This window comes from Thalassotalea coralli (assembly GCF_055786205.1).
In genome coordinates this window covers 749376-807046 of sequence record NZ_JBVVBK010000001.1, presented here as the reverse complement: position 1 = coordinate 807046, position 57671 = coordinate 749376, and the positions used below count along the sequence as shown (strand labels likewise).

The following is a 57671-nucleotide window of genomic DNA, read 5'->3' as shown; positions in this document are numbered from 1 at the left end:
TAACTTTTCTTCTAAGCTAGTTTTTCTTCTAACCAAGGTGTTACGCTGTCTAGTGCAGCAGCAACATTTTCTGGTTGGCTACCGCCAGCTTGTGCCATATCAGGACGACCACCGCCCTTTCCGCCAACTTGCTGTGCAACAAAGTTAACTAATTCGCCAGCTTTTACTGAAGACGTTAAGTCTTTCGTTACACCAACGATCAAACCAACCTTGCCATCATTTGCTGTAGCAAGCACGATAATACCTGACTGCATTTTTACTTTAAGCTCGTCAACCATGCCACGAAGCTCTTTACTTGCCACACCATCTAGTTCAGCAATCAACACTTTATTGCCGCCAATTTCAACGGCTTGGCTCACTAAATCTGAGCCTGCTTGTGCCGCTAGTTGCTGCTTAAGCGCAACAATCTCTTTTTCTAATTGCTTAGTACGACCGATAAGTTGCTCTACTTTATCTACGCTACTAGCAACATCTGATTTAACCAATTGTGCGATAGAAGATAACTGCTCTGCTTGTCCGTCAACAAACTTAAGCGCAGCTTCACCTGAAACAGCTTCAATACGGCGCACACCTGCTGCGATACCTGACTCAGAAACAATCTTTACTAAGCCAATGTCGCCAGTGCGTTCAACATGAACACCACCACATAGCTCGATAGAAAAATCACCTAAAGTGACGACACGAACTTCATCATCATATTTCTCACCAAATAACGCCATTGCACCACGCTCTTTCGCTTCATCGATTGGCATCAATTCCGTGTCGCGTGCATGGTTACGTCTAATTTCTTGGTTAACAAGTGATTCAATTTGATTAAGTTCAGCCGCGGTTACGCCCTCAAAATGAGAGAAATCGAAACGCAATTTATCGGCTTCAACAAGCGAGCCTTTCTGGGTAACGTGATCACCAAGAACTTTACGAAGTGCGGCATGTAAAATATGTGTTGCAGTATGGTTCTTAACAATTGCAGCACGGCGCTCAGCATCAATCTCAGCGCGAACACGAGCATTTAATTGAATATCTGTTTGCGCAATACCTTTATGGGCAAAAGCATTACCCACTTTAACGGTATCTGATACTTCAAAGTTACCCGCTTCTGTAGCAATAATGCCCGAATCACCCACTTGCCCACCAGATTCAGCATAAAATGGTGTATTGTCTAACACTACAACACCCTGCTCTCCGGCTTTAAGCACATTCACATTACCTTCTGAGTTAAATAGCTCGACAACAGTAGATGAATATGAATTGTTGGTGTAGCCTTTAAAAGACGTGACTTTATCAGACTTAAGTTGCTCATTGTAATCAGTGCCAAACTGGCTAGCTTGTTGAGCACGCTCACGTTGCAAGCCCATGGCTACATCAAAACCATTTTGGTCAATTCTTAATTGACGCTCACGGGCAATGTCTGCGGTTAAATCAGCAGGGAAACCATAAGTATCGTATAGTTTGAAAACGTCATCGCCAGCAATAGTATCGCCTTCTAAATTAGAAAGGATATCTTCTAATAACAACATACCACGATCTAGCGTGCGGCCAAATTGCTCTTCTTCGATGCGAATAATCTTTTCAATAATTGCTTGTTGCTCGACGAGCTCAGGGTATGCCTGACCCATTTGCTCAGCTAGAGAAGCGACTAGTTTGTGGAAAAATTGCCCTTTAGCATCCAATTTATGACCATGACGCACAGCACGTCGAATAATACGTCGAAGCACATAGCCCCTACCTTCATTTGAAGGCATTACACCATCGGCAATTAAGAAGCTACAAGAACGAATATGATCAGCAATAACGCGTAAAGATTTATTTTCTAAATCATTACATTGCAAAATCGCTGCGGCATCTTTAATAAGGCCTTGGAAAATATCAATTTCATAGTTGCTGTGAACGCCTTGCATAATAGCGGCAATACGCTCTAAGCCCATACCTGTATCTACTGAAGGTTTAGGTAGTGGCTCCATGGTGCCATCTTCATGACGATTGAACTGCATGAAAACTAGGTTCCAAATTTCAATAAATCGGTCGCCATCTTCTTCAGGCGAGCCCGGAGGACCACCCCAAATATGTTCACCATGATCAAAGAAAATTTCAGTACAAGGACCACAAGGACCAGTATCACCCATTGACCAAAAGTTATCAGACTCAAACTTTTTGCCGCCTTTTTTGTCGCCAATTCGGATTATACGTTCAGCTGGAACACCAATTTTTTCAGACCAAATAGCAAAGGCTTCGTCATCGGTTTCATACACAGTAACTAAAAGCTTTTCCTGAGGTAAGCCAAGCGTTTTAGTTAAGAATTCCCATCCATAACTAATAGCGTCTTCTTTAAAGTAGTCACCAAAACTGAAGTTCCCTAACATCTCAAAGAAAGTGTGATGGCGTGCCGTATAACCTACGTTTTCCAAGTCATTGTGCTTTCCACCTGCACGAACACAGCGCTGAGAAGAAGTTGCACGAGTATAGCTACGCTTTTCTGCGCCAAGGAATACATCCTTAAATTGAACCATACCGGCGTTGGTAAAAAGTAACGTTGCGTCATTGCCCGGTACTAAAGAACTGCTCGCAACAATTTGATGCTGCTTGGATGCAAAAAAGTCTAAAAATGCCTTTCTGATCTCGGCACTAGTTTTGATCATAGCCATACCTAAATTTTCTATTAATTAAATTTTCTCAATTACCAAGCTTAGTCACTCAGTAATGTATAAACTTGTTCAGACGTAAAACCGCGATTTAGCATAAAGCGTATACGCTTTGCTTTTTCTTTTTCGTCCTTTATCGCCTTATAGCCATATTTCTTGCTGTACGCTTGCGCTGCAATATCAAACCAGTCAATATCAAGCTCACGTTCAACTTGGCTTACGGTTTCACTATTTACACCTTTTTGGCGAAGCTCTTGCGTTATGTAATACAAGCCATAGCCTTTGGTCGTTCTATGCCTGAAAATCATATCGGCAAACTTAACATCGCTAATATAATTTTCATCAATTAGGAACTGCATTACTTCATCTATTTCATCTTGTTCAAACTCTTTAGCGCACAACTTTTTATTGAGCTCATATACAGAGTGTTCTCGCCTAGATAACAAGTCGATGCCAAGATGAAGAATTTTCTTATTCAAAGGTGTTTAAATCTCACGCCAAAAAGGTCTTCAGCGCAATGTAATGTAATTCTTGTCCATATTCTACAATCAACTGACGAAAAAATCCTAATAGATGATTAAATTGTGATAAGTTTTTACTTTATCGCTAGAATCACGCAAAATATCGCGTATAAAAATAAAACTGATACCCGATCTGCATATTGGGTTTACTCATTAGGGAACTGTATGAAGGAATATCTAAATATCTTCTCTCGCTCTGTTGTTTTTTGCTTTGTTTTATTAATGTTGCAAGCCTGTGGCGGTGACTCTAAAAGTAACGAACAGCAAAAAAGCTTCCAGATAAGTGCTGACACCACAGCGATTTCCTTTAGTAATGAATTTCTGCAAGTCTCGGAAGATACCTTCCAAGTTAAGGTCAATTTTGTAGGTGAAGGGCTACTCGTCGGCTTTGCGCCAGACAGTGACACGGCAAGCTGGCTTAATTACTCAACGTCTGACCTTACAGATACTAGCGCAACAATAGAAATCAAAGTGATTAGTGCAGACCAACTTCCTCCAAATAACTATACAACTAAGTTGAGGTTATCCTCTGGTGACGTCAATACTCGAAACTTAGTTCATCACGATATTGACGTTTCACTACTAGTTTGGCATTTAGGTACCGACAAAGATCTTATCAGTTATGACTCTACACTTGGTGACCAAACCGTTGCTGCCCAGCCTTTAACAATTTCTTCGTTAGGCGAAAATAGTTGGAAAATTAGCAGCGATGTTGAATGGTTAAGTTTTGATGTTAGTGAAGGTACAGGAGAAGCAACGGTTAATGTTTCTGCAGATATTTCCACATTTAACTCACCAGAAAAATACGTGGGTAATGTCATTCTGACCGAAACGACAACAGGTGATAGCCGAATGGTGCCAGTTGAGGTAGGAATTGATAATGTCTATTTTTACGCCGAATCCTCTGGCGTGCTATTAACGCAAACACCAAATATTCAAGTGCCGCAAAAGCAGCTAACCATCCAAACCAATAGCTCTGGCGATGGAAGTTGGCTTGCAACAACGGAAACACCTTGGCTAGCCGTCAGTCAGGAAAACGATAAACTTACGCTTAGTTTAAAAGACACCGAAGCTTTATCTAACGGCACACATCAGGGTGTTGTGACTGTAACTAAAGCTAACGACAGCCAACAAATTTTGCCATTAACCCTTGAAGTTAATTTATACAAAAGTGACCAAGCAACTGAAAACAAATTAATAAACGAAGTACTCATTACTAGCGTTGATTATACAACCTCGCCTAAGTTGCCTAGGGTCTATCTAACTAAAGAACACAACTTACAAACGTATCATAGTTACACAGGTGAATTATTAGCTGAGTTACCGGTGGCTCCTGAGGGTAGTAGACTGGAGCGACTCATCATGCACCCTCAAGGTGATATTTTATTAGCAAAAGCCGTTGAAACCATTGTTAATGATGATGAAACAACCACAACTGAAGTGCACTTTTATAAAATAGACTTACTAACAAATGCTATTGAAGAGCTAGCACCTGATATCGAGTTTGATCCTGTGAAATTTGTGACTATCACAGGCAGACACTTCGTTGTATCACAAATACTCGAGTTAGCTGATGCTAATTTACAGCGTAAGTTTGGACCGATAGAAGGCGCATTCTTTTCAACCGTTATTGAACAAGCTTCAATAACACAAAGTTTATTCGCGCTAGACTTTTCAGATTCGTCAATCAATCGATTTGAATTAAGTGCAAATGATTTTACTACTGACACGATATCTCTGGTTGAAACTCACAGTTACATTCCTGAGTTATTATTAGCCGCGGAAGAACAGCAAGTTGTAACAAACATGGTGGTATCACCTCTTGAAACAGACATTTACTTAATCAGCCCAACAAGCGAATGGTTGAGTTTTGATGGCAGTACTTTTGTTGATAATGGTTTATTAGAGCAATCTGAAGACGCGTTAACCATTGATGTAGTTATTGCGCAAAACGGTCTCGCTCACTACACCAGATATGATGATACTTCTGGTTTTTATATCGACATTTACCAAAAGAATAACAAAACTAATACAGTGTTAACTCAAGGGCAACAGCCAAATACAGTTCAGCTGTCAGCCGACGACAAACGTTTAGTTATTCACTCTTCTACATTTCAAAGAATCGAACTTATTTCTATCGAGCAATTTGAATTATCAACTCAACAGTTGACGTTTGGTTCACATGCAAATAACGCTATCACTGAAACAGCAGAAGTAACCATTAACGGAATCAGCGAGCAATTCCAAATTAATTCAAGTGAAGAGTGGCTTAGTGTCTCTACAGCCTATTCAGAAGAAGGTGTTTTAACGCTAACGACTGCCATTGACGCGAGCAAGATATCAGGCTGGGGAAGATTCACAGCAACGATTAACGTTTACGACCCTGCGACAGATTCTACATCATCAATTTTAGTGACAGTCAATATAGATGAAACAAGACTCTTTTCAGATGGCTTACAAGCAGTCGCATTTAAAGACTTAGATGGATTAAGTCATTTAGCTCAAACACTTACTATAGCTAGTAATAATAGTGAGATGCCTCAGTGGCAAGCGACAGCAAACGTTAACTGGCTATCGTTAACCCCTAATCAAGCAGATAACACACTATCAATAGTAGCTGATGCATCAGGGCTGTCAGATGATATTCATTATGGAGAAATCACTTTAAGCTCAACTGAAAACGGCCAAGCGCTTACTCGTGTCATTCCAGTGAGCTTGTACAAGGAAAACATCGTCGCAGAAGAAGTAAATGTCGAAGATATAAGCGTAAACACTAACGGTTTAGTGTTAGATCCACTTCGCCCATATATGTACATTGCACAGGGCGATCAAATTAAAGTGATTCATATGTTTACGGGCGAGCTTGTTCACTCTATCGCATCTCCGCTTGCCGATATCGATTTAACTGATTTGGTTATACACCCTGACGGTTCAGTACTGTTAGCTTCTAATATTGAAGAATACCAAGACGATAATGATCAAACTCAAACGAGGATCAACCACTACCAAGTTGATTTAGCGACACAGACCATCATGCAACTTGATGCCGAAACAATCAGCATAGACACTCGCTACCGACCAGCAACAATAGCGCTGATCGACGGAAAAGCAGTCATTGTTACCCAAGTAAGAGAATATGCTGACTTTTCGCTACAAAGTTTATATTGGGATCTAGACAATGTGTTCTTTGTTAGCCAGTTTAACCACGTAGTCAGCAACAGTCAGTTATTAGCTTACGACCAAGCAAACAACACCATTGTTAACACTCAACTTGCTTATAACGAGTTTTCTGATAACAAAATTTCGCAAGTTTCTGAGGTTTCATACCAGAATGAGCTGTTTTCAGGAAATGGTGCAATTAGTAACATGGCCACATCAAAAGATGGCGCTAACTTATACACCGCAAGTTTGGGAGCAGAATGGGCTACTTTTGATGGTCAAGAGTATACCGATCAAGGTTTATTACATAATGCTGTGGTATTAGCGACAGTTGCGACGCAAACCAATGCAAACGACGAGCTATTCTTCTATCGCTTTGTCTTTGGAGTAGGTTTCGTGTTATCAAAGTATGACGCAAACCAACAAGTATTATGGGATGTCATTCACACCACTGGTTCAACTAACATTTTTATGTCAACGCAGTTCAATCGTTTGATGAGCCTAAATGAAGGTGTATTAAACTTAGATAGCATTCCTGAGTAAGTAAACAGGTTAAATGTGAAAAGGCCCTACTAGGGCCTTTTTAATTTAGTAGATAACCATTGAAACTTTTAAGCACTGAATTTTCAAAAGTTCGTATAATAAACGTCAATTTCCACAAAACATTATTAAGCTAAAATGGACAAAGAATTTAGCGCATTATCAAATTATTTAAACCAGGTTACTCGCTTTCCTGATGAAGAACTCGATAAGCTAAATGCTATCTCTAGCTTAAGGCACATCAAAAAGGGTGACTTTTTTCTCAAAGAAGGAGATAACCCCAATAGTTTTGCGTTTGTCTATGAGGGTTTATTTAGAGTTACTTACCTCCATGAAAAAGGCAAAGAGTTTACAAAAGGCTTCTTTCCCGAGAATAGCTTCATTAGCTCTTATAGCGCATTAATACAAAATAGAGAGTCTTACTTTTCAATAGAAGCATTAGAAAATTCAACGATAGTTGTTATAGATTACAATAAATTCAAGCAACTGATAGCCAGTAAAGACTATTGGAAAACTTTACTAATTACTTTGCTGGAAAAAGCATTCTGCATCAAAGAAGCACGAGAAAGAGAGTTTTTACTTTTTAATGCGAGCCAAAGATATCAATCCTTCTTAAAAAACTATCCGCAACTAGAAAAAAGGCTTAAGCAACATATGTTAGCTTCATATTTGGGGATTACTCCAGTCGCTTTAAGTAATTTAAGGAATCAGAATCGTTAATCTACTTTAATGAATCGTCACTTAGTACTTGATAGATTTTTGCAAAAACCAACAAGGACCTTTTATGCAAAAACTATTGCCACCAATCCTATTCGTAATGTTAAGTGTTTTAATCAGTATTCTAGACATTTTATTTATATCTGTAACGCTTCTTGCTTCGCCTTATAATCTGGCACTAGGAATACCATTAGTCGTTCTGGGGCTAGGAATTTCTATTTACTACAATCGGTATTTCCATCAGCACAATATTAATATAATGACCTTTGACGAACCTTCAAAACTGCTCACTGATGGAATGTTTAAGTATTCAAGAAACCCTATGTACCTAGGGTTATTACTAGCTATATTGGGCTTTGCTTTAATAAAAAACGGATCGATAATATCACTAACAGCCGTACTAACTTTCTTTGTTATCACTGATCGGTGGTATATAGCATTTGAGGAAAAAATGATGCAAGAAAAGTTTGGTGACGAATACACGAATTACTGCAAGAAAGTTAGGAGATGGATATGAACACCTCCTCTTCAAATAAGCCTACACTAGCAAGTTCGAATAGGTAGATTTAAAAAACGAGAGTTACCTTTTCCGAATAAGGTGTCGAAGATTTTAATCAAAGTAACTGTATATTTGGTAACTCTCGTGTTTAATTCTAGCGATCTACTCTTTGTTTAAGTCATCATAAAGTGTGGTTAACCAACGCTCTTCACTAATAAACCGCCAAGAATAGGATTTGTATTTCTCCCCTACCCCTTGTTTAATAATTTGTTCTTTGTTTAAACCGCTGGCTATCGCTTCTTCAACTAAAGCAATAGAGTTTTCAATCATTTCAGCAAAAATGATTAACTCCTGTTTATTAGTTAACTGCCCATGACCCGGTATAATAATCACATTATCACTAAATTTATCTATCATAAATTTAACGTTAGCTAGGTACCCTTTAACACTTCCGCCAGCTTTCAAATCAACGTAAGGAAAACGCCCTTGAAAAAATAAATCTCCAGTATGAAGAACATTAGCACGCTCAAAAAAGACAATAGTATCTCCATCAGTGTGGCCTGATGGGAGATGAGTTAATCTTACTGTTTCTTCTGCCAAGTGAATAGTGACACCATTGTCATACGTAACAACGGGTAAACTTGCGGTGTCATCCCCTACTCTTTGCTTTATTCTCTTGCGTACATTTTCATGAGCAAATATTGGAGCCTTGTGAGAGAAATAACTATTTCCTCCGGAATGATCGCCGTGGTAATGGGTATTAATCACATATTTAAGAGGTTGATCACTCAATCCTTTCATTGCGTTTTCAATCTTTTCTGCTAGTGGCGCGAATTGATCATCGACTAATATCAACCCTTTAGTTGACGCAAACAAGCCAATGTTACCGCCAGCGCCCGTTAACATGTAAACGTCGCCCTGCGCCTTAATTGCATTGATTTTCACATCGGCATAATCTTGAGCCCATCCATTGAAACTTAATATACCCATGAAGCAAAAGGCTATAGATCGTAGTAGTTTTCTCATAATTTTCTCGCTAAGTATTGTTAGTTTTATAGCGCTAACGTTAGTTGTTTGTTTTCTACTCTATTAACCTTACTTGAAGCAAAGCCGATGGACAAACCAACAAGGCGAATTTTACGGTTTTGAGCTCTTTCTATAGCGACTTCAAATAACGATTGAAACACACTAGATTGAATAGAAATCGCCTGACACTCAGCGGTTGTTTGGCAAAAATCTGAAAACTTCAATTTTACGCCAAGTTTAGCTATCGCCTTTTCTTTACTTTTACCGGTTGCATAGCGAGCTTTTAACTTCTCAGTTAAGGTTTCCATGATAGCTAGCACCTGTTCAATTGATTCTATATCTTTAGACAATGTTGTTTCTATCGCCAAAGATTTTCTTTCACGGTGAGTTTTAACCTCACTTTCATCTCGCCCATGACAGCGATTAAACAGCGAGTTAGCTTGTTTACCCATAAGTGACTGTAGTTTAGAAAATGCGTATTGCCTTACATCTTGTGTAGTTTCTAAACCATACTGACTTAAACGGGCGGCAGTTTTCGGGCCTACACCTGGAATTTTCGTTAATGGCAACTCCTTAACAAACTCCCCAACAGTTTCCGGCGTTACAACACATAATCCATTGGGCTTGTTCTCGTCACTAGCAATCTTTGCGAGAAACTTATTTGGAGCGACTCCAGCAGACGCCGTTAACTGAGTTTCTTGAAAGATGTCTTTTCTAATTTGTTCTGCAATTAGGGTGGCGCTACCACCAAAAGCTTTTGAATCAGTTACATCAAGGTATGCCTCGTCCAAGGACAAGGGCTCAATTTTATCGGTATATCGAGAAAAAATGTTCTGAACAACAAGTGAGACTTGTTTGTAAACCTCCATACGGCCATTAACGATAATGAGGTTTGGACAAAGTTTTAATGCCATATGGTTAGGCATTGCAGACCTTACACCAAATTGACGAGCAAGATAATTACAGGTAGACAGAACGCCTCGGTTACTCTTGCCACCCACAGCTATAGGGTGGTTTCTCAGTTCAGGGTTATCACGCATTTCTACCGCAGCATAAAAACAGTCCATGTCAACGTGAATGATCTTTCTCATTTTAAGCGCCAAAACAACTGTACATAAAAACAGTATATTTAACTAACCGTATTTCAGCAACAAATATTTTAATACTCAAGTTAATTACAAAGACAAATCATACAATGAGCCTGAATCTAAAATATAAGATTAATAAATAGTATGAAATTAATACATCAAATTTTTCAATACAAAACCCAATAAAACTAAGCATATAAAATACAATAACTTACATTTAAAAAGTTACTTTTCGATAACCAAATATAACTTTTTCAGATTATTTTTCTCGCACATTTTGTATATATTGTATACAGTATTGTTACTAAATTGTTTACATAACGTTAATCACCCCTGTCATATACGTAACATTTTAGTAAATCGACGAATTTGTGTAGACCCCACAAATCCGTCTTTCAATCACGAAAAGGTAACATTCAAATGAAAATAAAAAATAAGAATCGAACCTTACTATTGGCAACAGTTGTATCCTCATTTGCCGCTGTAAGTAATGTCTCGATGGCAGAAACATACAAAGCTCAAGCAGCCGTAAACTATTGTAACAGCAATGGTGGCGGAAACTATGAGTACATAGCTAATGTAAAAGTTGGCTCTATAGATAATTCATCAAGTGGAGCGTCTGCGTATACCGACTATACCAGTGTCTCCACTAACTTAACTCAAGGTACAAACAACACACAAATAACCCTTACCCCTGGGTTTGTAAGTGCTGCCTACACAGAGCACTGGGCCGTGTTTATTGACTTTAATCAAGATGGTGACTTTAGCGACAGTGGTGAAAATGTTTTCACTGGGAGTGGCAATTCAGCTGTATCTGGTTATATCAATGTACCTGCTAGCGCTACTCCCGGAAATACTAGAATGCGAATAGCAATGAAGTATCAAGTACCGGTATCGAACTCTTGTGAAAATTTTCAGTCAGGAGAAGTAGAAGATTATACCGTCAGTATTCAAGGTACCGGCGGTGGTAATCAAGCGCCTGTGGCTCGCACCGATGGTCCTTATTCAGGCACCACAGGGACCGGGATTGCCATGAGTAGTAACGCGTCGTCAGATGCTGACGGTTCAATCTCATCATGGAATTGGAACTTTGGAGATGGCACATCGAGTACTTCAGCTAATCCAAATAAGGTCTATAATGCAGCAGGCACTTACACCATTACATTAACTGTGACTGACAATGACGGCGCTACTAACTCGATAACCACTACCGCGTCTATTTCTGGAGGAGGAACCGATCCAACGGGTTATTGTGCAAATACCGGTGGAGGTAACTACGAATGGATAGCGGGTGTCCAAGTTGCCAACTTGAACAACACTTCAACGCAATCCAACTATGGAGACTACACCAATCAAACGGCTAACTTGGGTACTGGTTCAAATACCATAACCTTAACACCTGGTTTTAGCGGCAGTGCTTATACCCAACATTGGGCAGTTTGGATTGACTTTAATAAAGACGGTGACTTCTCTGACTCTGGCGAACAGGTAGTTTCTGGTTTAAGTGGTAATGCTGCGGTAACGGGAACGATTAACGTGCCTTCTGGAGCATCGGGTCCAACCCGAATGCGTGTCGCCATGAAGTATAATCAAGCACCCGCGGGCCCTTGTACCAATGTCGGTTCGGGAGAAGTAGAAGATTACACCGTGAATTTTAGTGGTGTAATAGATCCGCCACCACCAGGCGATTTACCAGATATCTGTGCGACCCAATCACCAACAACATCAACGGCCTTGGAAGACGGCGTTCCTGTTTGTGTACCTTCGGCAAGTAGCAGATTTTCATTTAGTATGCTTGGCAGCGGCAGCCCTACAAGTATTGCGATTTCCACAGCTCACGGTGTTGGAAACCTATCGTTATCAGCAAGTGCAACCGGTTGGCCTAAAGCTGGCGATAGTAGTGTAAGGTCTATGCATGTTGGCAATACGGAATGTGTGATTTTAGTCAACCCAACCTCTAACTGGAATTACATTAGTTTAGACGGCGCATTTAAAGGGGCTTCCATTGTGGCTGACTTTAATAAAACCTCTTGCCGAGTAACACCAGGGGCGCCAGATCAAGGAAATACGGGCTACAAGTACAATAAAGTACACGTAATTGTATTCCCATTTGATTTCCCTGATGCACCACTTGAATTTACTACAGCTCAGATCAACGAAGAGATGACGAAAACTCGTCAATACTACCGAGAACAGTCTTACGGTAATTTCGATGTAACATGGGAAATAAGACCTAAAATAACCATGGAAGATCCGAAATCAAAATATGACAACGACAAGAGTGCATGGGGTCCAGCCCATGATGCGAAAATAGAAGCCGCTGGCGTCGATCCCATTTTCCCTGGTGAAGGTGTTATTACTATGATTACCGCGCCAAAAATTGGACCAACACCAGCCACCTCGATTAATTCACAAGCCGCGCCTCCTTCAATGGAAATATATACTTATGCAGCAGGTACAATTGCCCATGAGATTGGCCACGCTCTAGGGTTAAGACATTCAATGTCAGTCGAGGGTGGTAACTCTATGCTTAACTCTGGAAACGATACTATTTCGAATTACGGAAACGTTTTTTCTATGATGGGTATGGGGGCTCATACACTGGAAGAATACAACTTAATGTACAAGAGTTACTTTAAAGATTGGATCAAAGACAGTGATGTGCCTGTAATTAACAGCTCTGGTACTTACCGAATCTATGCGTACGATCACGGTACACCTTCAGGTCATGGCGCTCCAGGTAATATTGGTATTCGCTTAAAATCTGGAAATGGCGAATATACCTATTGGGTTGAATATCACACCACAGCACGTGGAGAAATTGGTCAAAATGACCCTTTCCGTACACCATTATTACGAAACGGTGTGGTCATTAATATGCAAGGTTACTTGGAGAATGAAAGCCAAGCATCATTTTGGAACCATCGTTCAGCGATGATAGATACTACACCTAATTCTCAAAGCACTGCTAATTGGGGATTAGAAGATGAAACTGATGCGCCACTGCAAATTGGTAAGAGTTTCACTGACCCTTGGGGAGGCTTCCGTATCACGCCTATGGCAAAAGGTGGTACAGAAAACACAGCAAACGCTTGGATCGATATTAAAGTTGAAAAATTCTAATATCGCGAATGAAGTCGCTATTTAGCGCGGCGTCATTTTTATCAATAAATATCGACAGGGGTTAAATACACCAAGCAAAATAATAAAAACAACATTTTACCAAAACAAAACGCGGCCAATTGGCCGCGTTTTCATTAAAAATCTTTGTTTTACAGGTTTTTAATATCTATTTGTTGTTGCTCTTTCAGCTTTTCTTCTCGCTCTCGTTCTTGGCGACTTTCGCATGGGTTATCACAGTTACATTCTTTATCAATACCAATAGTACCTAAACCACCACAGCTACCTGCGAGTGACTTTTGTTGAAAAATATAACCGACAGCCATCGCGATAACGATCAATAAAAATACCGCGAAGGTAACAATAAACATAGCCATTAATGTTGCCCTTAAAATACCCGAATGCCCTTTTTAACACGGCTATTTTAACTCAGCCGCTTAGATATTGCCAAAGCAAGTTAATATTTTAACTGAATTAAATGCTGACAAGAAAAAGTCGAGCTTAATTGCTCGACTTTTTCTTAGTATGATTGACTGGTGAAATTAGTATTTTACCACTTCAACGTCTATCCAAGCGTTTGCAGTATTCTCTGTGCCACCTTTTGCGACAGGTGTAATTTTGAATGAGTTAGAAGGATCTGTCCAACTGCTGCCTATTTGCAGCGGTGCATCATTATAATCTTCTAGCGCCCAGCTAGAGCTGCGAGAGTTAGGTGTGAAATCAAGTAACTTAGAAATATGATTCCACCACAACCCTGGGTTTTCCTCCTCTTTAAACCCTTGAACATTAACTAACACCCCATTGCGTAATAGCGGTGTTCGAAGCTTAAGGTTATCAGCGGTATCATCTTCACCATGTGCTGATGTGCGATATTCAACCCAGTAAGTTAAATTTCCATCGGAAGACTTTAGTTTAATACCAATGATACCTGGAGTATTCGTTCCTGACGCAGAACCATGATCAAACGCATAGATTCGGTAAGTACCAGAGGAGGTCACCAGCGGAACCTGGGTATCGTTTATCCATCCTTGGAAGAAACTCTTATAGACTAGATTAAATTCTTCATAGTCATAGCCCCCCATACCCATTAAATCAAATACATTGCCGTAGTCATCTACCGTAGCATTGTCAGTGATGACTTGGTTTCCTGCATTAATTGCGCGAGCATGATGTAAACCAAAGCCATGGCCCATTTCATGTGCAATAGTACTTCCATTGTAATGGACAATTTCAAACGTTGAAGGACCACCAACAGAGTTCGCTAAATTTCCAGCAGGTCCATAGCGAGGAGCAGTAACCATGATCAAAGTTGCTTCATCTGGAAAGTCAGGATCATCGCCCATAGCTTCTATAGCCGCCCGATAATCAGGCTTAAACAAGGTTTTATCGTTATATTTTGACATTGGATAAGGAAGCGTTGTTCTTGGTTTGAGGTCCCAAGTCACCGTAAAGTTACCGTATGATTGCTCCGTAAAATACTCTTTAACTTTCTGCATCTCAGTATTAATCTGAGCGTTAGTAAACTCTAATTGAGTATCCGAAAAATTAAACGGGTAAATAACAACATTTACATTGTTGTAATTCCAGCCATTATTTAAAGAGCCGGGATCCGGCGCGCCTACTTGCTCGCGGCAAGATGTAGCGTTGAAGTCGGCTACGACACTGGTACCTTTAAACAAACCACTTAACTCAACATAGTTCCAACCGGTGTTGTTAGTATCAAGATTAGTTAACACCAAGCACTCGGTATTGCCAACGTGTTTTGATTCAATGCTGTTATCACCAGCCGTTGGCTGACCACCAGCTTTAGCGCGCATCGTCAAATTGCCTTTACCGTGTTTAGAGGTAAAGGCGATGCTAGAAACATCCGTTCTTAACCAAAGTGAAATTCCGAAGCTCTTTTTACCATTGGTAGTTGGCACACATACTGGTACCCCATCTGATAACGTTGTTGCAGTCGTAGGATCTTGTGTTGCGCACACATCTGGCAGGCTACCTGTTGGTGGTGGAGGATCTATGACTCCGCTAAATTTGACCGTATAATCTTCAACTTCCCCAGAGCCGACATTAGTGCAAGGACCAGCCGGTGCTTGATTGTACTTCATAGCCACTCGCATTCGTGTTGAACCAGTAGCTCCAGAAGGCACGTTTATAGTTCCCGTCACCGCAGCATTACCACTTAAGCCGGAGACTACCTGCTCTCCTGCGTCAGTAAAGTCGCCATCTTTATTAAAATCAATCCAAACCGCCCAATGTTGAGTATAAGCACTGCCGCTAAAGCCAGGTGTTAACGTAATAGCATTAGCGCCTGCAGATAAATTGGCCGTTTGGCTCGTATAATCACCATAATTAGATTGAGTTGAAGTGTTATTCACGTTAGCGACTTGAACACCTGCGATCCATTCATAGTTACCACCGCCAGTATTAGAACAATAGTTGGTAGGGTTAGTCCCTCCCCCCGTTATTGTCGCAGTAGTTGTCGTGGAATGTGTTGCACCATCATTATCTGTTACGGTTAACGTTACATTATAAGTTCCAGCTGCACTATAGGTATGATTTGGGTTAGCAGAGGTGCTAGAAGAGCCATCGCCAAAATTCCAGTTCCAAGAGGTAATAGAACCGTCTGAATCAGAAGAAGCATTACTATTCATGGCAATACCTGTTCCGACTGTGCCAGAGTATGGACCATCCGTGCGAGCTACAGGCGCTTGATTACCTCCTCCTGTACCAGGAATGTTAACTGTGTAGTCTTCGACTTCACCTGACTGAAAATTTTCACAGGCATTAGAAATAGCGACCTGATATTTCATTGATACTCGCATTCGAGTGTTTCCAGATACCGCATTAGACGGCACATTTATCGAGCCGGTTAGTGCTGAATTTCCACTACCTGAATACACCTTCTCTCCACTATCAGAAAAGTCACCATCTTGGTTAAAATCTATGTAAACGGCCCAATGTTCCGTATAGGAATTACCAGTAAAGCCCGGCGTAAGGGTAATGGTATTATTACCCGTAGCCAAGTTCGCGGTTAATCCAGTAAAATCGGTATAAGGTGTAGTCCCTGAAGATGTGTTGGCTACATTAGCCAGTTGCACTCCCGATATATACTCATACGAGCCTCCACCAGAACTCGCACAATAATTGACGGCAGATGCGGTAATACTTGGCATAGACTTCAGTTTTTTGGGGGCGGGTGGTCCATCTGGAACATCTGCATACGAAGACACGCTAGTTAAACACAACGCAGTAAGGCATGAAGCCAATACTAACCCTTTGTGTTTCTTTTGGTGTTTATCATTCATTTTTTTATCCTTTAAATGAAAGCCTTCTTAGTAAGCTTATTGCAAGCTTTTTGTTATTAGGCTCTGTTAATTGTTTTCAACTTCTTATGTATTGTCAGTGGAAAGGTACTAACTCACATCACGCGTTTACCAACAATTAACACCAATATTACACCCTGACTACAATAAATTGTATATTTTATGTACTATTTATTGCAGTAACTCGTGGGATAATCTTTGAAAGGCCTATTAATACATTGAATCTTATTAACTTTATTTCACGCCCCTCCGTTTATAACTATTAAGAATATAAAGTTCACATAGGGAATATTGATATAAAAGCATAAAAAAGCCGAGCGGTTTTCGCTCGGCTTTTAGTCAGTTAATTAACTAGGTTGTTTATTTAAGGATTTCTACGTTTACGTCAATCCAAGCACTAGCAGTATTTTCAGTACCACCTTTAGCTGTTGGCGTAATTCGGAACTTACCTGAAGGATCTGTCCAACTATTACCTATTTGCAATGGTGCATCGTTATAATCTTCAAGCGCCCAGCTCGAACTGCGAGAGTTAGGGGTAAAGTCTAAAAGTTTAGAAATGTGATTCCACCATAGACCTGGGTTCTCTTCTTCTTTAAAGCCTTGTACATTCACTAATATGCCGTTTCTTAGTAATGGTGTACGCAACTGATGCTCTGGTGCAGAATCATCTTCACCGTGTGCTGAAGTACGATATTCAATCCAATACGTTAAGCTTTCGTCATCAGATTTCAAACGAATACCAATTTGGCCAGCAGTATTGGTACCTGCCGCTGAGCCATGGTCAAACGCATAAATACGTTGTGTACCTGACGTAGTAACAAAAGGAACATCTGTATCTTTCAACCACCCTTGGAAGAAACTCTTATACATTAAGTTGTATTCTTCATAGTCGTAGCCGCCCATTCCCATTAAATCAAATACGTTTCCGTAATCATCTACAGTCGCTGTATCAGAAAGAACCTGGCTACCGCCATCAACACCTCGCGCATGATGTAAACCAAAAGCATGCCCCATTTCGTGCGCAATGGTACTGCCGTTGTAATGAACAATAAGGAAGTTTGAAGGGCCACCAACAGAGTTAGCTAGATTACCCGCAGGTCCATAGCGTGGCACCGTCATCATAATCAATGTCGCTTCATCAGGAAAATCAAAGTCAGCGCCAGTTGCTTCAATTGTCGTACGCGCATCAGGATTGAACAATGTTTTGTCGTTATATTTTGACATTGGATGCGGAATGGTCAATCGAGGCTGTATCTGCCAAGTAACGTTAAAGTTACCGTAAGATTGCTCAGTGTAGTATTGCTTAACTTTTTCCATTTCCGCGTTAATTTCAGCGTCAGTCCACTCTAATTGGGTATCTGAAAAGTTCATCGGGTAAATAACAACATTTACATTGTTATAGTTCCATCCGTTATTAGTGGCACCTGGATCTGGCTCACCTACTGTTTCTCGACATGATGTTGCATTGAAATCAGCTACAATGCTAGCCTCTTTAAATAGGCCTGTGAGCTGAACGTAATTCCAACCACTGCCGTTAGTATCAAGGTTAGTAAGAACTAAACACTCGGTGTTACCAACATGCTTCGACTCAATGCTGTTATCACCTGCACTTGGCTGGTCACCAGCTCTTGCACGCATAGTTAAGTTACCTTTACCATGTTTAGTAGTGAAAGCGATGCTAGACACATCGTTTCTTAACCATAATGAAATACCGTAACCTAAAGTACCGCTTGTTGCAGGCATACAAACAGGCACACCGTCTTCTAGTGTTGTTGCAGTTGTAGGTTCTTGTGTCGCGCATACATCTGGAAGCGCGCTTGGATTTGGATCCGGATCAGGGTCAACAACCGTTCCATCAAACTTAACCGTGTAATCCTCAAACTCGCCCGAGCTTACGTTTGTACAAGGGTCTGTAACCGCTTGATTGTACTTCATTCCAACACGCATACGAGTAGTACCCGATGCATCTTGCGGCACGTTTATCGAACCAGTTACTGCACTAGTGCCGCTTAAACCGCTAACAACTTGCTCTCCAGCATCAGCAAAATCACCGTCTTTATTGAAGTCGATCCACACTCCCCAATGTTCGGTGTAAGAGTTTCCACTAAAGCCTGGAGTTAAGGTTATCGAATTAGCGCCTTTAGCAAGAGTCGCCACTTGATTTGTGTAATCAGCATAATTTGACTGAGAAGAGGTATTATTTAGATCAGCGACTTGTACACCTGCAATCCATTCGTATGTACCGCCACCAGTTACCGAACAATAATCACTAGGGTTGGTGTTTCCATCAGTAATGTTGGCAGTTGTTGATACTGAAGATGAAGCACCATCGTTATCGGTAACCGTTAAAGTAACCGTAAAGTTACCAGCACTTGCATAGCTATAACTTGGGTTTTGTGCGCTACTGGTATTACCGTCGCCAAAATCCCATAACCATGTAGAAATGCTACCATCGCTGTCAGTTGAGCCAGCGCTACTCATTGCAACTGCTGAGCCTACAGTACCTGAATAAGGCCCTGTTGTAGCAGCTGTTGGTGCTTGATTTCCGCTACCTTGGATATTTACTGTGTAATCTTCTACTTCACCCGAAGCGAAGTTTTCACAAGAATTAAATGGAGCATTGCCATACTTCATGGCAATGCGCATACGCGTATTACCGCTAACCGCATTAGCAGGTACATTTATCGTGCCTGTTACTGCAGAATTACCGCTACCTGAATACACGTTTTCACCTTCGTCGGTAAAATCGCCATCTTGGTTAAAGTCGACAAATACAGACCAATATTCAGTATAAGAATTATTGACGAAACCAGGGGTTAACGTTATTGCATTACTTCCTGTAACCAAATTAGCCGTTAAACCTGTAAAATCGGTATACGGCGTTGTACCACTTGATGCATTGGCTAAATTAGCGACTTGCACATTGGCAATATACTCGTAATTACCACCACCAGAACTTGCACAGTAATTCACCGCTGAGGCAATTGCACTTGGCACTGATGTTAGTCTTTTGGGGGCAGTTGGACCACCAGGAACGTCCGCATGCGAAGGCACACTGACCAAGGATAACGTTGTCAGGTATGAAGCCATTAACAAACCGCTACGCTTGAACTGTTTATTATTATTCATTTTTTTTCCTTCTATAAGAAAGCTTTATTATTGAGCCAATAAAGGCCTTTTATTGTTGAGCTTTATTAATTGCTTTCAACAAGTTACGTTTATTGTTAGTTAATTTTGTTATTAGTCCGTACAAACAAATTTACTCGCAATTAACATTAATGTTACACAATTATTACATTAATGTGTATATTTTATGCACTTATTGTGATTAGAAATAGACTAAACTGAGTGCTTAACGTACACATATATATGAAATTCATATCGTTTTTGTCAGCGATGAAAGCCAAAAATTTTTTTGATTTAATGTGAATTTAGAAGTAAAACGAAAACATCTTTAGGTCTACGAATGGGTGTAAAGAAGTTAGCAAGAGTTAATTAGCGTCTAAGTCTCCTAATAAAAAGATTTGTTCTACTAGCTTTTATAAAAAACCGAAGCCTTTCAACCAAGTAATCGCTTCCTTTTCATTATTGAAAAACTGAAGCTTAATAGGTGACAACTTAATTTCTCGAAGAAAGCGGTCTGATTGATATTTTTTAAGGCCATGATCATCAACGACAACGGCCTCGTATTTTTGGTTATTTTCTACACACCATTTCTGAAATTCATCCATTAACGTTTCTGTCTCTGGGGTACCGACAACCCAATTAGTCGTAATAACGAGTGAGGCCCACTCTTTCTCTTTGATTAGATCAATATGCTTTTTAAGATCGGCTTGAAAATCAAGAACTGTACCTGCATCCCAAACTCCGTGAGGTTCGACTCGAATACATTGGTTTTTAACTTTGACAAGATATTTCATCGTTAATCCGATGTAACTTTTAAGCATGCTAATGTTTCATACGTATCGACAACAAAATGCAGATGACTAATCAGATACAAAGACTTAACAAGCGTAGAATAATAAAATTATAGATTAGGCCTGCTGCATTTACATAACAGATATGAGTCAAGTTATAAATATTAAGACCTATCTAAAGACTCAAAGATATTTGAAGCGTGTGATTACTGAGGAAAACAGCGAATTGATAATCAAGAGAGCTTAACTAATGAAAGAAAAAGAGAAGATAGCAATGGCGCTAGTAGTGTCTAACGCCGAGTTTAAAAACATGTACTATTTTAAATAAGGCATAAACGCTTTCGTTGTATGCTCAATAAACCCTGTATCACTTTTGATAATCAAATAGGCCGCCAGGTTATTTTGCTCAGCAAACTCAACCGCCTTTTCAGGGCCCATGACCATCATAGCAGTAGAAAGGCCATCAGAGGTCATAGACGAAGGGTGAATAACCGTAACTGACACCAATTTATGGTTAATTGGCTTAGCAGTTTCAGGATCGATAATATGTGAGTATCGTTGGCCATTCTCTTCAAAATATTTGCGGTAATCGCCTGATGTCGCAACAGCGTTATCTTTTGGAATAACGATTTGTTGCATTGCTCTTTCATGAGAAACCGGCTTTTCAATGGCAATAGACCAAAGCTCGCCAGTATGCTTGAAGCCTTTAGCACGTAATTCGCCACCAATTTCAACCAAGTAGTTGTGTGCACCGATAGAATCTAAATATTCAGCCACTAAATCCACGGCATAACCCTTTGCCGTTGTTGAAAGGTCAACGTATAAATTAGGAATACTTTTAGACAGCATATTCCCTTCTAAGTGCAAGTGTTCAATGCCTGAGCGATTTTTTGCAATGGCGATCTCTTCGTCTGTAGGCACTTTTTCAGGGCGAGCTTCTGGACCAAAGCCCCAAAGGTTAATTAATGGGCCGATAGTAACGTCTAAACTGCCGTCACTGAGCTTGCCCAAACGGATAGATTCAGCAATTACGCGACCTAGCCCTTCAGATACTTCTACTGGCTCAAGGGAATGATGAGCGTTAAATTTAGATAGTTCAGAATCTGCAATCCAATTGGACATATCTTGATTAAGCTGCTTTAAAATAGCTTCTATGTTCTCATGAACAATAACGTCATTTGGAATTTGCTTATCACCTTCGAGCGGCTGCTCAATATATTTTACATTGTAGGCAACGGTACCCATGGTAATACCTTGTAAGTGGATTTGTTTCTTATTCAAATCATTACTTGGAAAACACCCGGCTAACACCACTAGTGCTAAAGCCACGAAACCATACATCAATTTATTCATCTAATTTACCCAATTGACCTTCTCTACCCTTAGGAAACAAAAAAAGGCGGCCTAAGCCACCTTTTTATTCAACTTCTATATTACTAATTTTGAATTAGCCGCCGAAGTCATCTAGAAGTATGTTCTCATCTTCTACACCTAAATCTTTCAGCATGCCAATTACAGCAGCGTTCATCATAGGTGGACCACACATGTAGTATTCACAATCTTCTGGCGCTTCATGGTCCTTAAGGTACTCCTCATAAAGTACATTATGAATAAACCCAGTCAAACCATCCCAGTTATCTTCTGGCTGAGGATCTGAAAGAGCCACGTGCCATTCGAAGTTATCATTTTCAGCCGCTAAGCCGTTATAGTCATCTTCATAGAACATTTCACGTAATGAACGTGCACCGTACCAGAAAGAGATCTTACGCTTAGATTTAAGACGCTTAAGTTGATCGAATATGTGTGAACGCATAGGCGCCATACCAGCACCACCACCGATAAATACCATTTCAGCATCAGTTTCTTTCGCGAAGAATTCACCAAATGGACCTGAAATAGTTACCTTATCACCTGCTTTTAGGTTAAAGATATATGATGACATCTTACCTGCTGGCAAAGAAAGGTTATTAGGCGGCGGCGTAGCAATACGCACGTTAAGCATAATAATGCCTTCTTCTTCTGGGTAGTTCGCCATTGAATACGCACGTAATGTGTCAGTATCAACTTTAGACTCAATATCAAAGAAGCCAAAACGCTCCCAGTCACCACGATACTCTTCATCAATATCGAAGTCTTTGTATTTAACGTGATGCGCAGGTGCTTCAATTTGAATATAACCACCAGCACGGAATGGTACAGACTCACCATTAGGAATTTTTAATTTCAATTCTTTAATGAAAGTTGCCTTGTTATCGTTAGAGATAACTTCACATTCCCACTGTTGAACACCAAAGATTTCGTCTTCTAGTTCAATATCCATGTCTTGCTTAACAGCAACCTGACACGCTAAACGACAGCCTTCTTTAGCTTCACGCTTAGTAATGTGGCTTTGCTCAGTAGGTAAAATATCACCACCGCCTGAATGTACTTCTACACGACATTGGCCACAAGTACCACCACCACCACAAGCTGATGGAATGAAAATACCTTGTTCAGCTAATGCGCCAAGTAACTTGCCACCAGCACCAGTAGTAACCGCTTTTTCAGGGTCACCGTTAATTGAAATAGTCACGTCACCGTCGGCAACCAACTTTGATTTAGCAAATAAGATCACTAGAACCAAAGCGATAACGATTGCAGTGAACATGCTAACGCCGAGAATTATTTCCATCGACTTTTCCTTTACACTTCTCTAGGAGAAGGCTGTTGCGAGAACGCTAAGCCTTCTACGTTAATCTTATTATAACGAAATACCACCAAAAGAAAGAAAGCCAAATGCCATCAATCCAGTGGTAATAAACGTAATACCTAAACCTTTCAAGCCAGCTGGAACGTCAGAGTACTTCATTTTCTCACGTAAACCCGCAAGTAAAACGATAGCCAATGCCCAACCAATACCTGAACCGATACCGTACACAACTGACTCAGTTAACGTGTAGTTACGAGCAACCATGAAAGATACAGCACCAAAGATCGCACAGTTAACCGTGATCAATGGTAGGAAGATACCTAGAGCGTTGTACAACGGTGGGAAGTACTTATCTAAAACCATCTCTAGAATTTGTACTAGTGCCGCAATTACACCGATAAAGGTAATAAATGATAAGAAGCTTAGGTCAATAGTTTGAGTTGGGTCAGTAATACCAAATACGCTATCTAATGCACCAGGAGCCAAAATAGCTTGATAAATCACTTGGTTTACAGGAACCGCAATACCTAGTACCACGATAACCGCAATACCAAGACCAATTGCTGTACTTACTTTCTTAGAAACCGCTAAGAAAGTACACATACCTAAGAAGAAAGATAACGCGATATTCTCGATGAAAATCGTTTTAACTAATAGTGATAAATAATGTTCCATCGTGATTAATCCTTCTCAACTTGCTCTGGTTTCCATTGGCGCACAGCCCAAATGATGAAACCGATTAGGAAGAATGAAGAGAATGGTAATACTAATAAACCATTCGCTTGGTACCAACCACCGTTTTGAACTAAAGGTAAAATCTCGATACCAAAAATAGTACCAAAACCTAATAATTCACGGAAGAAAGCAACTGTGATAAGAATGAAACCGTAACCTAAACCGTTACCGATACCATCCATAAAGCTCACACCAGGCTTCTCTTTCATTGCGAATGCTTCAGCACGGCCCATTACAATACAGTTAGTAATGATTAGACCGATGTAAACTGAAAGCTCTTGAGAAAGCGCGTATGAGAACGCTTTAAGCACTTGGTCTACAACGATTACTAATGAAGCGATAATCGCCATTTGCACGATAATACGTACACTAGATGGAATGTGGTTACGAATAATCGAGATGAATAAGTTCGAAAACGCCGTTACGAAAACAACCGCCATGGTCATTACTAACGCATTCGCCATTGAACTTGTAACCGCAAGTGCAGAACAAATACCTAGTACTTGTAAAGCAATTGGGTTGTTATCGAAAATCGGTTTCGTTAAAACTTTATTAGTTTCAGATGACATTAGTTCAACCCTCCACGATTCTTCTCGATGAATGGTAAGTAACCTTCTTCACCGAACCAGAACTGAAATGTTTTTGTTACGCCGTTAGCCGTAAGCGTTGCACCTGATAAACCGTCAACTTGGTAAGCTTCCATTGGGTTACCAGCTTTTACGCCACCTTTAACAAGCTCAACCTTAACTTGGTTGTTATCGTCAAAAATTTTCTTACCAGGCCATAAAGCAATCCAGTTAGGGTTAAGTACTTCAGCACCTAAGCCCGGAGTTTCTTTCATGTCAGCCGTGTAAATAACGTTACGGATAGTGTTTAAGTCAGCTTCTACACCAACAAACGCATACATAAGATCCCAAAGACCTGAACCAACCATTGGAAATACTACTGTTTCAACCTTACCAGCACCATCACGTACTAAGTAAATTACCGCATCGTGAGAGCGACGGTTGATACCTGCAATATCATTCTTAGGCTTATCAGACTTGGCATTATCACGAGAGTTACGACGCTCGTCGAATAACTCAGGGTTACCATCGATAAACTCACCAGAATCTAAGTCGATCATTTTCGCTTCAACAAATTGTTTGAACGTTTGCTGAATTGAAGCTTTTGTGCCGTCAGTCATTTTTAAAATGCCCGCAGCTGTCAAAATTTTAGTTTGTTGATCAAGTAGTTTATTTTCTACTTGTAGAGGCTTTAATTGAACCGCTGAAATTGATACTAAGGCAGCACATGCTAAACACACTGCCATAACAAAACCAACCGTTTTACCAAATGTTTCTTTTTTAGCCGACACGTGCAAGCCTCCGTTTAACATTTGATTGAACCACGAAGTAGTCAAACAGTGGAGCAAATAAGTTAGCAAATAAGATAGCTAACATCATTCCTTCAGGGAATGCTGGGTTAACTACGCGAACTAGAACCACCATGATGCCTACTAACGCACCGAATAAATACTTACCTTTATTGGTAAATGACGCTGATACAGGGTCAGTTGCCATAAACATCATACCGAAAGCAAAACCACCAACAACTAAGTGCCAATGCCATGGCATTGCAAATAGTGCGTTTGTATCACTTCCAATAGCGTTGAATAGCGTTGCGGTTAATACCATACCAACGAACACACCTAACACGATGCGCCATGACGCAATACCTTTATAAAGGATATAAGCACCACCTAATAAAATAGCAGCAGTAGATACTTCACCAACTGAACCTGGAATAAAGCCCCAGAACGCATCCCACCATGCTTGAGTACCCCAAGAGTAATCAATTGCACCAGCTTGTGCAGCGGCACCAGCGGCTAAGTGAGTAGCACCAGAGAAACCGTCAACTGCAACCCATACTGAGTCACCTGAAATTTCTGCAGGGTAAGCAAAGAATAAGAATGCACGACCCGCTAAAGCTGGGTTTAAGAAGTTCTTACCTGTACCACCAAAGATTTCTTTCGCTACAACAACACCGAAGGTGATACCGATAGCAACTTGCCATAATGGAATAGAAGCAGGAAGAATTAATGCAAATAGAATAGAGGTTACGAAGAATCCTTCGTTAACTTCATGCTTACGAACCGCAGCAAATAATACTTCCCAGAAACCACCAACAATAAAGGTAGTTGCATATATAGGCAGGAAGAAACATGCGCCGTAAAGCATCATAGTAAACCAACCAGCATCTGCCGTGAGTTCACCACCAAACATGTGGAATAAGCCAACTTGCCATGAGTCAGGCAAAGCGTAACCAGCAGCTAGTGCTTCAGTTGCTTGAAAACCAATGTTGTACATACCAAAGAACATGGCAGGGAATACCGCTAGCCATACTGTGATCATGATACGTTTAAGGTCAATACTGTCGCGAACGTGAGTTTTACCCTTAGTTACATAACCTGGAGTAAATAAACCCGTTGCAATGGCTTCATATAAAGCAAACCATTTTTCGTGTTTACCGCCCTTTTCAAAATGCGGCTCGATATCTTCAATAAACTTTTTCAAAGCCATGACTAACCTTCCTTCTCAATTGTGGTTAGACATTCACGAAGCATAACGCCATAGTCTGACTTGCCTGGACAAACAAACGTACATAACGCTAAATCTTCTTCGTCTAGCTCTAAAGCACCAAGTGCTTGAGCACCATCTGTGTCACCTGCACATAAATCGCGAAGCAAAATAGTTGGTAAAATGTCTAGCGGCATAACTCGCTCGTAGTTACCAATTGGTACCATGGCACGAGAACTACCATTTGTAGTTGTCGTCATGTTGAATAATTTGCTTGGGAATAAATGTGACATGTAAGCACGTGTTACAGAGAACTTGTTAGGACCTGGGTACATGTAACCGATAAATTCTTTTTCGCGACCTTCGCGAAGCATTGCAACTTGCACGTGGAAGCGACCAAGGTAAGCGTGAACGCCAGCAGCGTGAGCACCTTGTAAAATTGAACCAGAGATTACACGAAGTTCTACATCGTTTGCTTCACCAGCTGTCAAGTCGTTTGTGCTAGCGCCAACTAAAGTACGCACTAAACGTGGGTTCTTAGCTTCTGGACCACCTAACGCAACTACGCGAGTGCTATCAAGTTCACCAGTAGTAAATAGTTTACCAACAGCGATAACGTCTTGATATCCGATGTGCCATACAAACTTTTCAGCGCCTACTGGGTTTAAGAAGTGAATATGTGTGCCAACAAGACCTGCTGGGTGCTTACCCGCAAACTCGTTAACTTCTTCTTTACCTGTAGTAGGAATGTCAGCATTAGGTGCTTTAGAAACGAAAACCTTACCTTCCGTTAAACGACCTAAAACAGTTAAACCATTTTTAAACGCTTCACTTTGATCTTTAATAATAACTGCTGGATCTGCCGCTAACGGGTTAGTATCCATTGCAGAAATAAAGATTGCGCTTGGCGTAGAGTCAACTGCAGGAGCTTTACTGTACGGACGTGTACGCAAAGCGGTCCACAATCCAGACTCAACCAAGTTATTTACAACGTCTTCACGCGCAATACTTGATAAAGCATCTTCTGCATATTTGGCGAAAGTTTCTTGTTCGTCGCCATCTACTTTGATAACAACAGACTGTAAAACACGTTTTTCACCACGGTTAATCTCAGTCACTACACCTGCGGCTGGAGCTGTGTATTTAACGCCAGGGTTCTTTTTGTCTTCAAAAATAACCTGACCTTTTTTAACACGATCGTCCACACGTACATGCATGGTCGGTCGCATACCCACATACTCTTCACCGAGTGTCGCAACGGTTTTGATGGACGGACCATCATGGATTACTTGCTGGGGAGCACCTTGTACAGGAACATCCAGACCTTTTTTTATTGTAATCATAAACACTTGCACTACTTTGACGGGAGTAACAAAACCAATTATTTACTCACCTAACGACTTTAAACTAGCGCCTAAAGCTGCTAAGTGAACAAACAAATGATTTCAGTGTATTCAGCAGAAAATCTTTTTATTGCCATAAAGGTAATAAAAAGCATCCACCGGCTCTAAGTTAAAAATATTCTGGCACGAATTTTAGCATAAATTTTGCAAATTGCGCTATCGAACCTAGATACTTTTCTTTACAATTTAATGCACTTTGCTGCTTTTTTAGACTAAAAACTCGATATTCACAATTTGTATACAAATAAAAAAGGCCTACTTTTAAGAAGTAGGCCTTTTTTCATACAGAATTTTTTCTAAAAATTAGATTAGGTTATTAATTTCTGCTAGTGGTGAAACATCAGCATCGTAATCAACACCATTGACACCAAAACCAAACAATTTTAAGAATTCAGCGTGGTAACCAACGTAATCTGTTAATTCATCAATAGTATCAGTATCTACTGTGTCCCAAATTTCTTGAACACGGTTCTGAACAGAGTCTTCTAATTCTTTGTAGTTCTGACTTAAGCGCCCTGCTTCGTCTAAACGCGGCGAATCGTTATATAAATTCTCGTTAAACAAGGCTTGAATTTGCTCGATTGTACCTTCGTAAGTGCCATCTGCCTTCATCACTTTAAACATCGCAGAGATGTATAAAGGCATAATTGGAATTGCAGAACTTGCTTGTGTTACAACTGCATTTAGTGAAGTTACATAAGCTTGGCCAGATAAGTCGCTTGTAGACTGATTAATCGCACCAGCAGCACGATCTAAATCTTCTTTTGCACGACCGATTGTTGCATGACCATAGATTGGCCAAGTTAATTTTTTACCAATATAAGTGTAAGCAGTTGTTTTAAAGCCTGACGCTAAAACACCCGCTTCTTTTAATGCGCTGATCCACAATTCCCAGTCTGCACCACCCATTACATCAACAGTTCCTTGAATTTCCGCTTCAGTTGCTTCTTCAACCGAAACAGAATCGATAATGCGCTTTGATGTATTAAGGTTTTTAGTCGTTACCGACTCACCAATAGGCTTTAATGTTGAAGAGTAAACTTCACCTGTATCAGGATCTGTGCGACGTGGTGACGCTAAGCTATAGATAACTAAGTCTACTTGACCAAGTTCTTCTTTGATCACGTCAATTGCTTTTGCTTTTAGTTCATGAGAAAAAGCATCGCCATTGATGTTCTTTGACCATAAGCCTTCTTTTTCCGCGGCCTTTTGGAACGCTGCCGTGTTGTACCAACCAGCAGAAGCCGTTTTCTTTTCTGTAGGCTCTTTTTCGAAAAACACACCTAATGTTTTAGCACCGCTACCAAACGCTGCTGTAATTCTAGACGCTAAGCCGTAGCCAGTAGAAGCACCAATAACTAATACATTTTTTGGTTTGTTTTCAGGTTGAGTTTGACTTTTCACGTACGCTATTTGTTCATTAACATGTGCCTCACACCCTACTGGATGAGCATTTGTACAAATAAAGCCACGGATTTTAGGTTGAATGACCATATAATCGCCTTAGGTAATAAATTTCTCGAAAAATTGCCGCATAGTTTACCCTTGTTATTCCAACAAGAGGTACGAGCAGTGAAAAAAAGAAGCAAAAACGCGTTTGCTTCTTTTAACTGGTTGTAAATTCTAGCCTAATTATCGTGCTTCGTAATAGGCTTTTAATGTTAAATTGTTGTATTGACGCGCGTTATCTAAAAACTCACTGTATGACGCCCATACTTTGGCGAACGACTCATCAGCAGCAACCTGCTCTTTAATCACTTCGTCAGTATACCCTTTAAGGGCAGCCATCACTTCTGGTGGGAACTGCTTTACAGTTACACCATGTTTATTAATCAATGTTTGTAATGCGTTGTTATTTCTTGCGTTGTACTCATCTAACATGTTTTGGTTTACGGCACGTGCTGCTACTTCAACAATTTTCTGTAAGTCTTTTGGCAGCTCAGCTAACGCTTTTTCGTTAACTATAAACTCTAAATTTGTGCCGGTTTCGTGCCAAACAGATGAATAATAAAAGTCTGCTGCCTGATGGAAACCAAAGGCTAAATCATTGTATGGCCCTACCCACTCAGACGCGTCAATAGCACCACTTTGCAATGAAGAAAAAATTTCGCCACCCGTTAAGGTTACAGGAACAGCACCGGCGCGCTTAAGCACCTCGCCTCCTAACCCAGGAATACGCATTTTCAAACCTTTTAAATCGTCAATTGAGTTAATTTCTTTCTTAAACCAACCAGCAAATTGAGCACCAGAGTTACCGCCAGCCATAGGCACTACACCAAATGGCTTGTAAAGCTCTTGCCATAACTCAAGGCCACCGCCAAAGTGAAGCCATGCATTGAATTCATCCGCCGTCATACCAAACGGAATTGCGCTAAAAATAGGCGAGGCTGGCATTTTACCTTTCCAGTAATAAGCGCCGCTATGACCCATTTGAGCCGTCCCTCTAGATACCGCATCGAATACTTCAAAACCTGGCACTAATTCACCAGCGCCATAGACTTTCACGTTTAACCTGCCGTCACTCATTTCATTAACGTATTCAGCAAACTTTTCAGGACCCAAACCTAACCCAGGAAAGTTCTTAGGCCATGAAGTCACTAATTTCCATTGATACGTTTTAGCCGGTTCAGCTGCACCTGTTGGCGTTGCTGCGTCTTTGCCACAAGCAGTTAAGCCAAGAGCTACTGTCGCAGCCACAGCTAGACGATGTAAAAATGAAAGTCTCATAGATAATATTCCTTATAATACAGAATTAACCGTAAATCTTTTCCGGTAACCAAGTCACTAATTCAGGCCATATTGCCAATGCAACCAATAATACTAATTGCATGATAATAAATGGTACAACGCCGCGGTAAATCGACGCAGTTTTTATCGCTTTATTAGCAACACCGCGTAAATAAAATAACGCAAAACCAAACGGTGGTGTCAAAAACGACGTTTGTAGATTAATAGCGATCATAATGCCCAACCAAATAGGGTCTAACCCCATAGCTAACAAAATTGGGGCGACTATAGGAACGACAACAAACGTGATTTCGATAAAATCTAAAATAAAACCCAGTAAAAATATCACGGCCATGACTAAGATAGTAGCACCTAGCACACCACCAGGCATTTGCTCAAAAAAACCTTGAACAAGCTCTTCACCGCCATAGCCCCTAAAGACCAAAGAAAACAAGCTAGCACCAATTAAAATCATAAAGACCATAGAGGTGATTTTTACTGTACTGTCCATCACAGCTTTTAAGTTTTCTTTCGTTAGCTGTTTTTGAAGCAATGCTAAAACAAGCGCGCCCATAGCACCTACACCAGCTGCCTCAGTAGGCGTAGCAAAACCGAATAAGATAGAGCCTAATACCGCTATTATCAGTGCTAGTGGTGGCACTAAAGCCGATAGCATGAGTTTTGACACAGAGCGGCCTTGGGCGATTTTGTCGATATCTTCTTGGCTTAGTTTAGGAACACTCTCTGGCTTAATTGTTGCGTAGATGAGGCAATAGGCAAGGTACATAAAAACAAGAATCATCCCAGGTATAACGGCTCCTGCAAATAAATCACCTACAGAAACAGTTTCAGGACTGAAAATGCCCATGCTGAGCTGCGCCTTTTGATAAGCGCTTGATAAAACGTCACCTAACAACACTAAAGCAATAGAGGGAGGTATGATTTGCCCTAATGTACCTGTTGCGCAAATAATACCAGTAGAGAACTCTTGGTTATAGCCGCGCTTTAACATGGTTGGCAAAGATAAGAGACCCATAGTTACCACAGTAGCGCCAACAATACCTGTACTTGCAGCGAGCAACATTCCCACTAGGGTTACCGCTATACCTAAACCACCATTAAAACGACCAAACAAAATTGACATCGCATTGAGAAGATTTTCAGCGATTTTGGAACGCTCTAACATCGCCCCCATAAAGACAAACAGCGGTACCGCTAATAATGTTTGATTATTTACAATACCGAACAATCGATTCGGCAAAGCCGTTAAATACGTAAAATCGAATATGCCAAGCCCTGCGCCAATGCCAGCGAAAATGAGTGCAGTTCCAGCTAAAGAAAAGGCAACAGGAAAACCAAGTAGCAATACAAAGCACACTACTACAAACATGCCTAGTGCAATATATTCCATCAATTAGATTCCTCAGATTGTGAAGATTTGATTATTACAATGGCGCGCGCAGCCTCAGCCAAGCCTTGAATTATCAGCAAGACTGGAGCAATCAACAGCAAGGATTTACTGATATAAACGATTGGAAGTCCGCCAGCCTCAGGCGATTTTTCAAGGATATGCCATGAAGAAATAACATAATCAAAACACAGGAAGAATATAGCAAAACACGTGGGGAGCAATAACAGCAACACACCTAAAAGATTTACCCACGCTTGTTTACGTTGGCTAAATTTTTGATAGAAAATATCAACCCGTACATGACCATCGTGTTTATAAGTGTATGCGGCACCTAACATAAAAACCGCACCATGAAGGTACAAAACGGACTCTTGCATGGCCACAGAGCCAATACTAAAGCCATAACGTAACAAGACAATTGCAAAGCTGAGAATAACGGTAACCAAGGTGAGCCATTTAATTGCCTGCCCTGTTTTTTCCGTCAATAGATCTAAACCCTTGATCACGGGATCAAGCGAATGTAACGACATAGTCAAACCACTATTCTTATAATTATTTGAGATATAAACCGCTAAAGCTTAACAGGGATTCAATAACAATTGAAATAGAAAAGCCATAATCTCTGGCGATAACTTATGGCTTTATTGTACGACTAATTTAACAGGCTTAAGAATTAAGCTCGCTGCTCACGGCGAGCGCCACCCAAGCATTTAGGTGATAAAGGTGTGTTGTCTGCGTAATATTCTAGCCACTCTTTTTCCGTGTACGTGTGCAGTGCAAGCGCATGAATATGTTCAGAAAGTTCTTCTGCTAATGTCGCATTTATCGCTCGATGACGGCGAATTAAGCGCTCTCCCTCAAAATGCTTAGAAACGATAATAACTTTAAAATGTGATTCACTTCCAGGTGCCACATTATGCTGATGACTTTCGTTTATTACATCTAAATGGATAGGTGAAAATGCCGACAAGAGTTTCTCTTCAATGACAGCCTCAATACTCATAAAGTTTCCCTTGTTTTTTCGTGTTATTCACTTTTAATTTTAGCCTTAATCACTAATTTAGCCACTCATTTACTCCATTTACATAAGTAAATCCAACTAACTTATTGCTAGCTAAAACAAAATAATTTGCGATTTATTTTACTGCTTATTAGGCGTATTTACACTAGGATTTTACGAAATGTTAGATTGATACGCTCAGGCGATTCTATTCGCGATTTCAATACAGCGTGTTGCCAATGAGCTTGTGTTTTTCCTCTCATAATCAACAAGCTACCCGATGGCAGCAATATTTTGTCACTGACTTTTTTCTGCTTATGTTTCAAGTGAAAATAACGCTCGGCACCAAAAGACAATGATGCAATAACGGGGTCTGTTCCTAACTCTGGTTCATCATCGCTATGCCAGCCAACCGAATCGTTATGATCTCGGTAACAGTTTGCCAATACTGAGTTAAAAGGTTCATGGCAAACATGCGTTAACTTATCTTTTAATGCCGCAAGTGACTGTGTCCAAGGCCTTGGTTCCATTTTAAGCCCAGAATAAGTGTAAGCGGTATTTTCATCCCCATACCAAGCTTGTAATCGCGGAATTTGCACTAACTTACCGTACATTTGAATACAATCTTGCTGCCATTCAAGTTCAGCCTTTAATGCTTTTGCGATCTCTTTACTCTCCGCTACAGGAATAAAGTGAGGTAAAAACTCAATATCACAATCGGGTAGATGTAATTTGATAACTTCCTCGACATTTGATCTGTATGATTTTGACAAATTTTGGCACAATAGCCTTCTTTTTGTCACCCATTCTGTATGCCATGCTAAGCCCTTTTATTATTGATGACCAAGCACTCACGCTTTACCGCTTCCCTGAAAACCAAGTTACTCGTAGCCTTCAGGCTTGGGATGCTACTGATGAGTACATCATTAATTATCTAAACGACAATCACAGTGATACCGTTTTTAATCACGCACTAGTGTTCAATGACAGCTTTGGCGCACTTTCGTTAAGTGTTCGATGCAAAAAAGTAACCAGCGTTTCTGATTCAAAAGTCAGTCATTTAGGATTAAAAGCCAATGCTGAGCTTAACGACAGGCCACTTGAAAATATTCAACTTCTCGATAGCCTTAGTGAGTTACCAAGTGACACAGATCTAGTACTTTACAAGATCCCTAAAAGCAAAAGCTTGATGTTAGAACAGTTAAGACAAGTCAGGCGCTTTTGCAGTGAGTCAACCATGGTTGTTGGTGGTGACAAAGCAAAAAACATTACCAGCGCCATGTTAGCCGATATAGAAAAGCTATTAGGCACAACTAAAACTTCGCTCGCGGTAAAAAAATCTCGTTTATTTTTCAGTGAGTTAAACGCCGTCCGGCAAGAGCAACCGTTTAATCAGGTAAAGTCGTGGCAAGCTGAGCCGATTAATGCCACATTGTTCAATTATGCGAATGTTTTTGCACGTGAACGACTAGATATTGGTGCTCGTTTCTTTTTGCAACACCTTCCAAAATTGAGCCCGGAACAATCCGTTATCGACTTAGGGTGCGGTAACGGTGTATTGAGTATTGCCTTACTACAGCAACAAAACAACATAAGCCTTACCTGTGTTGACGAGTCTTACATGGCAATTGCTTCTGCACAAAAAGCAATTGAAGAAAACTTGCCAGAATTAGTGGACCAATGCCAGTTTATTGCCAACGATTGCTTAACAGATTTTGACAGTAACTCCGCTGACGACATCGTGTGCAACCCACCCTTTCATCAACAAAATGCCGTGACTGACCATATCGCCTGGCAAATGTTCAACGATGCGTTTCGCGTGTTAAAACGCGGCGGACGATTAACTATTGTCGGTAATAGACAACTTGGCTACCATATCAAACTCAAACGCATATTCGGCCACTGTAAAACTATCGCAAGCAATAAAAAGTTTGTTATTTTGCAAGTAATTAAAAAGGGAAAATAATGCCTAACTATCTTAAAAAGCTTATGACAATTGCGCTGAGCTCTTCGTTGCTTGTCGCCTGCGCTAATGCTCCTACTTCCGTTGTAGTTTCTCCTGAAGTGATGATTAGTCAAAGTTCATTGAATGCCAATAAAGCTGCTACTTTAACTGTACAAGATATGCGTACAGCACAGCATATTATTGAAATAAAGAAAAAGGACCAAGCCGCTCAATTGCTAAGTTTAGGGAACTCTCTTACTAGTGCGATACAAACACCAATGCAAAAAAGCTTTGAAAAAACAGGGTTGCTAATATCAGGAAGCAGCGGCAATCAAGTAACCCTGTTTATTAATTCTGCATTGATTTCCGTAGAGCAAGAGTTAACTAAATACAGCTCAACTAGCCAAATAAGATTAACGGCGAAAGTTGAAAACAATAATGAAACGTTAACTAAAACCTTTAACAGCAAAACAACCAGCGAAGGTGTATTAAAAGCAGATATCGCCGTATTGGAGCGCGACTTTAGTCAACAACTTGCCAATTTATTAGGGCAAATCGCTCAAGACCCTGAAATCTCACAATACTTACAGTAATCAACAGGCCAACTAAATGACTTCTTCAATTTGTTTACGAAAGTTACTTACCACGTTATTTTCCTTCGCGATATTTTGCGTAAACGCACAAAACAAAAGCATTGATCCTGACAATCTCTTCCCTCAAGTTAAGCTTGAAACAAACTTTGGCGTCATTGTTGTCGAACTAGATCGCACTAAAGCACCATTGACTGTCGATAATTTTTTGAACTATGTCGTTAGTGGTGATTACAACAATACGATTTTCCACCGAGTCGAAAAAGACTTTGTCGTGCAAGGTGGTGGTTATAATACGGAGAGCGAAATAAAAGACTCGAAAGGCACTTTAGTCAATGAAGCAGGAAATGGCCTAAAAAATGATATGGGCACTATTGCGATGGCTAGAGAAAACAAGCCACATTCTGCGAACCGTCAGTTCTTTTTCAATCTAGCTGACAATAACGCACTTAACCCTGGACGAAAATGGGGCTACGCCGTATTTGGTGCAATAGTTGAAGGTGAAGATGTGTTAGAAAAAATAGGGGCAGTTCCTGTAGATTATGACGAGTCTTTAGGTTGGGAAAATGTCCCCGTTGAGCCTGTGATTTTGAAAAAGGCCACCTTACTTCCCGCTGCATTTTAAGCCAGTAGCGAATCTTAATATAAGCTAACGAGCTTATTAGAAACATTTCGATAACATTTTCCTATAAGTACTTCTTTGACAAGCACGCGATTTTCAACGATACCTAAGAGTAGTCGCGTGTTAGTCATCAATATAATAACAACAATCTCTTTTGCCTTTTTTAGTGCCCAGTGTTCTAGCATGCAGTGACCTTAGATACGGGGTAAGCAATGCGAATTGAGCAGTTTATTAATGAAAAGATTGTCCAGTCTACTGCCTATATAAAAGCAGTATTTAAAAAGAAGCTTCATTACACAGAGTTAGATAGGTTTGTTAACGACACCATGGAAGAATGGACGTTAATACAAGTTACCGATGAAACGCCAAGCAGCGCAAAAGAGCGCGTATTCTGGCATTTAATGCATGAGCTTTGCTTACACGGTAGCCAATCTTTGAATAACAACTTGTTTTTTCGCAGCGAGATAAAAACCTGTATAGACTTTTTTGACGGTAAGGGGAGCTACCCTATCGATTGTATCGGTTGGCGGCCTTTACCATAAGCAAGCCCTCAACATGAAATGTTAACGAAGATCGGTTTTAAACCGCCGTTTAAAGACGCTCAGCAATTAAATTACTACAACTCAACTGACTAATGAATCCACCATACAAATTCACCTGTTAACTATTTTCGCTTCTTTATTTTTGTATTAACTGTTACTCTCAACAAAAATACGAAAAACCATTATTCTGTGCATAGTTTTAAAGACACTCTTCGCTATTTCTACAATAGAAAACTTCTCACTATTTTCTGCTTTGGTATTGCCAGTGGCTTTCCTTGGGTCATGATTGGCTCGGCTATGACTGGATGGCTTAAAGATGAAGGGTTAAGCCGCTCCAGCATTGGTTTATTTGGCCTTATTTTCGCCGCTTATAGTTTAAATGTTCTTTGGTCACCGCTGGCAGATAGAGTAAAGATATTCTTCTTAACGAAGCGCTTAGGGCTAAGGCGAAGCTGGATATTCCTCACCCAGTTTGTCATCGTGATTTGCGCGATTCAATTAAGTCAATTCGATGCACAAAGCCAACTATCTATGCTGGCACTGTTTGGCCTTTTCATCGCATTTAGTGGCTCAACGCAAGATATCGCAATAGACGCTTATCGTATCGACAGCCTGGCTGATGAAGACAATCAAGCGATGGCAGCGGGCTCTGCAATGGCGACAGCAGGATGGTGGACAGGCTACGCTGGCCTAGGAAGTATTCCGTTTATTTTGGTAAGCAAGGATAACTGGCAGTGGCCAGAAGTGTTTTTAGTACTCGCTGGCATTATGGCGGTGCTAATGATAACAGTGCTAGTGGTGTCTGAGCCAAAATCTACCCGTGAAGAAACTATAGATAAAATTCAGCAAGCATATTTAGAAAAGCTCTCGGTGAAAAAGAACGCCTGTTGGTCGCTGCTCGCGCTTCTGCCGATGATCATCATTGCAATTTTCTATGCCAATATAGGCTACCCTGGCTGGCCTTCTGAGTTGATTGACGAAAGCTGGCGTTTTCCACTGTTAACCCTAGTTTGCGTGCTGTTAATTATGTTGTTTGCGGTAAAATTATCTGCGCTTGGTAAAATTGTTGACACAAGCCGCGCCAATCACGTTAGTGCGGCTATTAATGCTGGTGCTATGCAAAAAACTACCGCTTGGTTGTTAGCGACGATAGTTGCCCCAATTCAAGAGTTTTTCCAACGAAACGGCACTCGGTTTGCCATTTCAATCTTACTGTTTATTTTCTTGTTTAAATTAGGGGAAGCCTATCTAGGCCGTATGTCAATTGTGTTTTATCGAGAAGTGGGCTTTTCTAACGAAGACATTGCTTACTACTCTAAATTAGTCCATTGGGGCACTACCATCGTTTTTTCACTGCTCGGCAGTATATTTACTATGCGTTTTGGTATCCTAAAAGGCTTATTTATTGGCGGTATCGCTATGTCTGCCAGTAATTTACTTTTCTCGGTGATGGCGTTGGTTGGACCGAATAAAGCTTTATTTGCAGCCACGGTATTTGTAGATGGTTTTACTTCTGCGTGGGGCTCTGTTGCATTTGTTGCCCTCCTCTCAGTACTTTGTAATAAAACTTTTACTGCAAGCCAGTATGCGCTAATGGCATCATTAGGTACATTTGGGCGAGTCATGCTTGGCTCTTATTCAGGGATTATCGTCGATTGGTTAGACGGAAACTGGGCTTTGTTTTTCGTCTTAACCTCATTGATGGTTATTCCAAGCTTGGTGTTTTTATACAGTATTAGAAAGCCCTTGAACAAGTTGATAGAAGAACAAGGGCAAAAGTAAAAGAGGCTTACACTGCAGAGAGCGTTGCTTGTTGAGGTAAAAAGTTATAGCTAATTAATTTAGCCGTACAATCTTTTGCCGCTAGCGGCCTACTATATAAATAGCCTTGATACACAAAACAGCCTTTTGAGGAAAGAAACTCAACTTGCTCTTGAGACTCAACACCTTCTGCGACTAAATCTACTTCTAGGGCATGAGACATTGCGATAATTGCCGATACAATTTGATTTTGTTTTACTTCCATAGGAACTTTAGCAATGAAGCTCGCATCAATCTTAATGGTATCGAATGGCAACTGTGTTAAATACCCTAATGAGGAATAGCCAGTACCAAAGTCATCAATTGAACGCTTTACGCCAAGTGCACTTATTTGACCAAGCATTGCTCTGGCACTGTCCATGTTTTTGATAAAGCACCCTTCTGTTACTTCGATTTCAAGTAATTCACTTGGTAAACCAGTACGCTCAAGCGCTTGTTCAACGGTGTACACCAGATCATGATTAAAATGAATTGCAGATATATTGACTGAAATTGGCCCACAATCTATCCCTTGTTTAAGCCAAAGCATGCGCTGGCTACAAGCTTCGTTAAGTACCCAATTATCAATTTCAACGATAAGACCAGCTTCTTCGGCAAGGGGAATAAACTGAGCTGGTGACACCCTGCCCAATTCTTCATGCTCCCAGCGAATTAGCGCTTCGATACCGGCAACGCGATTATTTTTCGGCTCATATTTGAGCTGATAATGTAAGGTAAATTCATTTTTCTTAATGGCAGAGCGCAAGCTATTTTGCATAATGAGTCGCTCCATAGACACCATGTTCATCTCAGGTGAAAAGAGTTGAAAGGCATTACGGCCATTATCCTTTGCTTTATACATTGCTGCGTCAGCATGTTTAAGCAGTGTTTCTGGGTCTGTGCCATCTTCTGGGTAAATTGCCACACCAATAGACGAAGTTACATGTAGTTCACGAGATTCAAGCTCATAGGGTTCGCTCAGCACTTTTGATATGCGTTCCACAACCTTAACAATGTCTTTAGGATTGTTCATTTCTGTAAGCAAAACAACAAACTCATCGCCGCCAAACCGTGAAACCGTGTCACCTTCTTTAATACACGCTTGAATACGATTAGCCGTAAGCTTAAGCAACTCGTCACCTGTTTTATGGCCTAAGCTATCATTGATTTGTTTAAAACGATCTAAATCCAAAAACAATGTTGCCGTGTGCTGATTATTTCGGTGTGCTGTAGATATAGCAACTTCAAATCTATCATTGAAAAGTCGCCTATTAGGTAACCCAGTTAACTCATCATAAAACGCTAAGGCATGAATTCGCTTCTCGTTAAGCTTACGCTCGGTGATATCACTAAAAATAGCGGCGTAATACTCTTGGCTATCGTCTTCTGGTTCAGCTAAACGCACTATGGTTAGCCACTCAGAGAATATCTCACCAGATTTCTTTTTATTGAGTATTTCCCCTTGCCATGTGCCTTTTTCTGAAATTTCTTGCCACATTTCTTGATAAAAAATGTGGTCATGAAAACCAGAACTTAACATACTCGCGTTTCTACCAACTGCCTCCTCCGCTTCATAACCAGTTAGCAATGTAAAGGCAGGATTCACCGAAATAATGACACCATTTTTGTCACTTACCATAATACTGTCTAGTGACTCTTCGATGATCTTCTCAGCAATAGATAGGTTCTTTCGCGACTCCTTCAATGCGTTATCGCGCTCATGAAGTACCGTTTGTAACTTCTTCACATAAGCGACTTCTATATCAGACAAAATATGCTGAAGCGATAACGTTCCCACAATGCGCCCTTCGTCATAGACCACTAAGTGACGTACATCGTGCTCTTTTATCAAGCTGTAAGCATTAAACAAAGAATCGTTAATGTCTATGGTCAGTAAGGGCGAAGTAGCTACCTGCCAGGCAGTTAAGTTTTCTTTGCGATCGGCAATATGAAACAACAAATCCCGTTCTGTTACTATGCCATAACCATCACCTTCGTGTTGTGCAATAATTGCCGAAGTGCTTTTAAGAGATGCCATTTTCTTCGCTACGCGATCTATTGGCTCACAGCCAGCGATAACAGGCACTCTAGGGTTAAAGTTTTCTTTGATTTTTCTTAGTTGAAGGTAGCGCTCTACACCTTGCTCTTTAATTACATCTGTTTGACTAGTAATGCCGATAGGCTCACCCTTGTTATTAGTAACGAGTAAATGGCGAACATTGTGGCGATGAAATGCCATGATAATCTCTTGAACACTTAAATGCTGTTCAATAGATATCACTGGAGAACTCATAAAATCTGAAATAGGCTCATTTAACAAAGCCGTATTAGCAAAGCAGAACTTCGCACAATCAGCTTCAGTCCAAATGCCCACGATATTGCCACCTTGTTTAACTAAAATAGAGCTTGTTTTTCGTTGTTTTATTTTTCTAGCGGCAACGTACAAAGGCGTATCTGGCGAGCAAGTTAATAACTTCTTATTAGAGAGTTGTGCTGCATTTATCTGGTGATCTTTGTCATTCACTTAAGTTACTTACTCTTGGACATAAAAATGCAACGATTTTACTGAAAAACTTCTGTTACACATTTGCCCTAGATCAAACAATAGAGTTTCAGTTGTTAAGGCAATGTAAAATATGCTAAAACATTAAAAGAAAAGAACCTTGTTCAATGACTTTAACCACAGGAACAAAAATTTAATGATTCGACTGTTTTTTCTGCTTCCGTTTATTATGTGTGCAATTTGGTGGTGGTACCTAAATGGCCGAGGATATTCATTGAAGCAGGGCTTAAAAGGGTTTGGCTATATTTTTGTTTTTAACGCAGTAATCATCTTATTTTTCACTATGATGATTCACGTTACTCAAGACTGAGCTCGTTAGCTAAAAGTAAATTAGACTATAGAAAAGCTAAAACGACGAAAATAAAGATACGGCTAAAATTCAATAAAAAAGCGCATAACCCAATTAAGGCATGCGCTTTTTTTATCTAGTTAGATAACGCGAGGTAACTCGCTTCTATTTAGAAGATAGAACGGAAAGATGAACGACCGCGACGCGTTTTACGGCGATTTCTCATTCTACTATGAAGCTCACGGCGTTTAGCGTCTAACCAGTCGTCTGTTGTAATTACAGCATCACCTGCACGTTCTTGTTCACGCTCTCTATAGGCACAAAACTCATTGAACGCTTCAATATCACCTGATAGCTCTTCAGCAACTAATTCAATCATAATTGCATCATCTAGGTAACCTAATGCTGGAATATGATCAGGTACTAAATCTTCTGGATCACTAAAATAAGCTAGCGCAGTTAACACATCTGCTCTTTCTTCGTCAGGAATTTGCCACTCACTATCTTCTACCATAGCAACAAGCGTTTCTAATTTCACAATTCTTTCTTGTACAAACGCAGGAACGCCTGACTTAACATCTTCACTTAACTTCTTTGCATTCGACAAAATTTGCTCTTCACTTAACGCCTTAGCATTAGTTTGAGCTTTTCTCATTACATCGCGAAAATGGTCCAAATCTGAATCTGTTAATTCAAAAGTTACTTCAAAGGCCATTATTGTTCTCCCTCATTCGATATTATCGGCTTGTCAGCAATGTTGGTCGTTTCGATTATTGCTGTAAACTTTCGCAGTTGTTTATTGCGTTTTTATACTGCGTTTAAACTTAGCACCACGGCCAAAACAAGCTTAAACGCTTCGCAATAGAAAAACGCAATAAACACCGTCCGTAGGATCCGCTTCCATACCCCTTAACCTTTGTTAAGCCGCATTAAACTCGAACAAAATGCCTACTACAACATAAAACAACACCTAGCTAAATCTAACAGAACAAACGCTATTCAGCACGTTAAAATTGTAAATAATGATAATAATTTTTAATTTATCATTAATTAGACATATAACTAAGGTTAACAAAGCTTCAAGCTATTGTTACCATTAAACTAATAACAACTAAAACAACGTCGTTGATAATGGAAAAGTCGGTACAACCAGAGGAAACCACGCAGCTTTGTGAAAACTGCAACAGTGCACTTATTGGGCCTTATTGTGCAAACTGTGGTCAGCAAGCTGAGCCCACATTAAAGTACTTTTGGACAGTCATTCTTCATTTATTGGACGACTTCTTTAGTTTTGATTCTCGTGCTAACCGAACACTGTGGCCTTTAATGGTAAAGCCAGGCTTTCTTACTGCAGAATATTTTGAAGGCCGCCGAGTACATTATGTGCCACCACTGCGCTTATATTTATTTATTAGTATCATATTTTTTATTTCCTTAAACTTTTTTGCCGACTTTCAACAAGACGATAGCTTTAAAAACGCACGTGCTGACCTTCTAACAAAAATAGAGGAATTATCGACTGAGAGCCAAAATAAACTTGAAGGCGACGAACTTGTAAAAGCCTTAAAGTTGACTAGCCAACTATCTAATAAGCTTAATTCAATAACTGGCGCCAATACGTTAAACAACACAGCACTCTTCGATTTAGTCGAAGAAATTACCAATTTAAAGCTTAGTCAGCTAAAGAATGGAGAACTAACAGACGTTAATGCAGAGTCACTGAAGAAGAAATTGACGACCTGGCAAGCATTAATGGACGGCAATGAAGATGCATTGATTGTTGGTGGTATTAATTTTGGTAATGACGAGCAGGGCAACTTTACCTTTGAGTTTCTCAGTGATGATGCCAATAATAAGCTCAATGAGTTTACTAAATCGATAGAGAAAAAATCACAAAACTCTTCTTGGGATGCGTTATTTAAACAAACTGTGAGTAAACTCCCTCAGTTAATGTTTGTGCTTTTACCTTTATTTGCGGTAATCCTAAAAGTATTTTATCTATTTAAAAAACGCCTTTATTTAGAACATTTAACAGTGGCTCTACATAGCCATAGCTTTATATTCTTTGCATTTATGCTAGTACAAATATTCGATTATTTAAGCGGAGTATTTGGTAGCGAATATGCCTTTCTTAGCGAGGTTACAGACTATTTAGCTATTGGGGTTTTAGTTTGGATCCCTATCTATATTTTCATCATGCAAAAACGGGTATACAAACAAGGCTACTTTATGACGACGCTTAAGTATTCGTTGATAGGCCTAAGCTACCTGTTGTTAATTACTTTCACCTTTGTCGCCGCGATGATCTGGGGCGTCGCTGATATGCCAACATAATTAGAATTGTGAACTTTCTTTTAGACATAAAAAAAGCAACCTATTAAGGTTGCTTTTTTTTGGATAATTAAATCAGCTGTCGATTAACGACGTAGACCTAACTTGCCAATTAACGCAGTGTAGCGCTCAACATCTTTACGCTTTAAGTAGTCAAGAAGCTTACGACGTTGACTAACCATACGTAAAAGACCACGACGTGAGTGGTGATCATGGATGTGCTCTTTAAAGTGACCTTGTAAGTGGTTGATTTGTGTAGTTAACAAAGCAACTTGTACTTCTGGAGAACCAGTGTCACCTTCTTTAGTTGCGTACTCAGCTACAACAGCAGCTTTTTGGCTAGCAGATAAAGACATAATAATTCCTTAAATATTTTAGTGTTTCAAAATCGCGTCAAGCCGAACACTAAATCAGCAAGACGTTCCAAAGAGCGCGTATTCTAACAATTTTTGCTCAGTTTGCAAGTTTACTCGCCAGGGTTTACTACGGTAATTCGTTTCGGGGCAACTAAACCATTGTCGTCAATCACACCTACGCCAATAAATTCATTTACCTCATGGTCTTCAATATAGACCTGTACAAAGCCTTCTACTGGAGCATTTGCCGCTTGCACTGGATTACCGTTTCTCAGGTAGCTAGCACTCATCGCATCTACCGACACTTTCGGTAAACCTTCTACCGCCGTGTTCATAGGCAATAACAGTGAATCTAATCGCTCAGAGGGTTTTTCACCATTTTCTTTTGCTTTTTCAAGTAGCGCGTTTAATGTCTCAAGCGTAACCATTTTGTCGGCAGGATAGCTGCCGACAGCAGTACGGTGTAAAGCAGATACATGAGCACCACAGCCTAGCATTTCACCTAGGTCATCTACGATAGTGCGAATATAGGTACCTTTAGATACTCTTAGTTCAATATCAACTTCATCACCTTCAAAACGAAGTACGTCTAGAGAAAAAACTTCAATCTCTCGAGATTCTCGAGGAACTTCTACCCCTTCTCTGGCGTATTTATACAAAGGCTGCCCTTGATACTTTAGCGCTGAGTACATTGACGGCACTTGCTGGCTTTTACCACGGAAATGCTCTAATGCGTCCATTAACTGTTGCTCGGTAACGTTTACAGGCTTTTCACTAACAACTTCACCGTCGATATCACTGGTAGTGGTACGGATACCTAGTTTAGCAGTCACCTTGTAGGTTTTATCTGTATCAAGGAGGAACTGAGAGAATTTTGTCGCTTCACCTAAACATACGGGTAACATGCCCGTCGCGAGTGGATCTAACGCTCCGGTATGCCCTGCTTTTTGGGCGAAATAGATGTGCTTCACTTTTTGAAGCGCATGGTTTGAAGAAATGTCGTATGGCTTATCGAGTAAAACAATGCCATTAACCGGACGGCCTTTTCTACGTTTAGCCATCGTTTTCTTCACCCTCGCCTTTCTCTTCACGATTTTTTGCATCTGATGCAACCGCTTGATTTACAAGGTTAGTCATGCGAACACCTTCAACAAGCGACTTGTCATAAACAAAACGTAGCTCAGGCATTATGCGCGCTTTAATGCGCTTAGCCAAAATACCTCTTACGTAGCCAGAAGCTTCATTTAGCACTTCTACAGCAACATCTACGTTCTGGTCTTCAAGGGTAAAGAAGGTCACATAAACGGTGGCATAAGCCAAATCGCGAGTTACTTCAACTGCATTAACCGTTACCATGCCTAAACGAGGATCTTTCACTTCACGTTGAATGATCATCGCTACTTCTTTTTGAATTTCCTGAGCAACTCGGTCAGTACGAGAATAATCTCTGCTCATAGATACTCCTAATTCATTCTCTTATGGAGATAAAAACGGGGGCAACGCCCCCATTTCATTAACAACTTATATCTTAAATTTTCACTTTAATAATTTGCGCAGACAATTTCGTTTTTAGTTAGGAGGAAACGCGCAGCGCATATAGATACGTGAGCATTTCCGACAACACTACAAGCGAAAGAATCAAGCAAAAATTAAAGTGATCGTTTAACTTCAACAGTTTCAAAAACTTCGATCTGGTCGCCAACTTTAACGTCATTGTAGTTCTTAACACCGATACCACACTCAGTACCATTTCGAACTTCTTGAACGTCATCTTTGAAGCGACGAAGTGACTCAAGTTCACCTTCGTAAATAACCACGTTTTCACGTAATACGCGAATTGGGTTGTTACGCTTAATAATACCTTCAGTTACCATACAACCAGCGATTGCACCAATTTTCGGCGACTTAAACACGTCACGTACTTCCGCAAGACCAATGATTTCTTGCTTGAATTCTGGAGCAAGTAAACCACTCATTGCTTGCTTAACTTCATCGATTAAGTCGTAAATAACGCTGTAGTAACGTAAATCTACACCTTCAGCTTCGATAACCTTACGCGCAGATGCATCAGCACGAACGTTAAAACCAACCACAATCGCATTTGAAGCTGCCGCAAGAGATGCGTCAGTTTCAGTGATACCACCTACACCTGAGCCGATAATCTTAACTTTAACTTCTTCAGTAGAAAGCTTAACAAGTGCGTCAGAAATAGCTTCTAGTGAACCTTGTACGTCTGACTTAAGTACCACGTTAACTTCTGACACTTCACCTTCAGCCATATCTGAGAACATGTTCTCAAGCTTAGCTTTTTGCTGACGTGCTAGCTTAACATCACGGAACTTACCTTGACGGTAAAGAGCTACTTCACGTGCTTTACGCTCATCTTTAACAACTGTTGCTTCGTCACCTGATTGTGGAACACCAGACAAACCAAGGATCTCTACCGGAATTGAAGGACCAGCTGATTGAATTTGACGGCCTAGCTCATCACGCATCGCTCTTACACGACCATATTCTAAGCCACAAAGTACGATATCACCTTGGTTTAGCGTACCTTCTTGAACAAGTACAGTAGCAACAGGGCCACGACCTTTGTCTAGCTTAGATTCAACAACAACACCACTTGCCATCTTATCAACAACAGCTGTTAACTCTAGTACTTCAGATTGAAGTAATACAGCGTCTAATAATTCGTCGATACCTAAACCAGTTTTCGCCGATACGTGAACAAATTGTACGTCACCACCCCAATCTTCTGGGATAACATCGTGCTGAGAAAGCTCAGTTTTAACGCGATCTGGATCTGCAGTTTCTTTATCCATTTTGTTAACTGCGATAATAATTGGCGCGTCAGCAGCTTTAGCATGCTGAATTGCTTCAACTGTTTGCGGCATTACACCATCATCGGCAGCAACTACGATAATAACAATATCTGTCGCTTTAGCACCACGAGAACGCATCGCTGTAAACGCGGCGTGACCTGGTGTATCTAAGAAGGTCACCATGCCACCTTCAGTTTCAACGTGGTATGCACCAATGTGCTGAGTAATACCACCTGCTTCACCCGCAGCAACTTTTGCCTCACGAATGTAATCTAGTAATGATGTTTTACCATGGTCAACGTGACCCATAATAGTAACAACTGGCGCACGAGTTGTTGCATCACCTGCATCACCACGATCAGAAAGTACCGCTTCTTCTAAAGCATTTTCTTTCACCAAGATAACATTATGACCCATTTCTTCTGCAACAAGTGCAGCAGTTTCTTGGTCAATCACTTGGTTGATAGTTGCCATAGCGCCCATTTTAAACATAGCTTTAACAACTTCAGCACCTTTAACAGCCATCTTGTTAGCTAATTCAGCAACAGAAATAGTTTCACCAATGCGAACTTCTTTCGTTTTTGCTTCAACAGGCTTTTGGAAACCATGTTTTAAGCTTTGTGGTGCAGAAAGAGTCTTCTTCTTACCTTTGCCCATAGTGACAGGCTTGTCATCTTTCTTACCTTTTTTCTTCTTGCGACGGCGACCACCGCCCTCTTCTTGAGCATCAACTGCGTCTTCAGCTTCTTGTGCGTAAACAGATGAAGTTACGTGTACAACATCATTTTCATGGGCTTTACGCTCTGCTTCTTCAGCTTTCCATCGAGCTTCATTTTCTTCAGCAAGCTTACGAGCGGCTTCTGCAGCTGCTTGAGCTTCAGCTTCGGCTTTTGCTTTCGCTTCTGCTTCTGCTTGCTCACGAAGCTTACGAGCTTCGTCGCTCTCTTCTACTACAGGCTCTTTATCTTTCGCTTTTTCTATTTCAGCCGCTTTTTCTTTTGCCGCTTCTTTCGCTTTTTGCGCTGCAGCTGCTTTTTCTTTCGCAGCTTCTTCTGCACGTGCTTTTGCTTCAGCTTCTTCTTTCGCTTTAGCTTCTGCTTCTGCTTTGGCCTTAGCTTCTGCTTCAGCTTTTGCTTGTGCAGCTTCCTCTTCAGCCTTGATACGTGCTTCTTCTTCCTCTTTCGCCTTTTGTTCAGCTAATTGTTGCTCTTCTAAATCGCTACGCTTAACGTACGTGCGCTTCTTACGAACTTCTACCTGAACTTGCTTAGCTTTAGAGCCACTACCAACAGAAAGTGTTGTTTTCTTTTTGCGGCTTAAAGTCATTTTGCTAGGCTGTGCAGCTGAGTCATCACCGTGCTGCTTTTTTAAATGTTCTAATAACGATTCTTTTTCAGATTCTGAAATGTCGTCACTAGCTGTTTTATCTATACCAATATCAGATAACTGGGCAACCAATCTTTCGACCGGCGTACCTACTTCATTGGCAAGTTGTTCAACTGTTACAGATGCCATTATATAGTGTTCTCCCGGCGCTTATTCTTCATTAAACCAACAGATGTTACGAGCAGCCATAATTAGCTCACCTGCTTTTTCTTCATCTAGCTCTTCAATATCCGCTAGATCATCAACGCCTTGTTCAGCTAAATCTTCTAGGTTAACTACACCTTTGCTTGCAAGAACGAATGCAAGGTGACGATCTAATCCTTCTAGATTTAATAAATCTTCAGCTGGTTCAGCGTTTTCAAGAGATTCTTCACTTGCTAGTGCTTGCGTAGTAAGCGCCGCTTTTGCACGATCACGTAACTCTTCAACAATCTCTTCATCCATACCGTCAATTTCTAATAATTCATTAACTGGTACGTAGGCAATTTCTTCTAATGACGTAAAGCCTTCTTCAGCAAGTAAAGTAGCGAAATCATCATCGATATCTAATTTTTCAGTAAACAAGTTAAGCACTTTGTCGTTTTCTGCTTGGTGCTTAGCATTCATGTCATCTACTGTCATCACGTTTAGTTCCCAACCTGTTAGGTTGCTCGCTAAACGTACGTTTTGGCCATTACGGCCGATAGCCATTGCTAGGTTGCCCTCTTCAACAGCAATATCCATAGTGCGCTTGTCTTCATCAACAATAATTGAAGCCACTTCAGCTGGCGCCATTGCGTTGATAACAAATTGTGCAGGGTTGTCATCGAATAACACGATATCTACACGCTCACCACCTAACTCGCCAGAAACAGCTTGTACTCGAGAGCCACGCATACCAACACACGCACCTACAGGGTCGATTCGCTTGTCGTTAGATTTAACAGCAATTTTTGCGCGAGAACCTGGATCACGAGCAGCGCCGCGAACCTCTAGCATTTCTTCGCCAATTTCTGGTACTTCAACGCGGAAAAGTTCGATTAACATTTCAGGCTTAGTACGAGATACAAATAACTGAGCACCGCGTGCTTCTGGTTTAATTGCGTATAATAAACCACGTACACGGTCGCCAGGGCGGAACACTTCACGAGGAAGCATGTCATCACGGTAAATAATCGCTTCGGCGTTGTTACCTAAGTCTAGAATAACGCTATCTCGGCTCGCTTTTTTAACCACACCAGTAATTAACTCACCAACTTGGTCTTGGTATGAATCAACGATTAATGCGCGTTCAGCTTCGCGTACTTTTTGTACAATAACTTGCTTAGCCGTTTGTGTCGTAATACGGTCAAATTTAATCGATTCAATTTGATCTTCTACATACTCGCCTAATTGAACCTCAGGGTTATCGTACTGAGCTGCAGCTAAACCAATTTCAGCGTATGGGTTTTCTAAAGCCTCGTCGCTATCTTCTACCACCATCCAACGTCTAAAGGTGTCAAACTCACCTGTTTTACGATCGATACAAACACGAACGGCGATATCGCCTTCATACTTTTTCTTGGTAGCAGTTTCTAACGCTGTTTCCATCGCCTGAAAGATACTTTCACGCGGTAGCGCCTTTTCATTTGAAACGGCATCTACAACCAGTAATACTTCCTTACTCATGCTATTTAGCCTATCTGTTAATCGTTATCTTAAAATCGTTCAATTAGTTAAATTGTGGAACTAAGTTGCCTTTGTCGATATTGCTAATAACTAGCTCATACGACTCGCCGTCAACTTCCACAATTAACGTGTCATTTTCGATCGCTTCTAAACGCCCTTTAAATTTACGGCGTCCGTTTAGCGGCATATTTAATTTCACTTCCACTACTTCACCAATAATCGCTTCGTAGTGCGCTTTTTTAAATAGCGGGCGATCCATACCTGGTGAAGATACTTCGAGGTTATATTCTGTACTGATTGGGTCTTCAACATCCAATATCGCGCTGACTTGATGACTAACTTCTGCACAATCGTCAACGTTAATGCCATTTTCGCTATCAATATAAACGCGTAGGATCGAGTGTTTACCCGCACTTACAAACTCTATACCAAGTAACTCCTTACCTGTTGCCTCTACGGCAGGTAATAACATTTCCGTTAATTTGTCTTCAAATTTAGCCAATTAGCTTCTCCAATTTTAGGTGTTCAGAAACAAAAAAAGGGCCTAATGCCCAGCGATAATACATGCTGTTGTACCTAAAATCAGGCACAAAAAAACCCCATCACGGGGCATTTTTCACTGATACCCGCAATGTATGCTGCCTTCAAAGTGCAGCAGTTAAAACAAAAAAACGATAGATTCTACAATCATATCGCGCTCAGTGATATTTGCTTTAACTAAAGTTGGCGGGATTATATCCCGATATCAAATATAGCGCAAGAAAGTTCTGTTATAGAATATTGTAAAAAATAGTAATGCTATTAAGGTGTAGATTCACATGAAATGAATAAATTTACATCCTGTTAGCATTAGCTGAAAAAAGGTGATATAACATCAGTAAAAGGTATGTGCGGTAATAACTTACTGGGCTTTACTCGCATTTATTACTACAATAATTAGAGCACTATTGCTGTTTAAAGTGACATTTTGTAAGGGATATTATGAAGCGCTTCTCTCAACTTTTTATGCGTTACTTGCTTATTTTGTTACTCGCTAGCTTAGCTATAATAGCGACGTCTGCTTTCACGCTAAAAAAGCAAATCGCTGAAGAACAAAAGCATTTGGCATCGATTGTCCAGCACGGTATTCAATCAAACGACTTACTCGCCTTAGCCGAGCAAGGGCGCAGCCTCACCACCTCACAAGCTTTTCACTTGTTTACAATAATATCTGACGATGAAGCCGTTTTTCAATTCAAAGCTAACAACGAAAGTGCTGTGCCGTGGTTAACGCCACCGCCAACAAAGGTTTCTGTAAGTCAAAGGGATGTCGTTATTACACTACAAATATCCACCGTGCAAAGTGCAAATGGTTTATTGGTGTTATCAGTATCATTACTGATTATTTCCTTTTTATGCGCTGCTCTTTTTGCAAACAACGGCGTTAGCATACAAAAAGCGACCCTAGAAAGCCTTGTCCAGATTGTTGAAAAAACACTTAACTCTCAAGAAAACGTAAATCAAGAACAAAAACAAATAGTGGCAGAGTCTTCAGCGTTAAGCGAAACACTATCTTTAATAACCGCGAGAATAGCTGGCGAGCAACAAAATAGAACCAAATTAGAAAAAGAAGCTTACATAGAGCCGTTAACAGAACTAGAAAATCGCACACGTTTTGTCCAGTTTTTTGAAGAGAAAGAAGGTGTGATGGACTTTGGTGTCTTGACCATCACTCGCTGTTCTGAGCTGCAAACCATCAATCAAATTCATGGTTATCAGGAAGGCGATAATTATATTAGAAAAGTATCTGACATTATTAAGTCCGCAATTAGTCGTTACAAAGGTGCCAAGGTATTTAGATTAAATAGTTCAGACTTTGCTTGTATTCTTCCAAATACAACCATAAAAGACGCTGAACAATTTGCTGAAGAGTTAACGAATAAATTTAGCGACTACCAGTCTGCATCTGATTTAGATTCAGTTGGATTTACGGGCCTGGTTTCGTTTGACAAAGAAAGTCCTCTAGGTGAGTTACTCGCCTTAGCAGACACCGGGATAAGTGTCGCACAAACTCAACAAAAAAATGCCTGGTATTCTCAAACTGACACGTCGATTTTAGAAAGTTCAAGCGCCAGTTACGGCAATCAAAATTGGCGACAAGAAATTGATAGCGTATTAGAAAACACGAGAGTTAATTTACTCGTTCAGCACATCAAACCTAGCAGCCGAAATGCTAAAATGTACAGTGAAATCTTGGCGCGCTTCCTCAACTCTGATAATGAGTTACTGCCAACGGCATCGTTTATCGCCATGTCTGAAAAGCTTGATAAAATTATTGAAGTTGACCGCATGATAGTTGAACAAGCCATTGAGATGATCAAATCTAAAAATATGACAGATCAGCAATTTGGTATTAACTTAAGTGCCCGTTCTATTCATGATGAACATTTTGCTATTTGGTTAGAACGCAGGTTATTACGCGACCCTAACGTCAGTAGCAGCCTTATTTTTGAAATTACCGAGCATGGACTCCAACAAAATATTAAAACAAGCAAACGATTTATCGACATGCTTCACCGCGTTGGCGCTCGCGTAACAGTAGAGCGATTTGGCGTTGGATTAACTTCGTTCAAGTTCTTTAGAGATCTCAAACCTGACTATATCAAAATGGATAGTATGTACACACGAGATATAGACGAAGATAAAAACAACCAATATTTCCTTCGCTTAATGGTAGATCTAGCTCACAGGCTCAGCATTTCTGTCTTAGCAGAAAGTGTTGAAAGCCAAGAAGAAAAGTACACTTTAGAAAAGTTATTTATTGATGGTTGCCAAGGTTATTACATTGGCAAACCAGAATCGATGTGATCTAAATAACATTATCCTCAGTATAAATTAGCCATACACCAAATAAGGTTATTGCATAAGCAACAACCTTATGACATCAAATTGTTGTTATCTGCGACAGAAAGTCGGATAATACGATGAATTTTTTATTATCTTTTGTATTTCATGACTGACTACCTACTACTAATGGTTGGCACCGTTTTGGTAAATAACTTCGTTTTAGTGAAGTTTTTAGGCCTGTGTCCGTTTATGGGTGTTTCATCCAAAACCGAAACTGCAATAGGGATGTCTTTTGCTACCACTTTCGTCATGACACTAGCTTCACTGTTAAGTTACTTAGTACAAACTTATATTCTTGCGCCTTTATCTTTAGAGTTTTTAACAACGATGACATTTATCTTGGTTATCGCGGTGGTGGTGCAATTTACCGAAATGGTAGTCCATAAAACCAGCGCCAATTTATATCGTTCGTTAGGGATATTCTTACCGCTAATAACAACTAATTGTGCGGTTTTAGGCGTCGCTCTTCTTAATATGTACGAGCAGCATAACTTTTTATCTTCAATTTTATACGGATTCAGCGCAGCGCTAGGGTTTTCCCTCGTTTTAATAATGTTTTCGGCTATGCGCGAAAAATTAGCAAACGCCAATGTGCCAACTCCTTTTAAAGGTGCCGCTATCGCGATGATAACAGCTGGTTTAATGTCATTAGCCTTTATGGGCTTTACCGGATTGGTGAAAGTATAATGACAATATTACTGGCGATATTCATTGTTGGCGTGATAGGCCTGCTCTTTGGTGCGCTTCTCGGCTTCGCTTCAATCAAATTCAAAGTTGAAGGCGATCCTATTGTTGAGCAAATCGATTCAATCTTACCGCAAACACAATGCGGTCAATGTGGCTACCCTGGTTGTAAACCTTATGCTGAAGCCGTTGCTAATGGCGAAGCTATTAACAAATGTGCTCCAGGTGGTGATGACACCATTAAGAAAATAGCTGATTTAATGGGTGTAGAACCCGTGGCAATGGACGAAGCACACGAGGCTGACAATACACCAAAAGTTGCTTTTATCATCGAAGAAGATTGTATCGGCTGTACAAAGTGTATTCAGGCTTGCCCCGTTGATGCCATCATTGGTACAACCAAGCAAATGCATACTATTATCGCCGACGAATGTACCGGTTGTGACTTGTGTGTTGCCCCTTGTCCTGTCGATTGCATCGAAATGCGCCCTATCGAAACAACAACGCGTAATTGGCAGTGGGATTTAAATAGTATTCCTGTAGTTCAGGTTGAGCCGTGAGTGAGAGGTTTTTGTGGACTCAATAATTGATAGAATAGAACACGGCAACTTTTGGGAATTTCACGGTGGTATTCATCCGCCAGAAATGAAATTTCTGACGACTGACAAACCGATCAAAACGGCAGGTATTCCGCAGCAATTAGTTATTCCAATTCAACAGCATATTGGTGAACCTGGCGACCTAATTGTCAAAGTTGGCGAGCAAGTACTTAAGGGACAGCCTTTAACTAAAGCAAATGCACCTTTAGCTGTGCCAGTACATGCGCCAACCAGCGGCACAATTACTGCAATAAAACCACATGTAATTGCTCACCCTTCAGGCTTACATGAAACTTGCGTGTTTCTAACACCTGACGGCGATGATACTTGGCGTCAGAGACACATTACGCCAGACTACAAGCAACTAAATAAGCTAGAAATCGTCGAGAAAATAGTTGATGCAGGTATCGCAGGAATGGGCGGTGCGGGCTTTCCAAGTCATGTTAAAGTGAATACCGCGGCACAAATCAATTATTTAATTATCAACGCTGTAGAATGCGAACCTTATATCACCGCTGACGATTTATTGATGCGTGAGCTTTCATCGTCTGTCGTGGAAGGAATCGAAATTCTTGATCACTTGCTATCTCCTGCCTTCATTTTAATTGGCATTGAAGATAACAAACCGGAAGCTATTGGCGCTCTAAAAAAAGCCACAGAACATTTAGATAAAGTTAAAGTATGCGTTTTACCCACGAAATACCCTACTGGTGGTGAAAAGCAGTTAATACAAGCATTAACGGGTAAAGAAGTTCCTTCTGGTGTTCTGCCTAGTAGCTTAGGTATCGTGATGCAAAATGTTGCAACCTGCCATGCAATAGCAGAAGCGGTAATTTCAGACACCCCCCTTATAAAACGCGTTGTTACGGTTACAGGGCAAGCATTAAGCAAACCACAGAATGTATGGGCGCTTTTAGGTACGCCGGTTGGATACCTACTTGACCAATGTGGCTATGGTTCTCCAACAAAACGCCATATTATTATGGGCGGGCCTATGATGGGCTTTAGCTTACCTTCAGAGCAAGTACCTGTAGTAAAAACCTCTAACTGTGTCCTCGCTCCAAGCGAAAAAGAGATCCTTGAAGACCAACAAGAAGTTGAATGTATTCGCTGTGGTCAGTGTGCAGAAGCCTGCCCTGCTCAGCTTCTGCCCCAAGAATTACAGTGGAGTGCTAAAGCACAAGATCACAAACAACTTACAGCACTTAATTTATTCGACTGTATTGAATGTGGCGCTTGTGCATATGTGTGCCCAAGTCACATTCCGTTAGTGCACTATTATCGTGTTGCCAAAGCTGAAATTCGTCAACAAAAGCTGCTCGACATAAAAGCCGAGAAAGCCAAACAGCGCTTTGAAGCACGTAAACAACGCCTTGAAAGAGAAAAGCTTGCTCGTGAAGAAAAACACCGCAAAGCAGCAGAAGCTCGCAAGGCGAGAATGAATTCAGGTACTGAAGAAGCCAATAAAGAAAAATCTGCCGTAGCCGCAGCTTTAGCGAGAGTTAAAGCGAAAAAGGCTCAACAAGCGGGAGAATCGGCTGTATCTGGTGAAAATAACACGCCAGCAGATGATAAAAAGTCTCAAGTCGCAGCAGCAATTGCAAGAGCGAAAGCGAAGAAAGCGAAGCAAGCCGAAGCACCAGATAAAGAAGTCAACAATGCACAGGCACCTGAGCCTTTATCTAAATCTGATAGAGTAGCCGCTGCTGTGGCGAGAGCTAAAGCCAAAAAAGCCGCGAGCCAACAAAATATCAATACACCTTCTGAAGGTGACGCTGCACCATCATTACAAGATACATCGCCTGAAGACGCTAAAAAAGCGCGAATAGCTGCCGCAGTTGCCAAGGCAAAAGCGAAAAAGGCAGCCACTAATGACAGCGAGTTAAAAGAAAGTGCTTCTACGCCATTAGTTGCTGAAGACAAATCGGCCGCTGAACAAGAAAACATTGAAGCTACGAATCCGGTAGACGCTAAAAAAGCACGTATAGCAGCCGCAGTGGCTAAAGCTAAGGCAAAAAAAGCCGCTGTTAAAGCTGACGATGAGCCGAAAGAAGGATCTTCAGACTCTCAACCAGAGCTTCAAATTTCAACAGAAAATACTCAGACTGAAGAAGCGAGCGCTCAAGAAGCTAGCCCTGAAGATGATAAAAAAGCGCGCATTGCCGCAGCTGTCGCTAGAGCTAAAGCAAAAAAAGCTGCCGCTAAAACTGACAATGAACAGACGGAAGAAGCAGTAAGCTCGCATGCCGCTCCACAAAATACTGATGAAAAAGCAGTAACAGAGAAAACTAGCGCTCAAGATGCTAGTCCAGAAGATGATAAGAAAGCACGCATTGCCGCTGCTGTTGCTAAAGCTAAAGCAAAAAAACTTGCCCAAAAATCAGGAGCAAATAACTAACTATGGCCTATTGGATTGCCAGCTCACCTCACGAGCATGAACAAAGTAAAACCTCAGCACTTATGCGCTTGGTTATCTATGCCACTATCCCAGGTATTGCTGCCCAATGGTATTTCTTTGGCTGGGGTAACTTAATCCATATTAGTATTGCAATAGCAGTTGCCATGGTCGCTGAATTTTTTGTGTTATCGCTACGCAATATGCCAATTAAAACTCATCTATTTGACGGCAGCGCTATCCTTACAGCGGTACTCCTTGGCATTAGCTTGCCTGCTTTCGCTCCTTGGTGGGTTACCGTTATAGGAATGATTTTCGCTATTGTGATAGTTAAACAACTCTACGGCGGTATTGGTCATAACCCGTTTAATCCAGCGATGGCAGCGTATGTTGTGCTATTAATTTCATTTCCAGTGCAAATGACATCGTGGCAACCACCACAAGAATTAATGGCTGCGCCGTTAGATTTTATTAACAGCTGTGCCGTCATTTTTACTAATTACACCATAGATGGTTACTCCATAGAGCAACTGCGTACACATGTTGACGGCTTTACCATGGCAACGCCACTAGACACATTAAAGACTAGCTTGACGCTAGGTCAAACCGTAGATGAAATCATGGTCAACCCGATATTTGGTGACTATTTTGGTCTAGGTTGGCAATGGGTTAATTTGGCTTTTCTATTAGGCGGTATCGTACTGATAGCCAAGAAAGCGATTCCTTGGGTAACACCGGTAAGCTTCCTAGCCTCATTGTTTTTGTGTTCTTTTATTGCCTTTTTAATAAGCCCTGACACTAACGCATCAACGATGTTTCACTGGTTTACTGGTGCGACTATGCTAGGTGCATTCTTTATTCTTACCGATCCGGTATCAGGTGCAACAAGTGTCAAAGGTCGCATTATATTTGCAGCACTTGCCGGCTTCTTAGTGTTTATTATTCGTAAGTTTGGTGGTTACCCAGACGCAGTAGCCTTTGCCGTTTTACTTTGTAATATGGCAGCACCGCTGATTGATCAGTATACCCGCCCACGCACGTACGGCCACGAGTAGAGGAAAGATAATGCGGCAAGCAATCGAAAAAAACGCCAAACTTCTAGCCCTCTTCGCCGTAGGTGCAACTGCTTTAGTTGCAACGGT

At 40.7% G+C, this 57671-nt stretch carries 46 protein-coding genes (1 of these 46 only partly in view); 17 read left to right on the top strand and 29 right to left on the bottom strand.

Annotated elements, in window-relative coordinates:
* Positions 1-11 precede the first annotated feature (11 nt).
* Positions 12-2636 (bottom strand): alanine--tRNA ligase, encoded by a 2625-nt coding sequence (gene alaS / locus ACOB80_RS03615; RefSeq protein ID WP_473164436.1) that lies wholly within the window; start codon positions 2634-2636, stop codon positions 12-14.
* A 47-nt stretch (positions 2637-2683) separates the two neighbouring features.
* The gene (locus ACOB80_RS03610; protein WP_473164435.1) at positions 2684-3118 is read right to left on the bottom strand and encodes a regulatory protein RecX; all 435 of its coding nucleotides are present in this window, start codon (positions 3116-3118) and stop codon (positions 2684-2686) included.
* A 207-nt stretch (positions 3119-3325) separates the two neighbouring features.
* Here ACOB80_RS03610 and ACOB80_RS03605 point away from each other — a divergent pair, with 207 nt between their 5' ends.
* From ACOB80_RS03605 to ACOB80_RS03595, 3 genes are all read left to right on the top strand, one after another.
* Positions 3326-6862 carry a hypothetical protein gene (locus ACOB80_RS03605; RefSeq protein WP_473164434.1) on the top strand — a complete coding sequence of 1179 codons (3537 nt, stop codon included), beginning with the start codon at positions 3326-3328 and terminating at the stop codon, positions 6860-6862.
* Between the two features lie 135 nt (positions 6863-6997).
* On the top strand, positions 6998-7579 hold the full coding sequence (locus ACOB80_RS03600; RefSeq protein ID WP_473164433.1) for a Crp/Fnr family transcriptional regulator: 582 nt from the start codon (positions 6998-7000) through the stop codon (positions 7577-7579).
* 64 nt (positions 7580-7643) lie between these two features.
* Positions 7644-8093: a methyltransferase family protein gene (locus ACOB80_RS03595; RefSeq protein WP_473164432.1), complete on the top strand. Its 450-nt coding sequence runs from the start codon at positions 7644-7646 to the stop codon at positions 8091-8093.
* 144 nt (positions 8094-8237) lie between these two features.
* Here ACOB80_RS03595 and ACOB80_RS03590 read toward each other — a convergent pair whose 3' ends face one another.
* Positions 8238-9101: an MBL fold metallo-hydrolase gene (locus ACOB80_RS03590; protein WP_473164431.1), complete on the bottom strand. Its 864-nt coding sequence runs from the start codon at positions 9099-9101 to the stop codon at positions 8238-8240.
* A gap of 26 nt (positions 9102-9127) precedes the next feature.
* Positions 9128-10192: a DNA polymerase IV gene (dinB, locus tag ACOB80_RS03585; RefSeq protein ID WP_473164430.1), complete on the bottom strand. Its 1065-nt coding sequence runs from the start codon at positions 10190-10192 to the stop codon at positions 9128-9130.
* Positions 10193-10609: 417 nt separating this feature from the next.
* On the opposite strand from dinB, the gene ACOB80_RS03580 reads away from it, so the two are divergent.
* Positions 10610-13312, top strand: a complete 2703-nt coding sequence (locus ACOB80_RS03580; RefSeq protein WP_473164429.1) for a GEVED domain-containing protein — start codon at positions 10610-10612, stop codon at positions 13310-13312.
* A gap of 149 nt (positions 13313-13461) precedes the next feature.
* On the opposite strand, the gene nqrM is transcribed toward ACOB80_RS03580, so the two are convergent.
* From nqrM to ACOB80_RS03495, 17 genes are all read right to left on the bottom strand, one after another.
* On the bottom strand, positions 13462-13686 hold the full coding sequence (nqrM, locus tag ACOB80_RS03575; RefSeq protein WP_473164428.1) for a (Na+)-NQR maturation NqrM: 225 nt from the start codon (positions 13684-13686) through the stop codon (positions 13462-13464).
* Positions 13687-13851: 165 nt separating this feature from the next.
* On the bottom strand, positions 13852-16614 hold the full coding sequence (locus ACOB80_RS03570; protein ID WP_473164427.1) for a GEVED domain-containing protein: 2763 nt from the start codon (positions 16612-16614) through the stop codon (positions 13852-13854).
* Between the two features lie 378 nt (positions 16615-16992).
* The gene (locus ACOB80_RS03565) at positions 16993-19761 is read right to left on the bottom strand and encodes a GEVED domain-containing protein (RefSeq protein ID WP_473164426.1); all 2769 of its coding nucleotides are present in this window, start codon (positions 19759-19761) and stop codon (positions 16993-16995) included.
* 410 nt (positions 19762-20171) lie between these two features.
* The gene (locus tag ACOB80_RS03560) at positions 20172-20552 is read right to left on the bottom strand and encodes a hypothetical protein (protein WP_473164425.1); all 381 of its coding nucleotides are present in this window, start codon (positions 20550-20552) and stop codon (positions 20172-20174) included.
* A 312-nt stretch (positions 20553-20864) separates the two neighbouring features.
* Positions 20865-21902 carry an FAD:protein FMN transferase gene (locus ACOB80_RS03555; RefSeq protein WP_473164424.1) on the bottom strand — a complete coding sequence of 346 codons (1038 nt, stop codon included), beginning with the start codon at positions 21900-21902 and terminating at the stop codon, positions 20865-20867.
* A gap of 94 nt (positions 21903-21996) precedes the next feature.
* Entirely contained in the window at positions 21997-23220 is a 1224-nt protein-coding gene (gene nqrF / locus ACOB80_RS03550; protein WP_473164423.1) for an NADH:ubiquinone reductase (Na(+)-transporting) subunit F, read from the bottom strand.
* A 69-nt stretch (positions 23221-23289) separates the two neighbouring features.
* Complete coding sequence (gene nqrE / locus ACOB80_RS03545) at positions 23290-23913, bottom strand: NADH:ubiquinone reductase (Na(+)-transporting) subunit E (RefSeq protein WP_473164422.1); 624 nt, start codon at positions 23911-23913, stop codon at positions 23290-23292.
* Between the two features lie 5 nt (positions 23914-23918).
* Positions 23919-24542, bottom strand: coding sequence for an NADH:ubiquinone reductase (Na(+)-transporting) subunit D (locus tag ACOB80_RS03540; RefSeq protein WP_473164421.1), 624 nt, complete (start codon positions 24540-24542; stop codon positions 23919-23921).
* On the bottom strand, positions 24542-25330 hold the full coding sequence (locus tag ACOB80_RS03535; RefSeq protein ID WP_473164420.1) for a Na(+)-translocating NADH-quinone reductase subunit C: 789 nt from the start codon (positions 25328-25330) through the stop codon (positions 24542-24544). Before ACOB80_RS03535 ends, ACOB80_RS03540 begins: the two co-directional genes overlap by 1 nt.
* Entirely contained in the window at positions 25320-26534 is a 1215-nt protein-coding gene (locus ACOB80_RS03530) for an NADH:ubiquinone reductase (Na(+)-transporting) subunit B (RefSeq protein WP_473164419.1), read from the bottom strand. The genes ACOB80_RS03535 and ACOB80_RS03530 overlap by 11 nt, the downstream gene beginning before the upstream one ends.
* Positions 26535-26536: 2 nt before the next feature.
* Positions 26537-27874 (bottom strand): Na(+)-translocating NADH-quinone reductase subunit A, encoded by a 1338-nt coding sequence (locus ACOB80_RS03525; protein ID WP_473164418.1) that lies wholly within the window; start codon positions 27872-27874, stop codon positions 26537-26539.
* A gap of 363 nt (positions 27875-28237) precedes the next feature.
* Positions 28238-29428 carry an enoyl-ACP reductase FabV gene (gene fabV / locus ACOB80_RS03520; RefSeq protein ID WP_473164417.1) on the bottom strand — a complete coding sequence of 397 codons (1191 nt, stop codon included), beginning with the start codon at positions 29426-29428 and terminating at the stop codon, positions 28238-28240.
* A 138-nt stretch (positions 29429-29566) separates the two neighbouring features.
* Complete coding sequence (locus ACOB80_RS03515) at positions 29567-30661, bottom strand: TRAP transporter substrate-binding protein (protein WP_473164416.1); 1095 nt, start codon at positions 30659-30661, stop codon at positions 29567-29569.
* A 25-nt stretch (positions 30662-30686) separates the two neighbouring features.
* Positions 30687-32072 (bottom strand): TRAP transporter large permease, encoded by a 1386-nt coding sequence (locus ACOB80_RS03510; RefSeq protein ID WP_473164415.1) that lies wholly within the window; start codon positions 32070-32072, stop codon positions 30687-30689.
* Positions 32072-32602: a TRAP transporter small permease subunit gene (locus ACOB80_RS03505; protein WP_473164414.1), complete on the bottom strand. Its 531-nt coding sequence runs from the start codon at positions 32600-32602 to the stop codon at positions 32072-32074. Before ACOB80_RS03505 ends, ACOB80_RS03510 begins: the two co-directional genes overlap by 1 nt.
* Before the next feature lie 143 nt (positions 32603-32745).
* Positions 32746-33075 (bottom strand): transcriptional regulator BolA, encoded by a 330-nt coding sequence (gene bolA, locus ACOB80_RS03500; RefSeq protein ID WP_473164413.1) that lies wholly within the window; start codon positions 33073-33075, stop codon positions 32746-32748.
* 158 nt (positions 33076-33233) lie between these two features.
* A complete protein-coding gene (locus ACOB80_RS03495) occupies positions 33234-33845 on the bottom strand; it encodes an alpha-ketoglutarate-dependent dioxygenase AlkB family protein (RefSeq protein ID WP_473164412.1) in 612 nt (203 codons plus the stop codon).
* On the opposite strand from ACOB80_RS03495, the gene ACOB80_RS03490 reads away from it, so the two are divergent.
* The 5 genes from ACOB80_RS03490 (at position 33833) to ACOB80_RS03470 (ending at position 38553) form a co-directional block, all read left to right on the top strand.
* Entirely contained in the window at positions 33833-35038 is a 1206-nt protein-coding gene (locus ACOB80_RS03490) for a methyltransferase (RefSeq protein WP_473164411.1), read from the top strand. The genes ACOB80_RS03495 and ACOB80_RS03490 overlap by 13 nt on opposite strands.
* On the top strand, positions 35038-35610 hold the full coding sequence (locus tag ACOB80_RS03485; protein WP_473164410.1) for a YajG family lipoprotein: 573 nt from the start codon (positions 35038-35040) through the stop codon (positions 35608-35610). Before ACOB80_RS03490 ends, ACOB80_RS03485 begins: the two co-directional genes overlap by 1 nt.
* Before the next feature lie 16 nt (positions 35611-35626).
* Entirely contained in the window at positions 35627-36232 is a 606-nt protein-coding gene (locus ACOB80_RS03480; protein WP_473164409.1) for a peptidylprolyl isomerase, read from the top strand.
* Positions 36233-36441: 209 nt separating this feature from the next.
* Positions 36442-36771, top strand: coding sequence for a hypothetical protein (locus tag ACOB80_RS03475; protein WP_473164408.1), 330 nt, complete (start codon positions 36442-36444; stop codon positions 36769-36771).
* Between the two features lie 189 nt (positions 36772-36960).
* Positions 36961-38553, top strand: a complete 1593-nt coding sequence (locus ACOB80_RS03470; RefSeq protein WP_473164407.1) for an AmpG family muropeptide MFS transporter — start codon at positions 36961-36963, stop codon at positions 38551-38553.
* Positions 38554-38560: 7 nt separating this feature from the next.
* Here ACOB80_RS03470 and ACOB80_RS03465 read toward each other — a convergent pair whose 3' ends face one another.
* Entirely contained in the window at positions 38561-41095 is a 2535-nt protein-coding gene (locus ACOB80_RS03465) for an EAL domain-containing protein (protein WP_473164406.1), read from the bottom strand.
* Positions 41096-41270: 175 nt separating this feature from the next.
* On the opposite strand from ACOB80_RS03465, the gene ACOB80_RS03460 reads away from it, so the two are divergent.
* Positions 41271-41444, top strand: coding sequence for a hypothetical protein (locus ACOB80_RS03460; protein WP_473164405.1), 174 nt, complete (start codon positions 41271-41273; stop codon positions 41442-41444).
* Positions 41445-41592: 148 nt separating this feature from the next.
* Here ACOB80_RS03460 and ACOB80_RS03455 read toward each other — a convergent pair whose 3' ends face one another.
* Positions 41593-42138: a YkvA family protein gene (locus tag ACOB80_RS03455; protein ID WP_473164404.1), complete on the bottom strand. Its 546-nt coding sequence runs from the start codon at positions 42136-42138 to the stop codon at positions 41593-41595.
* 416 nt (positions 42139-42554) lie between these two features.
* On the opposite strand from ACOB80_RS03455, the gene ACOB80_RS03450 reads away from it, so the two are divergent.
* Positions 42555-43757, top strand: a complete 1203-nt coding sequence (locus ACOB80_RS03450) for a DUF3667 domain-containing protein (RefSeq protein WP_473164403.1) — start codon at positions 42555-42557, stop codon at positions 43755-43757.
* An 83-nt stretch (positions 43758-43840) separates the two neighbouring features.
* Here the strand turns inward: ACOB80_RS03450 and rpsO are convergent, their stop codons facing one another.
* From rpsO to rimP, 6 genes are all read right to left on the bottom strand, one after another.
* Positions 43841-44110 (bottom strand): 30S ribosomal protein S15, encoded by a 270-nt coding sequence (gene rpsO / locus ACOB80_RS03445; protein ID WP_473164402.1) that lies wholly within the window; start codon positions 44108-44110, stop codon positions 43841-43843.
* A 110-nt stretch (positions 44111-44220) separates the two neighbouring features.
* Positions 44221-45171, bottom strand: coding sequence for a tRNA pseudouridine(55) synthase TruB (gene truB, locus ACOB80_RS03440; RefSeq protein ID WP_473164401.1), 951 nt, complete (start codon positions 45169-45171; stop codon positions 44221-44223).
* Positions 45164-45565: a 30S ribosome-binding factor RbfA gene (gene rbfA, locus ACOB80_RS03435; RefSeq protein WP_473164400.1), complete on the bottom strand. Its 402-nt coding sequence runs from the start codon at positions 45563-45565 to the stop codon at positions 45164-45166. Before rbfA ends, truB begins: the two co-directional genes overlap by 8 nt.
* A 194-nt stretch (positions 45566-45759) precedes the next feature.
* The gene (gene infB, locus ACOB80_RS03430) at positions 45760-48447 is read right to left on the bottom strand and encodes a translation initiation factor IF-2 (protein ID WP_473164399.1); all 2688 of its coding nucleotides are present in this window, start codon (positions 48445-48447) and stop codon (positions 45760-45762) included.
* A 21-nt stretch (positions 48448-48468) separates the two neighbouring features.
* On the bottom strand, positions 48469-49965 hold the full coding sequence (nusA, locus tag ACOB80_RS03425) for a transcription termination factor NusA (protein ID WP_473164398.1): 1497 nt from the start codon (positions 49963-49965) through the stop codon (positions 48469-48471).
* 43 nt (positions 49966-50008) lie between these two features.
* A complete protein-coding gene (gene rimP / locus ACOB80_RS03420; RefSeq protein WP_473164397.1) occupies positions 50009-50467 on the bottom strand; it encodes a ribosome maturation factor RimP in 459 nt (152 codons plus the stop codon).
* Positions 50468-50946: 479 nt separating this feature from the next.
* Between rimP and ACOB80_RS03415 the strand changes: the two genes are divergently transcribed.
* The 6 genes from ACOB80_RS03415 to rsxG form a co-directional block, all read left to right on the top strand.
* Positions 50947-52812 (top strand): EAL domain-containing protein, encoded by a 1866-nt coding sequence (locus ACOB80_RS03415; RefSeq protein ID WP_473164396.1) that lies wholly within the window; start codon positions 50947-50949, stop codon positions 52810-52812.
* A gap of 144 nt (positions 52813-52956) precedes the next feature.
* Positions 52957-53538 carry an electron transport complex subunit RsxA gene (rsxA, locus tag ACOB80_RS03410; RefSeq protein WP_473164395.1) on the top strand — a complete coding sequence of 194 codons (582 nt, stop codon included), beginning with the start codon at positions 52957-52959 and terminating at the stop codon, positions 53536-53538.
* Positions 53538-54095 carry an electron transport complex subunit RsxB gene (gene rsxB / locus ACOB80_RS03405; RefSeq protein WP_473164394.1) on the top strand — a complete coding sequence of 186 codons (558 nt, stop codon included), beginning with the start codon at positions 53538-53540 and terminating at the stop codon, positions 54093-54095. The genes rsxA and rsxB overlap by 1 nt, the downstream gene beginning before the upstream one ends.
* Before the next feature lie 13 nt (positions 54096-54108).
* On the top strand, positions 54109-56532 hold the full coding sequence (gene rsxC, locus ACOB80_RS03400) for an electron transport complex subunit RsxC (protein ID WP_473164393.1): 2424 nt from the start codon (positions 54109-54111) through the stop codon (positions 56530-56532).
* Positions 56533-56534: 2 nt separating this feature from the next.
* A complete protein-coding gene (rsxD, locus tag ACOB80_RS03395; RefSeq protein ID WP_473164392.1) occupies positions 56535-57584 on the top strand; it encodes an electron transport complex subunit RsxD in 1050 nt (349 codons plus the stop codon).
* A gap of 10 nt (positions 57585-57594) precedes the next feature.
* On the top strand, positions 57595-57671 hold the start of the coding sequence (gene rsxG / locus ACOB80_RS03390) for an electron transport complex subunit RsxG (protein WP_473164391.1). Its footprint extends 553 nt past the window's final position; the window shows 77 of its 630 coding nt (coding positions 1-77); it begins with the start codon at positions 57595-57597; the stop codon falls past the right edge of the window.

Coding starts and splice junctions, on each gene's coding strand:
- truB (WP_473164401.1), bottom strand. CDS start 45,171: ATGGCTAAACGTAGAAAAGGCCGTCCGGTTAATGGCATTGTTTTACTC.
- ACOB80_RS03605 (WP_473164434.1), top strand. CDS start 3,326: ATGAAGGAATATCTAAATATCTTCTCTCGCTCTGTTGTTTTTTGCTTT.
- rbfA (WP_473164400.1), bottom strand. CDS start 45,565: ATGAGCAGAGATTATTCTCGTACTGACCGAGTTGCTCAGGAAATTCAA.
- nusA (WP_473164398.1), bottom strand. CDS start 49,965: ATGAGTAAGGAAGTATTACTGGTTGTAGATGCCGTTTCAAATGAAAAG.
- ACOB80_RS03505 (WP_473164414.1), bottom strand. CDS start 32,602: ATGTCGTTACATTCGCTTGATCCCGTGATCAAGGGTTTAGATCTATTG.
- alaS (WP_473164436.1), bottom strand. CDS start 2,636: ATGATCAAAACTAGTGCCGAGATCAGAAAGGCATTTTTAGACTTTTTT.
- nqrM (WP_473164428.1), bottom strand. CDS start 13,686: ATGGCTATGTTTATTGTTACCTTCGCGGTATTTTTATTGATCGTTATC.
- ACOB80_RS03590 (WP_473164431.1), bottom strand. CDS start 9,101: ATGAGAAAACTACTACGATCTATAGCCTTTTGCTTCATGGGTATATTA.
- rsxD (WP_473164392.1), top strand. CDS start 56,535: ATGGCCTATTGGATTGCCAGCTCACCTCACGAGCATGAACAAAGTAAA.
- infB (WP_473164399.1), bottom strand. CDS start 48,447: ATGGCATCTGTAACAGTTGAACAACTTGCCAATGAAGTAGGTACGCCG.
- nqrF (WP_473164423.1), bottom strand. CDS start 23,220: ATGGAAATAATTCTCGGCGTTAGCATGTTCACTGCAATCGTTATCGCT.
- ACOB80_RS03490 (WP_473164411.1), top strand. CDS start 33,833: ATGATTTTGACAAATTTTGGCACAATAGCCTTCTTTTTGTCACCCATT.
- bolA (WP_473164413.1), bottom strand. CDS start 33,075: ATGAGTATTGAGGCTGTCATTGAAGAGAAACTCTTGTCGGCATTTTCA.
- ACOB80_RS03415 (WP_473164396.1), top strand. CDS start 50,947: ATGAAGCGCTTCTCTCAACTTTTTATGCGTTACTTGCTTATTTTGTTA.
- ACOB80_RS03560 (WP_473164425.1), bottom strand. CDS start 20,552: ATGAAATATCTTGTCAAAGTTAAAAACCAATGTATTCGAGTCGAACCT.
- ACOB80_RS03580 (WP_473164429.1), top strand. CDS start 10,610: ATGAAAATAAAAAATAAGAATCGAACCTTACTATTGGCAACAGTTGTA.
- nqrE (WP_473164422.1), bottom strand. CDS start 23,913: ATGGAACATTATTTATCACTATTAGTTAAAACGATTTTCATCGAGAAT.
- ACOB80_RS03525 (WP_473164418.1), bottom strand. CDS start 27,874: ATGATTACAATAAAAAAAGGTCTGGATGTTCCTGTACAAGGTGCTCCC.
- ACOB80_RS03600 (WP_473164433.1), top strand. CDS start 6,998: ATGGACAAAGAATTTAGCGCATTATCAAATTATTTAAACCAGGTTACT.
- ACOB80_RS03485 (WP_473164410.1), top strand. CDS start 35,038: ATGCCTAACTATCTTAAAAAGCTTATGACAATTGCGCTGAGCTCTTCG.
- ACOB80_RS03555 (WP_473164424.1), bottom strand. CDS start 21,902: ATGAATAAATTGATGTATGGTTTCGTGGCTTTAGCACTAGTGGTGTTA.
- ACOB80_RS03480 (WP_473164409.1), top strand. CDS start 35,627: ATGACTTCTTCAATTTGTTTACGAAAGTTACTTACCACGTTATTTTCC.
- ACOB80_RS03540 (WP_473164421.1), bottom strand. CDS start 24,542: ATGTCATCTGAAACTAATAAAGTTTTAACGAAACCGATTTTCGATAAC.
- ACOB80_RS03515 (WP_473164416.1), bottom strand. CDS start 30,661: ATGAGACTTTCATTTTTACATCGTCTAGCTGTGGCTGCGACAGTAGCT.
- ACOB80_RS03570 (WP_473164427.1), bottom strand. CDS start 16,614: ATGAATGATAAACACCAAAAGAAACACAAAGGGTTAGTATTGGCTTCA.
- fabV (WP_473164417.1), bottom strand. CDS start 29,428: ATGGTCATTCAACCTAAAATCCGTGGCTTTATTTGTACAAATGCTCAT.
- ACOB80_RS03565 (WP_473164426.1), bottom strand. CDS start 19,761: ATGAATAATAATAAACAGTTCAAGCGTAGCGGTTTGTTAATGGCTTCA.
- ACOB80_RS03595 (WP_473164432.1), top strand. CDS start 7,644: ATGCAAAAACTATTGCCACCAATCCTATTCGTAATGTTAAGTGTTTTA.
- ACOB80_RS03460 (WP_473164405.1), top strand. CDS start 41,271: ATGATTCGACTGTTTTTTCTGCTTCCGTTTATTATGTGTGCAATTTGG.
- ACOB80_RS03510 (WP_473164415.1), bottom strand. CDS start 32,072: ATGGAATATATTGCACTAGGCATGTTTGTAGTAGTGTGCTTTGTATTG.
- dinB (WP_473164430.1), bottom strand. CDS start 10,192: ATGAGAAAGATCATTCACGTTGACATGGACTGTTTTTATGCTGCGGTA.
- rpsO (WP_473164402.1), bottom strand. CDS start 44,110: ATGTCTTTATCTGCTAGCCAAAAAGCTGCTGTTGTAGCTGAGTACGCA.
- ACOB80_RS03475 (WP_473164408.1), top strand. CDS start 36,442: ATGCGAATTGAGCAGTTTATTAATGAAAAGATTGTCCAGTCTACTGCC.
- rsxB (WP_473164394.1), top strand. CDS start 53,538: ATGACAATATTACTGGCGATATTCATTGTTGGCGTGATAGGCCTGCTC.
- ACOB80_RS03455 (WP_473164404.1), bottom strand. CDS start 42,138: ATGGCCTTTGAAGTAACTTTTGAATTAACAGATTCAGATTTGGACCAT.
- rsxA (WP_473164395.1), top strand. CDS start 52,957: ATGACTGACTACCTACTACTAATGGTTGGCACCGTTTTGGTAAATAAC.
- ACOB80_RS03530 (WP_473164419.1), bottom strand. CDS start 26,534: ATGGCTTTGAAAAAGTTTATTGAAGATATCGAGCCGCATTTTGAAAAG.
- ACOB80_RS03450 (WP_473164403.1), top strand. CDS start 42,555: ATGGAAAAGTCGGTACAACCAGAGGAAACCACGCAGCTTTGTGAAAAC.